The organism is Streptomyces thermoalcalitolerans, assembly GCF_039525155.1.
Lineage (GTDB): Bacteria > Actinomycetota > Actinomycetes > Streptomycetales > Streptomycetaceae > Streptomyces > Streptomyces thermovulgaris.
In genome coordinates, this window is sequence record NZ_BAAAHG010000026.1 from 1 (window position 1) to 57427 (window position 57427).

Here is a 57427-nt window from a genome sequence, read left to right on the forward strand (position 1 = left end):
CGCCGTTCCTGGCGTGGGCCGCGGCGGCACTCGCCCTCACCTGCGAGGCGTGCGGCGTGCTGTCCTCCTGCGCGGTGCCGGACGCCTGCGCGGGCCCCGCGGGGACGGTCGCGCCTTCCGGGGCTCCCGCGATCGCCGCTTTGGTGTCTTCCGTACGCGGGGCGGCCGTCGCGTGCGCCGCGGGGCCGGCGGCGCCGGCGGCCGGTACGGCCGCGGAGACCTGCCGCGGGTCGGCGGTCGCGGGCACCGCCCGGGCCCACGGCTCCTCGGCCGCCGGGTTCACGTCCGCGGGCGCCGCCCCGGCACCAGGGCCCATGTCACCGATCTCGTCCGCGAGTCGGTGGATGAGGATGCCGTGGCGGAACGCGGTCTCCCCGATGTCGGCGCACGTACTGCCGTAGACCGACAGACGGTTGCCGCCCTCGCACACGACCTCCACGGAGCGGCGGGCGGCACGGGCCTCCTTGGTCAGCAGGGCCCCGAGCCGGGCGGCGTGCGGACTGCGGACGGCGACGCGGGGACGCAGACGGCTGCGGGCGAAGTCCCTGGCCTCCTGGTCGGCGACGAGCCTGCCTTTCTCGAGGGTGACGACGCGGTCGGCGGTACGTGCCGCCTCCTTGGGGTCGGCCGTGGTGAACAGGACCGTGCCGCCCCGGCCGGCGTGGGCCCGCAGCATGCCGTGCAGCCAGCGGCTCTCCCGTGCGGACAGTCCGTCGGCCGGGTCGTCGAGCACCAGCGTGTGCGGATCGGCCAGCAGGGCGCAGGCCAGCCCCAGCCGGCGGTCCATCCCCCGTGACAGAGTGCCCAGACGCTCCTCCCGGAGGCTGACGAGCCCGACGGCCTCGAGGACTTCGTCGGCACGCCGGGCGGGAAGCCCCACGGCGGCGCACACCATCCGCAGATGGCCGCGGACCGTACGCGAGGGGTGCCCCGGGACGTCCCCGAGAAGGACACCGACCTCGCGTGCGGGATGAGGGATGCAGCGCAGCGGACGGCCCTTGAAGTAGGTGATGCCACGGCCCTGTTGGAGCTCGAGCATGAGCCTGAGCGTCGTCGTCTTGCCCGCGCCCGCCGCTCCGAGAAGCGCGGTGACGCGGCCGGGATGCGCTTCGAAGGAGACGTCGTCGACAGCGGGCGGAAGGTCCTTACGGGAATCGCTGGTCAATCCGAAGGCCTGGATCACCCGCAGCAAGATAGCGCGCTATGTCCGTTTTCTTAGGCATTGATCCGCTCTTTCGGCTTCTTTGGCCCGGCGCACTCGGCGATGCACCGGAACCGGGGGTCAGGATGCACCGGAACCGGGGTCAGACTTCCGGGCGCAGCATCGGCGGATTGAGCAGTGTGGCCCCGCCGGCCCGGAACAACTGGGCGGGCCGGCCGCCCTGCCGAGTGGTCGTGCCCCCGGTCGGCACCAGGAAGCCCGGTGTGCCCGTCACCTTGCGGTGGAAGTTGCGCGGATCGAGGGCCACACCCCACACCGCCTCGTAGACACGGCGCAGTTCTCCGACCGTGAACTCCGGCGGGCAGAACGCGGTCGCCAGCGACGAGTATTCGATCTTCGAACGGGCTCGCTCGACTCCGTCCGCGAGGATCTGGGCATGGTCGAAGGCGAGCGGTGCCACCGGCTCTCCGTCGCGGCCGTAGCCGCCCTGCTGCAGCAGTTCGTCCACGGGCACCCAACGGGCGTTGCTGGCGTCGCCGCCCGCCCGGGGTGCGGGCAGGTCGGGGGCGAGGACCAGGTGGGCGACGCTGACGACCCTCATGCGGGGATCACGCTTGGGGTCGCCGTAGGTCGCGAGCTGCTCCAGGTGCGCGCCGTTGTCCTGCGCCGGGGCCAGCGGGTCGTGGACGCGCAGCCCGGTCTCCTCGGCCAGCTCCCGTGCTGCCGCCTGGGCCAGGTCCTCGTCGGCCCGCACAAAACCTCCGGGCAGCGCCCACCGTCCCTGGAACGGGGGCTCTCCCCTGCGTACCGTCAGCGCGCACAGGGAGTGACGGCGCACGGTCAGCACGACCAGGTCCACGGTGACGGCGAAAGGTGGAAAGGCTGACGGGTCGTAGGGCATGTCGCGATCATAGTCGTCTTCCTGACGATAAGCACTCCCTGTCTTCGCTGACCTCCCTCGTCACCTCCCATGTCCCCGCGCGCACCGGCGGCCGGCACGCCGGTGCGCGCGGTCCGCGGGGGTTCTTCAGCGGCCTCCGGCGGCACCGGGAGGCCGCAGTGGCATGGTCCCGCCGGGCATCTCCCTGCCGGACAGGAGTCACCGCTCGGATGAGGGTTCGTTCACCTGTGCCCTCCGGAGCCGTCGCCGCCGGCGTCGGCACCCGGCCGGCCGGTGTCCCGGCGACGTGGACCGCCCTGTGCGCAGGGACCGCCCCGTGCCGAGGTGCGCGTACGGGTGCGGCCCGGCGTCCCGGGAGGGTCCGGGCGTGTGCTGCCGCCCCGCGAGGCCGCCGGGCGCGTCCTGTCCGGGGCCGGTCCGTCCGGCCGCGCCCGGCGCCGACGGCGGGGCACGACACCCGGATCCGTCCGCACACAGGTCTCTTCGGCGGTCTCTTCGGTCCCGGACGTCCCCTGGGACACAGCGACCTCCGCGCCGGCCGGTTCCTCCTCGGGCCTGGCGGCTTCCGCCGTTTCCCGGTCACCGCGGCTTTCGGCCCCGGTCATCGCAGCCGTGCGTTCCCGGCGTTCCGCGCGCAGGCAGCGCCGGACGGCCTCGGGGTCCAGCCCCTCGTTGCAGGCCTGGTGCAGAAGGCGGGCGAAGAGGTAGTCGGGGTCCGCGGCCAGCGCCATGGCCAGGGCTTCCCGGGCCTCCAGCTCGTCCCCGGCCGACCAGGCGACCCAGCCCGCGAGCGCCAGCGGCGCCGCCGCGTACTCGCCGTACGGGCCGACGCAACGGCGGGCGAGGGCCCGCCACAGCCGCAGTGCCGGACCTGTCTCGTCTCCTTCCATCCATTCCGCCGCGCGGTCGCGTGTCGTACGGTCCTGCAGGCCGAGGATCAGCGCCGCGGCCTCCTCGTGCCCGAGCAGCCGGTCGTCGCGGAGGTCGGCGCGGACGGGGTCGGGGACGAAGGGCGCCTCGGCGAACCGGCGCATCACGCGCTCGGCGAGTTCCAGGGTCTCCTCGGCCACCGCCGCACGGTCCGCCTCGTCGAGGATCCTGGGCATCAGGGACAGTCCGGCGGCGTCCAGGGCGATCTCCTGCTCCAGCGCCGCGGAGGTCTCCCAGGGAAGCAGCCTGGCCCTCAGCTCCTTCAGACTGCCCCGTACCCGGATGCCGGCGTAGGCGGCCGCGGCGGCCAGCACGGAGGTACCGGGAAGCCCCATGGGCCGCCCGTCCTCGGGGCAGCAGCTCTCGGTCGGACAGCAGTACGACCAGAAGCGGCCGCCGGAGATGCACAGCGCCTCGATCACGGGGACGTCAAGACGCCCGCACTCCGTGCGCAGCTTCTGGGCCAGCGGCTTCAGCCGCCGCATGACCTGTCCCGGCGTCTCCCCCGCCGCCGGCTCCTGGCAGACGAAGGCCACCATCTGCTCGGGCTTGGCGCCCCTGCGCTCGCTGCCCGTGATCAGGCTGTGGGCCAGCTGACGGGCCGCGGCCGGCCAGTCGTCGCTGCTGGGAGGAATGCCGAGCCTGGCTCTCCCGCCGAACCTGCCGCGCCCGCCGTGATCGTGCAGCGCGACCAGGACGATGCTGTCCTCGGGCCGGTACCCGAGCAGATACGGCAGGGCGTCGGCCAGCTCGGCCGGAGTGCGCAGGGTGACCTGGTGTTCGGGGCCGGGTCCGGCATAGGCGATGTCGCCGTTCTCGAAGGGGCCGGCCGTTTCGCTGTGGTGCGTCATGGGTCGACGATCTCGCGGATCGCAGAAGTCCGCTTGCCCCTGTGGACAACTCGGGGCAGGGACACATCAACCGCGTCAAAGCTCCGTTCGATCTCTCCTTCGATCGGGTGGGGCGGGCGGTCGGAGCTCCCGGTCCGCCCCCCGTGTCCGCGGCGGGCGCAGTTCCGCCCCGAGAGCGAGCCGGAGTCCTGGCGGGACCGGGCAGGACGACGGCACAGGCCGCCCGGGGTACGGCGGACCGCCCTTGCGCACAGGCCCGAAGGCGACGGGCCGGCGCCGGAAGAACGCGCGCACGAGGCACGAGCGCGCCCGGCCCCCTGCAAAGACCTCAGCCCGTCGCGGCCAGGACCAGGGGAAGAACCCGTTCACTGCCCGCCCGGCGCAGCAGGCGGGCGGCGACCGCGAGGGTCCAGCCGGAGTCGGTGTAGTCGTCCACGAGCAGAACGGGGCCAGGAGTACGGGCCAGCGCACCGGCCAGGTCCTCGGAGACGGTGAAGACGCCGGACAGCGCCCTGAGACGTCGGGCGGAGTTGCTGCGGCGCGCCACGTGCTCGCCGCCCGGCCCGGTGTACGTCAAGGTCCCCAGGAAGGGGAGGCGTCCGGCGGCCGCGACGCCCTGGGCGAGGGAACCGACCAGTCGCGGGCGGGACAGGGACGGCACGGCGACGACCCCCACGGGCCGGGCCGCGGCATCCGGGACGTGCGGCGCCCAGCCGTCCGGGGAGCGCGCCCAGTCGGCGAGGACCTCCACCGCGGCCCGCAGGACGTCGTCGGGAACCGGCCCGTCGGGTGCGTTCTCGGCCAGCAGCGGGCGCAGCCGGTTGCCCCAGCCGATGTCCGAGAGCCGCCCCAGGGCACGCCCGGTGGCGCACTGTTCCCCGGCCGGGATGCGTCCCTTGAGGTCGATGCCCAGGGCGGGCATCCCCGTCGGCCACATCCGGCGCGGCTCGATCTCCACTCCCGGGCGGTCCAGTTCCTTCACCGCCCCCGCCAGCGTCTCCGCCGGAACGGAGGCGTCGGCCCAGGCCCCCGCGCAGTTGTCGCACCGGCCGCACGGGGCCGCTTCCTCGTCGTCCAGCTGCCGGCGCAGGAACTCCATCCGGCACTGCGCCGTGCTCACATACGCGCGCATGGCCTGCTGTTCGGCCGCCCGTTGCCGGGCGACCCGGGCGTACCGCTCGGCGTCGTAGACCCACTTCTCGCCGGTGGAGATCCAGCCGCCCTTGACCCGCTTCACCGCGCCGTCGACGTCCAGCACCTTCAGCATCGTCTCCAGTCGGCTGCGCCTGAGGTCGACCAGGGCCTCCAGAGCCGGCACGGACAGGGGCCGTCCGGCGTTCGCGAGGGCCGAGAGGGTCTGGCGGACCTGTTCCTCGGGCGGGAAGGCGGTGTCGGCGAAGTAGCGCCAGACGGCTTCGTCCTCCTTGCCCGGCAGCAGCAGGACATCGGCGCGGTCCACCCCGCGGCCCGCGCGCCCCACCTGCTGGTAGTAGGCGATCGGCGAGGGCGGCGAGCCGAGGTGGACCACGAAGCCCAGGTCCGGCTTGTCGAAGCCCATGCCGAGCGCCGAGGTCGCGACCAGCGCCTTGACCCGGTTCTCCAGCAGGTCGGCCTCGGCCCGCAGCCGGTCGGCGTTCTCCGTGCGCCCCGTGTAGGAGGCCACCGCGAAGCCGCGCTGCCGCAGGAAGGCGGTGGTCTCCTCGGCGGCGGCGACGGTGAGGGTGTAGACGATCCCGGAGCCCGGCAGCTCGTCCAGGTGTTCGGCGAGCCAGGCCAGGCGGTGCGCGGCGTCCGGCAGCCGGAGCACGCCCAGCCGCAGGCTCTCCCGCTCGAGAGGGCCCCGCAGCACCAGGGCCTCGCCGGCGCCGGTGCCCAACTGCTCGGCCACGTCCGCGGTGACCCGCGCGTTGGCGGTCGCCGTGGTGGCCAGCACCGGAACGCCCGGGGCGAGCCCGGCCAGCATCGCCCGCAGCCGGCGGTAGTCGGGCCGGAAGTCATGGCCCCAGTCGGAGATGCAGTGCGCCTCGTCGACCACCAGCAGACCGGTCGTGGCCGTGAGCTCGGGCAGCACCCGCTCGCGGAAGTCCACCGCGTTGAGACGCTCCGGACTCACCAGGAGGACATCGACCCCACCGCGGGAGATCTCCTCGTGGATGGCGTCCCACTCCTCGGGGTTGGCCGAGTTGATGGTGCGCGCCCGGATACCGGCCCGTGCCGCCGACTCGACCTGGTTGCGCATCAGCGCCAGCAGCGGCGAGACGATCACCGTCGGGCCGAAGCCGCGCCGGCGCAGCAGGGCGGTGGCGACGAAGTACACCGCCGACTTGCCCCAGCCGGTGCGCTGCACCACCAGGGCCCGCCGGCGCTCCTTCACCAGGGCCGCCACCGCCTGCCACTGGTCCTCGCGCAGCCGTGCCGAGCCTCCCGGCTCACCGACGAGTCCGGCGAGGACGGCGTCGGCCTCGGCACGGAGTTCCGGATCGTCCATGCCCCCATGCAACCCGATGGCACCGACAGCCGGCCACTCAGGTCCTTTCGTCCGTACCGGACCGGGACAAGGACCAGCCGGGCGGGGACAGGGACCAGCCGGTCCAGGGTCAGGAGTCGTGCGGCGGTGCGGTGGGTAGGAATATAAGCCGCGGGCCCCCTGATAAGGGTCGCTGCTCCCCCATGCTCGTTGCCGCATCCACGTTCGACAGGAAAAAATTGAAGTCCGCTCCCCGCGCGGCCCGATCATGATCCGGCAGGGCTCTCCTGCGGTGTGCGTCCCCGAATCCGACCACGCCCGCAGTGTGGGCGCGTTGCCGAAGGGAGGAACGTGACCTTCGGATTCGCTCCGTCCTCGGCGGCATCGTTGTCGCCGTCGTTGTCGGCGTCCGTCGCCTCCGCCCATCGCGTGCTCGAGCCCGCGGAGTGGGCCGCCGCGGGCATTCCGCTGCTGCGCAACCCCCGCGAGGTGGTCAGCGGACTGCATGCCCGGCACCGGCCCACGCCGTCCACCGCGGTGATCGCGGTCCTCGATCCGGACGACCGGCTGCGGGCGAGCGCGTCGTTCACCCGCGGGTCGATGCCCGCCGACGGCTGGATGCTCCGCAACGCCCTGCTCGCCCAGCTGCGCCGGGTCGTCCCGCACGATCTGCGGCGCCGCACTCCGGTGCGCACCGCCGTACTGCTCTACTGCCGTGACGGGGACACGCGCTGGACGGAGGAGGACGGTGCGTGGATGTGGGGGCTGCGCGACGCCTGCACCCTGCACGGACTGCGCTGCGGGGCGTACATCACGCTGGCCCGGGACGGCTGGCAGGTCCTCGGCGAGGGCCGCGGAGGCCGTCGGCCGAACATGGACTCGGCGCCCGAGCCCTTCGGTACGGCCGAGTCGCCGCCCCCGTCGCCGCGCACCGGAGGGGCTGCCTCCGAGGTGCTGCGCCGGGCGGTGGCCCGCTGACGCGGCCGGCAGCTTCCCCGGCGTGCCGGCGTGGGCTCAAGCGCCCGTGTTCAGCACCGAGTTGATCTGCTTCGGGTCGCCGCAGACGATCAGCAGCGCACCGGCCCGGGAGTGGGCCTGGGACAGCGCCGTGGCGACGACGCCGTCGGTGCCGCCGTTGAGGGCGACCACGACCACGGGACGGGACGCGACACGCGAGATCACGGCGGCGTCCGCGTAGAAGACGTCGTCGCGCGCATCGTGCTGCGCCCAGTAGGACGCCTCGCCGAAGGACAGCTCGTGCGCGGCCCACGGATGCGGCTCACCGGTGGTGATCACCAGCACGTCGCCGGGGGCACGACCCGACTCCAGGAGCAGGTCGACCGCTTCCTCGGCGGCGTCGAGCGCCCCCTGGGCGGAGGCCGGGATCAGCTGGATCTGCGGGGTCGCCGCAGGGGCAGCGGGCCCGGGCTTGGCCGTGGTTCCCTCCCGCGACGTGCGTTGCGCCGGCGGCGCGGGCCGCACGGGGCCGGGACGGCCGGGGCGCGACGGAGCCACGGGACGGGGACCGGGAACGGGACGAGGGGTCGGCGCGGTACGGCCGGTGGCCGGAGTGGCGCGGGGACCCTGGGCACTCTCGTGAATCTGAGGCTCCTCGGGAATGAGAGGCATGGGCTGATTTTTATCAAACGTTGGTGCGGCTCGCGTGGGCGGGTGCCCGTCGGGCAGACGGAACGGTCAGAAGTCGAAGCCGAGCTGGCCCTCGACCTCCCGAACGGCTCCGCTCCCCGGGACACGCACCTTCTTGAGATGCCGCCACTGGGGCAGCGCATCAAGATACGCCCACGACAACCGGTGGTGCGGGGTGGGGCCCCGCTTCTCCAGCGCGGCCTTGTGCACGGGTGAGGGGTATCCGGCATTGGCCTCGAAACCGAAGTCTGCATGTTCGACGGCCAGTTCGGCCATCACATTGTCGCGATGGACCTTGGCGATCACCGAGGCCGCCGCGACGGCCACGCACGACCGGTCGCCCTTGACCACCGTACGGACCTTCCAGGGGGCGCCGAGGTAGTCGTGCTTGCCGTCGAGGATGACGGCGTCCGGACGGACCGGCAGTCCTTCCAGCGCGCGCACCGCCGCAAGCCGCAGCGAGGCCGTCATCCCCAGGTCGTCGATCTCCTGCGGGGAGGCGTGCCCGAGGGCGTACGCGGTCACCCACTCACGCAGCTCCGCGTCGAGTTCGGCACGTTGTCTGGGGGTGAGCAGCTTGGAGTCGGTGAGCCCCGCAGGGGGTCGGCGCAGTCCGGTGACCGCCGCACAGACGGTGACGGGACCGGCCCATGCGCCGCGCCCCACCTCGTCGACACCGGCAACGATCTTCGCTCCGGTCGTGGCTCTGAGGGAGCGCTCGACGGTGTGGGTGGGTGGTTCGTACGGCATGGCGCCCATAGCGTACGCCGCCCTGATCCGGCCACGACACCCTGGTCGGGGAAGTGCCCTGCCCGCCACGGCGGTACCGGTACCCATGAGGGGACCGCTCAGTCGTTCCGCCCGGTGATCTCGTACGGTTCCGGCTCCCGCCAGCGGTCGAACGGGCGGTCCAGCGTGTACTTGCCGTCGTCCCCGAGAACAAGCATCCGCATCTCGGCGTTCCCCGGATTCGCCAGCGACTCGAACTCCGCGACGGTCCAGTGGAACCAGCGCATGCAGAACAGCCGCATCGCCAGCCCGTGGGTCACCAGCAGCACATTGGGCGGGTGGTCGGGTTCCTCGAAGCTGCGGAACAGGCTCTCCAGGAAGTTGCCGACCCGGTCGTAGACGTCGGCCCCGGACTCGCCCTGGGCGAAGCGGTAGAAGAAGTGCCCGTAGGCGTCCCGGTAGGCCTTCTGGAGGAGTACGTCGTCGCGGTCCTGCCAGTTGCCCCAGTCCTGCTCGCGCAGCCGCGGCTCCTCACGCACCCGTATGAGGTCGGGGTCCAGCCGGAAGGCCTGGAGGGTCTCGAGGGTACGGCGGTAGGGGGAGACGTACACGCTCACGCGTTCCCGTCCGAACAGCTTCCGCAGTTTCCTGCCCGTCTCCTCGGCCTGCCGCCGGCCCCGCTCGGTCAGCGCGAGCGCATGGTCGGGCACGCGTTCGTACACGGAGTCGTCGGCATTGCCCGTCGACTCCCCGTGCCGGACGAGGACGATGCGCCGTGGTCGTGCCATGCCCAAGACAGTAGATCGCGCACGGCGCGGACGAGGAGCCGAGGTGGCCCCGTACCGCACGGGTCACACCGTGCGGATCACACCGTCCACGCGCTCTCGAGTTCCACGATGTCGCCCGTGAGCGCCGCGACGTCGGCCTCCGTCTGGGCACGCAGTGCCAGGCGTTCCACGCGCTCGGGACGGTACTTGCCGTGCTCGGCGGAGGACTGCCACATCGACAGCACCAGGAACTCGTTGCCCGGGGCCTCGCCGAACAGGCCGCGGACCATGCCGGGTGAGCCGGCCATCGCCGGGTTCCAGACCTTCTCCTGCATCAGGACGAAGTGTTCGGCGCGTTCCTCGTGCACCCGGCAGAGGGCGACGCGCAGCAGGTCCGCGTCCGTGAAGCGCGGTTCGAATCCCGTCTTGATGTCGAACCGGTAGTCGAACAGCCGGACCTGGGCGTCCTTGAACGTACCTGCCTGGGCCGCCGCCAGCCGGTCGTGGGAACGGGCCATGAAGGAGTCGTAGAAGGCACGGCTCTCCCAGAAGGAGAAGATGTGCGCCACTTCCGGCCGTCCTCGGCTCCACCCGCCGCCCTGTCCCCGGAACCCGGGCTCTCCCAGAAGTCCCGCCCACTTCCGCTGTCCCCGCTCGAAGCCCCGGCGGTCCACCACAGTGCAGCGAATCCACTTGACCAGCACCGCGCCATGGTAAGGCCCAGAAGCGCGACGCCGGCCACGCTCACGGGGGCAGCGCCCGCGCAAGCGCCCCCGCGCGCGTGGCACGTTGGACAACAGGCTTTCGGGGAAGGACAGTTGAGGCAGAAAGGTGCACGAGTCCGGGGAAGGGGGAGTTCCATGAGCGGACTCAGCAAGGGGATCCGCAAGGCGGAGGTCGCGCTCAAGTGGGATCCGAGTCCGGCGGGGCGGCCCCCCACCGACCTGGATGTCGTCGCCGCGGTCTACCCGGCGGACGATCCGTACGGCGAGCCGGCGTACGTGGTGCACTTCGACAGCCGCTCCCCCGACGGCACCATCCACCTCGACCGGGACAGCAGGGACGGCCTGGGCTTCGGATGGGACGAGGTCATGAGGCTGGAACTCGAGCGGCTCGACGTCCGGTACGCACGCGTGGTGGTCGGCGTGGTCATCCAGCAGCGTCCCGCACGCCGTACCTTCGCCGAGGTTCTCAGGCCGGGACTGCGCATCCGTGAGGGCTACACCGTCCTCGCCGAGGACGACTTCGCCGGTGTGTCCGGCGCGACGGCCGCCACTGTCGCGGAGTTCTCGCGGGACGCCTCGGGCAGCTGGGAGTTCCGCCCCGGCCTGCACGGCTTCGACGGCGACCCGGAGACCTTCCTCCGCACGATGGGCCGCGCACACCCGTCGTAGCCGGCACGGGAAGCCGTAGCCGGCACGGGAACGGGAAAGGGGGCGACGGCCCAGGACCGGCGCCCCCTCGCCTCACGGCGTCCCCGCCGGGTCAGCTGCAGCCGCTCGTCGAGCCGCAGCCCTCGCAGATGTAGCAGGAGCCGGCCCGCTGCATCTTCGTGCCGCAGGAGAAGCACAGCGGGGCGTCGGCCTGGATGCCCAGCTGCATCTCCACCAGTTCCGCGTTGGTGTGCGCCTGCTTCGGGGCGGGCTTGGCCGCTCCGCCCTCCGCCTTCGGCGTGGCGACCGCCTTCGGGTCGGGCTGCACCGGCGCCGACTGTGCCAGGCCCTCGACGTCGACGTCCTCGTCGATCGGCTCGTAGGAGCCGGTCTCCAGGTGACGCTGGCGCTCCTCGGCGGAGTGGATGCCGAGCGCGGAGCGCGTCTCGAAGGGCAGGAAGTCCAGCGCCAGGCGGCGGAAGATGTAGTCGACGATCGACTGCGCCATCCGCACGTCCGGGTCGTCGGTCATGCCGGCCGGCTCGAAGCGCATGTTCGTGAACTTCGAGACGTACGTCTCCAGCGGCACGCCGTACTGCAGACCCACCGACACCGCGATCGAGAAGGCGTCCATCATGCCCGCGAGGGTCGAGCCCTGCTTGGACATCTTCAGGAAGACCTCGCCCAGACCGTCGTCCGGGTAGGTGTTGGCGGTCATGTAGCCCTCGGCGCCGCCGACGGTGAAGGAGGTGGTGATCCCGGGCCGGCCCTTGGGCAGACGCCTGCGGACCGGGCGGTACTCGACGACCTTCTCGGTCTTGGTCCCGGCGGCCTCCTCGGCCTTCTTGGCGGAGTCCTTCTTCTTGGCGGAGAGGGGCTGGCCGACCTTGCAGTTGTCGCGGTAGATGGCCAGCGCCTTGATGCCCATCTTCCACGCCTGGAAGTAGATCTCCTCGACGTCCTCGACGGTGGCCGACTCCGGCATGTTGACCGTCTTGGAGATGGCACCGGAGATCCACGGCTGGATCGCGGCCATCATCCGGACGTGGCCCATCGGGGAGATGGCGCGCTCGCCCATGGCGCAGTCGAACACCTCGTAGTGCTCGTGCTTGAGCCCGGGGGCGTCGATCACATTGCCGTGCTCGGCGATGTGGGCGACGATCGCCTCGATCTGCTCCTCCTGGTAGCCCAGGCGGCGCAGGGCCTGCGGAACGGTGCCGTTGACGATCTGCATCGAACCGCCGCCGACCAGCTTCTTGAACTTCACCAGCGCCAGGTCGGGCTCGACACCGGTGGTGTCGCAGCCCATGGCCAGGCCGATGGTGCCGGTCGGCGCGAGCACCGACGCCTGGGAGTTGCGGAACCCGTTCTTCTCGCCGAGGTGCAGCACCTCGTCCCAGGCCTTGGTGGCGGCCTCCCACACCGGGGTGTCCAGGTCGTCCATGCGGACGGCCTTGGCGTTGGCGTCGGCATGCTGCCGCATCACCCGCATGTGGGGCTCGGCGTTGAGGGCGTAGCCGTCGTACGGGCCGACGATGGCGGCGAGTTCGGCGGAGCGCTTGTAGGCGGTGCCGGTCATCAGGGAGGTGATGGCACCGGCGAGGGCACGGCCGCCGTCGGAGTCGTAGGCGTGCCCCGTCGCCATCAGCAGGGCGCCGAGGTTGGCGTAGCCGATGCCGAGCTGGCGGAACGCGCGTGTGTTCTCGGCGATCTTCTGCGTCGGGAAGTCCGCGAAGCAGATGGAGATGTCCATCGCGGTGATGACCAGCTCGACGACCTTGATGAAGCGGTCGATGTCGAAGGACTGGTTGCCCTTGCCGTCATCGTTCAGGAACTTCATCAGGTTCAGCGAGGCGAGGTTGCAGGACGTGTTGTCCAGGTGCATGTACTCGCTGCAGGGGTTCGAGCCGTTGATGCGGCCGGACTCCGGGCAGGTGTGCCAGTGGTTGATGGTGTCGTCGTACTGGATGCCCGGGTCGGCGCAGGCCCAGGCGGCCTCGGCCATCTTGCGGAACAGGGCCTTGGCGTCGACCTCCTCGATGACCTCGCCGGTCAGCCTCGCGCGCAGGCCGAACTTCCCGCCCTCCTCGACCGCCTTCATGAACTCGTCGTTCACACGGACCGAGTTGTTGGCGTTCTGGTACTGGACGGAGGTGATGTCCTCGCCGCCGAGGTCCATGTCGAAGCCCGCGTCGCGCAGGGCGCGGATCTTCTCCTCCTCCTTGACCTTGGTCTCGATGAAGTCCTCGATGTCCGGGTGGTCGACGTCGAGGATGACCATCTTGGCCGCGCGGCGGGTGGCACCGCCGGACTTGATGGTGCCGGCGGAGGCGTCGGCACCGCGCATGAAGGAGACGGGCCCGGAGGCGTTGCCGCCGGAGGAGAGCAGCTCCTTGGAGGAGCGGATGCGGGAGAGGTTCAGGCCGGCTCCGGAGCCGCCCTTGAAGATCATGCCCTCTTCCTTGTACCAGTCGAGGATCGACTCCATGGAGTCCTCGACGGACAGGATGAAGCAGGCGGAGACCTGCTGGGGCTGGTTGGTGCCGACGTTGAACCAGACAGGGCTGTTGAAGCTGAAGATCTGGTGCAGCAGAGCGTAGGTGAGCTCGTGCTCGAAGATCTCGGCGTCGGCGGGCGAGGCGAAGTACTTGTGCTCCTCACCGGCCTTCCGATAGGTCTTCACGATGCGGTCGATCAGCTGCTTGAGGCTGGTCTCGCGCTGCGGGGTGCCGACGGCGCCGCGGAAGTACTTGCTGGTGACGATGTTGACCGCGTTCACCGACCAGAAGTCGGGGAACTCGACACCGCGCTGCTCGAAGTTGACCGACCCGTCGCGCCAGTTGGTCATGACGACGTCACGGCGCTCCCAGACCACCTCGTCGTACGGGTGTACGCCGGGGGTGGTGTGGATGCGCTCGATACGCAGCCCCTTGCCGGTGCCGGCCTTGGCGCCCTTGGCTCGGGAACCTCGTGCCGAGCCACTCGCCGTCTCTGTCATGCCGCCTCCCTGTACAGGCGAAAACGCCCCGAAGTACCCCTTTTGTTCCAGGGGCACAGTGTTCTGTCCGAATTACCGCGGGCACCCTCGCTGCCGCCCGCGACCGATCCTGATCACCGCCGCCGAGCCGGGCCCCGGACACGCCGTCCGGCCCGGTCCGCCGATCAGCCGGCGGTGTCCGCGGGCGCCGGGACCTCGGCCGCCCCTCCGCGCCCGCGGTCGTCCTTCTGGCTTCCCGCACCCGTGCCGCCGCCCTCCGCGGCGGAGTGCCCCGCCCCTTCCCTGAGTTCGGCGATGGCGGCCTCGAAGTCCTCGAGCGAGTCGAACGCCTGATAGACGGACGCGAACCGCAGGTAGGCGACGAGGTCGAGTTCCCGCAGGGGACCGAGTATGGCGAGCCCCACCTCATGGGCGGCCACCTCGGCACTGCCGCTGGCACGCACCGCCTCCTCGACCCGCTGCCCGAGCTGGGCGAGCGCGTCCTCGGTGACAGGCCGTCCCTGGCATGCCTTGCGCACACCGTTGATGACCTTGGTACGGCTGAACGGCTCGGTGACCCCGGACCGCTTGACCACCATGAGCGAGCACGTCTCCACGGTCGTGAACCGACGGGAGCAGTCAGGGCACTGGCGGCGTCTGCGGATGGACGTGCCGTCGTCCGTCGTACGGCTGTCAACCACACGGCTGTCGGGATGCCTGCAGAAGGGGCAGTGCATGAACTCCAACCCTCCTCACAGCAGACTCAACAGCCTCGCCGACCTCAAAGGCCCCGCGAAGCAGCCCCCAGCATAGGCCATGATCGGCGGACCCAAGACCCGGGGACCACAACTTGTGGGCCGCTGTATCCATCCAACCACTAGATGTGGGGATCGGCTCCCCGAACACGGAGATTCACACCTGCGATGCGGAGGCGCTCGTGACCCGCCTTTCCGCACCGCCCCGGAGAACACGCCGGTGCGCAGCCGTACCGCCGGAGCGCGCACGCACGGGGATACGGTGGGCGCCGCACAGAGGACACGAAGGGCACGGGACCGCCGGACGGACGGGCACCGGCGCACGACCGAGGGGACGCCGGACGGCGGACCGGAGCGACGGCCCACGAGGGCGCCCCGTCCCGGCGGTGAAGAGTACAGCAGTCCCCCCCTCCCCTCCCGCCCACCGGGTGCCGCAGGGCCATACACCCAGACGCATGATCAATTCAGGTACTTCACGTTTTTTCACTCGAACGTGTGTTTGGCGCAACCTTTCGAAAGCAACTACCGTTGTGCCGGAGGGAGACCATCGAGAGGGGCCGCCGTGACCACCACCGCAGACAGTGCCACCATCACCGCCCAGGACCGCTCCCAGGGCCGACGCGAACCGGTGCATGCGAGGAACGAAGCCACGCAGCCCGAGGGGCCCAAGCGCTCCCTGCCGGGCCGCCCTCCAGGCATCCGGGCGGACAGCTCGGGCCTCACCGAGCGGCAGCGCCGGGTGATCGAGGTCATCCGGGACTCCGTGCAGAGGCGCGGCTACCCGCCGTCGATGCGGGAGATCGGACAGGCCGTGGGCCTCTCCAGCACGTCCTCGGTCGCACACCAGCTGATGGCGCTCGAGCGCAAGGGCTTCCTGCGCCGCGACCCGCACCGTCCGCGCGCCTACGAGGTGCGCGGCGCGGACCAGACCGCCACCCTGCAGTCGACGGACACCGTGGGCAAGCCGGCCGCGTCGTACGTCCCGCTGATCGGCCGGATCGCCGCCGGCGGGCCGATCCTCGCCGAGGAGTCCGTCGAGGACGTCTTCCCTCTCCCCCGGCAGCTGGTCGGCGACGGTGAGCTGTTCGTCCTGAAGGTCGTCGGCGACTCGATGATCGAGGCCGCGATCTGCGACGGCGACTGGGTCACCGTCCGCCGTCAGCAGGTCGCCGAGAACGGCGACATCGTGGCCGCGATGATCGACGGCGAGGCCACCGTCAAGCGCTTCAAGCGCGAGGACGGCCACGTCTGGCTCCTGCCGCACAACGCGGCGTACGAGCCGATTCCGGGCGACGACGCGACCATCCTCGGCAAGGTGGTCGCGGTACTGCGGCGCGTGTGACCACCACCGCGCGGACGGGCCACGCCCGCCCGCCCCATGATCGGGCCCCGGGACCCCTGCGCCGGTTCCGGGGCCCTGCGCTGTACGGCCTCACCTGGGCCGCGGGGTGCCCCGGCACGGTGCCGGGGCACCCCGCGGTCACTCGCCCTCGGTCTGCCTGGCCGCCGCGTCGATGGCGGCCAGCGACCTGCGGACCTGATTGCGGTCCGTGGTGTACCAGAAGTCGGGCAGCGACGCCTTCAGATAGCTGCCGTACCGGGCCGTCTCCAGGCGCGGATCCAGTACGGCGACCACGCCCCGGTCCCCCGCGGCCCGGACGAGCCGTCCGGCACCCTGCGCCATCAGCAGCGCCGCGTGAGTGGCGGCCACCGCCATGAAACCGTTGCCGCCGGCCTCCTCGACGGCCTTCTGGCGCGCGCTCATCAACGGATCGTCCGGACGCGGGAACGGGATCTTGTCCATGACGACGAGCTGGCAGCTGGGTCCGGGAACGTCGACGCCCTGCCAGAGGGACAGCGTGCCGAACAGGCAGGTCCGCGGGTCCGCCGCGAAGTTCTTGATCAGCTCGCCCAGTGTCTCCTCGCCCTGGAGCAGGATCGGGAACTCGGGGATACGAACGCGCAGTTCCTCCGCGGCGAGCTGGGCGGCCCGCATGGAGGAGAACAGCCCGAGCGTACGGCCGCCCGCCGCCTGGATGAGCTCCGTCAGCTCGTCCAGCATGTCCGCCCGGTCGCCGTCCCGCGCGGGTCGCGCCAGGTGCTTGGCGACGTACAGGATGCCCTGCTTGCGGTAGTTGTACGGCGAGCCGACGTCGATGCCCTTCCACCGCGGTGCGTCGTCGCCCTCCGTGCCCTCCGGGGCCAGGCCGAGGGAGGCTCCGACCCCGTTGAAGTCGCCGCCGAGCTTGAGGGTCGCGGAGGTCAGGATGACGGACCGGTCCGCGAAGAGCTTCTCGCGCAGCAGCCCGGACACCGACAGGGGCGCGACGCGCAGGGAGGCGCCGAAGCGGTCGTGACGCTCGTACCAGACGACGTCCCACTCGGAGCCGTTGCTGATGCGCTCGGCCACGCTGTGCACGTTCTCCACGGAGGCCAGCGCCTGCTTGCGGACGGCGTCCTCGTCCGGGACGAAGGTGTCACGGGTCGCGCCGAGCGCCGAGATGACGTTGCGGGAGGCGTCCCGCAGCGCCAGCAGCGCATAGCCGAGGTCCTCGGGGATCTCCTCCAGCCGGCCGGGCAGGGCGAGCTCCATCAGCCGTTCGAAGCCCTCGGCGGCGGTCTGCAACTGGTCGGCGACCTTCTCGTCGACCAGCTTCGCGGCGCGGCGCACCGCACGGTTGACCTGGCCGGGCGTGAGCTCGCCGGTGGCCACGCCCGTCACCCGGGAGACCAACTCGTGGGCCTCGTCGACGATGAGCACCTCGTGCTGCGGGAGGACCGGTGCGCCCTCGATGGCGTCGATCGCGAGGAGGGCGTGGTTGGTGACGACGACATCGGAGAGCTTGGCGTGTTCACGGGCCATCTCGGCGAAGCACTCGGCGCCGTAGGGGCACTTCGAGGCACCCAGGCACTCCCGGGAGGAGACCGACACCTGCGCCCAGGCCCGGTCGGACACTCCGGGGGTGAGGTCGTCGCGGTCGCCGGTCTCGGTCTCGTCGGCCCAGTCGCGCAGCCGCAGCAGGTCCTGACCCAGTCTGCTGCTGGGCGCGGCTGCCTCGAACTGGTCGAAGAGTCCCTCTTCCTCGTCCTGCGGCATGCCCTCGTACAGGCGGTGCAGGCACAGATAGTTCGACCGGCCCTTGAGCATCGCGTACTCCGGGCGGCGGCGCAGCAGCGGGTGCAGGGCCTCGACCGTGCGCGGCAGGTCGCGCTCCACGAGCTGGCGCTGCAGGGCGAGGGTGGCGGTGGCCACCACCACTTTTTCCCCGTGGGCGAGCGCGGGCACGAGGTACCCGAGGGACTTTCCGGTGCCGGTGCCGGCCTGGACCAGCAGGTGCGAGCCGTCGTCGATCGCTTCCGCGACGGCTTGGGCCATGGCCACCTGGCCGGGGCGCTCCGTACCGCCGACGGCTGTGACGGCGGCATGCAGGAGTTCGGGGAGGGAGGGCTTCGTCATAGCCCGACCACCCTACGGCCCGTCACCGACAGCCGGGCGATCAAGGCGGGAATCCGGGGCCCGGGACGCCCGGGTCCGCCGTCATGGCACCCCATGGGTCACAGCACGGCGCGCAGGGACCGGTCCCGGACCATGAGGGCGGCCCGCTTGGCGGGCAGGTCGACCTCGGCGGCGAACCGGAAACCGGCGTTCAGAAAAGCGGCCACGCAGGGCTCGTTGCGCAGGTCGGGTTCCGCCACGACGCGGAAACAGGTGGGGCGTCGGTCGAGCACCAGGTCGGCCACGGCTCTGAGCAGGGCGCTGCCGAGCCCGCGTCCGCGGTCGGCGACACTGCCGATCAGAAGGTGGATGCCGGTGTCGTGCGGCCGGGCCGGGTAGTGGCGGGCCAGCGGATCGAGGTCGGCCCGGTAGATCTCCCAGTAGCTCATCGGCCTGCCCTCCAGCAGGCCGATGCAGGGAACGCTGCGTCCGTCGCCCTCGAGTTGCGCGCGCAGATGGGCCTCGGTGATGCTCTGCTCCCCCGCGAGCTGCCAGAACTTCGCGACGGCGGGGTCGTTCATCCAGCGGCTGATCACCGGCAGGTCCCGTTCGATCCGGACCGGGAGCAGCTCGAGGACACCGACGGGCGTGGCGGTGGAACCCCAGCCGCCGATGCCGCCGAGAAGGTCGGTCCTGGTGTCGGTGCCGGTGTCGGCGGCCTTTGCGAAGAACGCGCCGAAGTCGTCGGGCAGCTTCAGGTCGAGCGTGTCCTCTCCGTCGGTGCCTGTCCCGGCCGGCCGGGAGTCGGTGGCGGCGGTGGTGGGGACGTGCCCCGCGGTGGCGCCGGCGTCGGTGGAAGGCATGGCCCACTCCTCTCGGAAGACGGGTCCGCGAAGGACGGGAGTCGGTGTGCGGATCACGGATGCAGGGGGTTGGCGATGGTGACGTAGACGGACTGGGTGCCGACCGGGCCGACGAGTTCGTCGAGGCCGTGCAGCCGGGTCAGCAGATTGGCCTTGCAGCGCAGGACCGGGGAGTCGAGCAGCAGGGCCGGCAGGGTGGACCGTGTGCGTGCGGGCCCGGTGGCGGCACTGCCGAGGAAGCGGCGGAAGGCGGCCAGCAGCAGCCGTTCGTCGGCGAGCCGCCCGGAGCCGAAGGCGCCGATGAGGCCGAGGACGTTGTTGACGGCGAGGTAGTAGGCGAAGCGTTCGTCGGCGACGTCGTCGGGGACGAACGTGTCGCTGCGTTCGCCGATGCCGGGCAGCCGGGCGTCGAGTTCCGCGCGCCGGGAGGCACGGAAGTAGTAGCCCTGGTTGTCGCGGTGGCGGCCGCCCGCGGGCCAGCCGTCGGCGTCCAGCAGGAGGAGCGTGTTCTGCTGGTGGGCCTCCAGGGCGATGCCGGCTTCTCCGTCCAGCCACAGCACGGGGCGGACCACCTGCTCGAGGTAGCGCAGGAACCACTCGGCGGCGACGGCTTCCAGGGAGCGCCCGGTGCGGACGGCGAGATGCGCGACGATCTCGGCCAGGCGGGAGCGCATGGCCACGGCCGCGCCGGTGCGGGGGCGGGGCCGGGGGGCCACGAGCGAGGCGACGCAGGAGACGTCGTCCGACGGGCCGAACGGGTTGTGCCGGATCATCACGTCCAGCCCGGGCACCGGGGCGCCGCCCTGGTCGTCGACGGCCAGCCAGGCCGGGTCGCGGACGATGTCGAAGCCGGGGTGCACCGCGTGCCACTGCCGGGCGAGGCCGCTGCGCAGCAGACGGTGCACCTCGACGCCGCGATGCAGTTCCTTGCGGAGGTTCTCACGGCGGGAGTTGGTGATGCGCAGGCCGAGCGACAGCTTGAGCATGGCGGGGGCGCCGGTGCGGTGGACGGTCCGCACGGAGGAGGTGGGGTGCCAGGCGGGGCCGTGGGGGCCCAGGTCGCGCAGGAGTCCCGCGTCCAGCAGTGCCGCCGTGTCCGCGCGGTGCCGTACCTCCCGCGCCTGCCACGGGTGCAGCGGCAGGGCGGCGTATCCGTCGGGCAGGGGCAGTCCCGCACCGGCGAGCCGGGCCGTGAGCCGTTCGGCGGGGACGGGCCGGCCGCGCTCGGTCCAGGCGGAGTCGGTGGCGAGGACGGAGCGGGCCACCGCCATCCAGTGCAGCGGGAAGGAGCCCCGCAGTTCGGGTGAGTAGGGGCGGACCTCGGCGTCCGACAGGCCCTCACGGCTCTTCGGGGCCGGGTGCAGCGGGTGTCCGAGCACCAGGGCCTGTTCCGCGGAGAGGAAGAGGTCGGGCCCGTCCGCGGGGCGGCGCCGGCGGTCCTCGAGGAAGAGGGCGGTGCGGCGGACGGAGTCGGCGACCCGGGCGACGAGGTCGACGGTGTCGGGGCCCGCCTGGGTGGTGGGTGCTTCCCGGGCGAGCAGGGCGGCGACCGTGACGGCGTCGGCCGGCCCGGCGTCCTGCGGGGCGCCGGCCAGGCGCGGGAGGCCGAAGCGGTGCCAGCCCGTCGGGGACCAGTGACGGACCGGTACGAGCAGGGCCGTCCCGCTGGCCGGGAGAGGGATGACGAGAGGGCCGTCGCCGGGGTTCGGTGTGCCGGTCTCGCGCACCCAGCAGCGCAGAAGGTTCTCCACGGTCGCGGCCTGGGCGGCGATGTGGGGGTCGGGGTGTTCCAGGGGGTCCGGGGAGGCGCCCTGGCGCTGGGCGGGCAGGGCCCTTCCCGTCCGGTGGGGGACGGTCCCGGTCAGGTCGTGGGACGGGAAGAGGCCGTGGGGTGCGGGGGTGGTGCTCAAGACGGCTCCTCGTGGGGAGTTCCTGTGGTCAAAGGGGCGGGGCGGAGTGACACGGCGGTGTGCCGATGTGCCGGCGCGGGGCCTCGCACCGGGGCGGGACGGGTGGGTACGGAGGGGCCGCGCCGGCCCTCCCTCGAAGCTCCGGCACGCTTCCTCCGTCGTCGCGGGCGGCCGTGCGCTACCCCGTCCCCCTGGTGCTCCCGGTGGGCCGAGGCCGTCCCCGGCGCGGGCCGCGCTCCTCACCGCCCCGGCCGGTGCGGTCACGGGCCGCCGCCTCCACCGCGTCGGCCAGCCGGCCGAACACCGCGGCGGCCTGCTCGTCGGTGATCGTCAGCGGGGGAAGGAGCCGTACGACGCCGGCGTGACGGCCGCCGAGTTCGACGATCAGGCCACGGCGCAGGCACTCGCGCTGGACCGCGGCGGCCAGTTCGGGGGCGGCGGGACGGGGCGCGCGGCGGCGGACCGCCGTCGGCCCGGTGACGTCCCGGCCGGGGTCTTCACACTCCGTCGGCTCCGGCGGATTCGACGGCCGGGGAACCCCGGGCACCGTCGCACCGGCTTCCGCCGGCGCCGCCTCCGCCCTTCCGTCGTCGTGCCTCTCCGGCTCTTTCTCCGGGTCCACCAGTTCGAGGCCGATCATCAGGCCTCGTCCACGTACCTCGCCGATGCAGGGGAAGTGATGGGCCAGGTCGCGGAGTTGGGACAGCAGACGGGAGCCGAGGGCCGCCGCGCGTTCGGCGAGGCGGTTCTCGCGGACGTACGCCAGGGTGGCGGTGCCCGCGGCCATGGCGAGCTGGTTGCCGCGGAACGTCCCCGCGTGGGCTCCGGGTTCCCAGACGTCGAGGTCGTCGCGGTAGACCACGACGGCCAGCGGGAGGCTGCCGCCGATGGCCTTGGACAGCACCATCACATCCGGTGTCACACCGCTGTGTTCGACTCCCCAGAAGGTGCCCGTGCGCCCGACTCCCGTCTGGATCTCGTCGGCGATCAGCGGGATGGACCGTTCCGCGGTGATCTGCCGCATGCGGCGCATCCAGTGGTCGGGGGCGGGGATCACCCCGCCCTCGCCCTGCACGGGTTCGAGGATCATCCCGGCGGGCAGCGGCACTCCCGACTTGGGATCGTCCAGCACGGACTCCGTCCAGCGGGCGGCGAGTTCGGCCCCCTGGACGCCGCCGACGCCGAGGGGGCAGCGATAGTCCTGCGGGTAGGGCAGGCGGGCGACCCGTACGTCGTCGGCGTGCCCCGAGACGTCGAGCGCTCCCGCGGTCATCCCGTGGTAGGCACCGGCGAAGGCCACGATGGTCCTCCGGCCGGTGGCGGTCCGGACGAGCTTGAGGGCGGCTTCCACCGCGTCCGTACCGGCCGGGCCGCAGAACTGCACGCGCGCGTGCCCGGCGAGCCCGGACGGCAGGGTGCTGAACAGCTCGGTGACAAAGGCGTCCTTGACCGGTGTGGCCAGGTCGAGGGCGTGCAGGGGGGCACCCGAGTCGAGGACCTTGCGGATGGCCTCCAGGACGACGGGGTGGTTGTGTCCCAGGGCGAGGGTGCCGGCGCCCGAGAGGCAGTCCAGGTAGCGGCGGCCGTCCGCGCCCTCGATGGTGAGCCCGCGGGCCCGCACCGGCACGATCGGCAGGGCACGCGCATAGGTGCGCGCCGCCGACTCGCGTACCGACTGGCGCCGCAGGATCCCCTCGTGCACCGTGCCCGCTTCCGCGGACGCGCGGCCTTCGGGCACAGAATCCGTCACGGTCACGGCTCCTTGTCCTCCCGCTGTCCCAAGGCGTCGGCGGCCCGCTGGCACAAGGCACCGGCCTCCCGCTGTCGAGGTGTGTCACCGCCCGCGGCACAGGAGCCCTGGCACGGGAGCCCTGGACGCAGGCGGCAGGACCCCCCACCGCTACAACCCCGGACCGGCCGCACGGTTACGGGCAGGCCCGAGATCGTTTGAGGTGTTCGGTCCCGCCGGTGGTCCGTGGCCGGTGGACACGGGGGGCGCCACGGGTGCCGAAGGGCGCGGAAGGCGCCGTCCACCACGAGAAGGCCGCGCGGAGGGCGGCCTTCTCGTCGGTGTGGACCTCGCCGTGGGCGAGGTGTGCGCGGTCGTCATCGGCCACGGCGGCCGTCGTCGGCCACGAAGTGAATGCGGCCGGAGCCGGCAGGGACGGGCAAGGACAGCGGTACGGCCCGGCCGGGAAGGCGGGCCGCCCGGCGGTGGATGCCGGGCGAGCCGCGCCGGTGCTCAGTCGCGGTCCACCTGCTCGCGCACGATCTCGCCGCTGGCGGCGTCGACGTCGACGGTCGTCTTGGTCCAGTTGTCGGTGTTGACGACATCGGCGGACCAGACGAGCTCCTGGTTGTCGTTCTCCTCGAGTTCGAGGCCGGTGACCGTGCCCTTGACCTTGTCGGTGGCCGTTGTGACGGCCTGCTTCGGTGTCTGCTTGGCCCTGTTCAGCCAGTCGGTGATCTCACGCTTTTCGTCCGCATCCTGGTCCGCTTCGGTTTCGCTGCGGAGGAGCTCTCCATTGACCGCGTCGATGTCGATCCGGTGCAGGGTGCCATCGGCGGCGGCGACCCGGGCCTCCCACTTCGGGGCGCCCGGCGAGGGAGACGACTCCGGCGTGCCCGGCGAGGCGGTCGCCTCGCCGCGGTCCCTTCCCGGTTCGCGCCCCCTTCCCAGTTCCAGAGCGACGAGCTTGCCGCCGGAGACCTCCCCGACAGCGGTGTCGGCCGCCTGGTCCCAGGTCACCTTCGCCTGGGAGAGCAGCTCCTTGCGCTCCGCCTGGTCCCTGCTCAGTGAGGGAGAGGGGGACGGGGAGGGAGACGCGGTGGGAGAAGAGGTGGAGCCCGGACTGGTCTGGGCCTCCACAGCAGCTTGGGGAGCAGTCGTGTCCGAGTTCGTACAGGCTGCCAGCAGCAAAGCCGAACCGCTCAGGGCACAGGCTGCGGCCAGCGAACGCAGAGGGGTGATGCGTTGCGCAGATCTCATGCAGCTCCTATAACCCCAGAATCATCCCAACACACTACATGAAGACCAAAACTACCGAAATGGGCTAGTTGCTACATTTCTCATAGCTCTCGGCGAACGAATCCCGGCAGGCAGACCTGAAGCCGGGACCTGCAGCCAGGACCTGAAGCCGGGACCGGACTCACCCGCACGGGAGGGGACACTCCCGAACGAGCCTCCTGAAAGAGCGTCAAACAGGAGCACAGCCGAACAGTTGCCCGATCGGCAAAGCTCGTAGCGAAACCGTTGCCGTACTGTCGGCCGACCCGGACCGCGACCGCCTAGTGTGTGGTGCCGTTCCAGACCGCCGTGCGGCACGCGCGAACTCGGCCCGGGGTCACCGTGGGAGCACGGCGGGAAGTGTCACATCCGTTCATTTCAGGGGGAATCAGAGCATGCGACTCATACGCCCGTCCTTCACCACGCGTCGAGAAACGGGCGCCCGCCGCACCACCTCCCCCGTGCTGACCGCCGTCGCACTGGTCTCGGCGCTGGCGCTCACCGCCACCGGCTGTGACTCCGGCGACGACACCAGGGCGGACGGCCGGCCCCAGGCCTCCGGGCTCCCCGGTGACATCGACGGAATCGGTGACGGCAAGATCAAGATCCCGGACGACATCCGGCGGAAGCTCGAGGAGCACGGGATCGACATCGACAAGTGGAGGAACGGCGCCTGGAAGGACTGGAACAAGGACGACTGGCTGCGCGAGGCGAGCGACTTCATCAACCCGATCATCAAGGACCTGTGGGACCCGGAGCGCATGCGCCGGGCCGAGGACCCGAACCGGAGTGTCGACGAGAACGACCTCTCCGGTGACCAGGGTGTCACCGACCCGACTCCGGTACCGGTGAAGGCGCGGGCGGTCTCGCCGCCGTACCGCGAGAACGCGGCGACGGCGGGCAAGGTGTTCTTCGACTCCCCCGAGGGCAGCATGGTCTGCTCGGCGACGGTCGTTCAGGACCCGGCGCACCCCGGCAAGTCCAACCTGGTGTGGACGGCCGGCCACTGTGTGCACGCCGGCAAGAAGGGCGGCTGGTACCGCAACATCGCCTTCGTGCCGGCGTACAACGACGCGGGCAAGGACGCCGACCAGCTGAGGAACGCCACCCGGGAGGAGGTCGCCCCGTACGGCGTGTGGTGGGGAGACTGGGCGCAGACCTCTCAGCAGTGGATCGAGCAGGGCGGCTCGACCGGCGGTCAGGGTGCCCCGTACGACTTCGCCGTCCTCCACGTCACGCCCGAGAAGGGCGGCAGCGGCAAATCGCTGGAGGAGACCGTCGGCGGGGCACTGCCCGTGGACTTCAACGCCCCGCCCGTGCCGAAGGTGGACAGCGTCACCGCGACCGGCTACCCGGCGGCGGCGCCGTACGACGGCCAGCGGCTGTACCAGTGCCAGGACAAGCCGGGCCGGCTGTCGCTGAACGCCTCGGACCCGACGATGTACCGCATCGGCTGCACCATGACCGGCGGCTCCTCCGGCGGCGGCTGGGTCAGGACGGGCCCGGACGGCAAGCCCGTCCTGGTCTCCAACACCTCGATCGGCCCGGTGACGACGGGCTGGCTGGCGGGCCCGCGGCTGGGCGAGGTGGCCAAGGGCGTGTACGACGCGGTCAGCAGGAAGTTCGCCGGACAGTGACCGCCGGCCCGGCCGGGGCGGCTTCGTACCGGAGCGTGGGCGAGAGGTACGGCGGCCGGTGACCTTGTGAACGCCGAGGGCTCGCTCCTCGTCGACGGGGAGCGAGCCCTCGGCGTGTCGTGTCGTGTTGGGGAGTCGTGGCCCGCGGGCCGTGACCGTGGATCAGGCCGCGGGAGCCGGCGTGTACGGTGCCAGTTCCGCCGCGAGCTCCTCGTGCACCCAGGCCTTGAGCAGGGTGCCCTCCGCGGTGTGCTCCTGGGAGAGCACCTCGCCCTCGGTGTGGGCGCGGGCGACCAGGTTGCCGCAGGTGTACGGCACCAGTGCCTCGATCTCGACGGCCGGCCGGGGCAGCTCCCTGTCGATCAGGTCCAGCAGCTCCGGGATGCCCTCTCCGGTGCGGGCGGAGACCGCGATCGAGCGCTTCTCGATCCGCAGCAGCCGCTGGAGCACCAGCGGATCCGCCGCGTCCGCCTTGTTGATCACGACGATCTCGGGGATGCCGGCGGCGCCGATGTCCCTGATCACCTCGCGCACGGCGGCCAGCTGCTCCTCCGGGTTGGGGTGGGCGCCGTCGACCACGTGCAGGATCAGGTCGGCGTCACCGACCTCCTCCATGGTGGAGCGGAACGCCTCGACCAGGTGGTGCGGCAGGTGCCGGACGAAACCGACGGTGTCGGCCAGGGTGTAGGTCCGGCCGCTCGGGGTCTCGGCCCGGCGCACGGTCGGGTCCAGGGTCGCGAACAGCGCGTTCTCGACCAGGACGCCCGCGCCGGTGAGACGGTTGAGCAAGGAGGACTTGCCGGCGTTGGTGTAACCGGCGATGGCGACGGAGGGCACCTTGTTGCGGCGCCGCTCCTGGCGCTTGACCTCGCGGCCGGTCTTCATGCTCGCGATCTCCCGGCGCATCTTCGCCATCTTCTCGCGAATCCGCCGCCGGTCCGTCTCGATCTTGGTCTCACCGGGACCGCGTGTGGCGATCCCGCCGCTGCCGCCACCCATCTGCCGGGACAGCGACTGACCCCAACCGCGCAGCCTCGGCAGCATGTACTCCATCTGCGCGAGCGCGACCTGCGCCTTGCCCTCCCGGGACTTGGCGTGCTGGGCGAAGATGTCCAGGATCAGGGCCGTACGGTCGATGACCTTGACCTTGACGACGTCCTCGAGCTGGATCAGCTGGCCCGGGCTGAGCTCACCGTCGCAGATGACGGTGTCCGCGCCCGTCTCCAGGACGATGTCGCGCAGTTCGTCGGCCTTGCCGGAGCCGATGTAGGTGGCCGGGTCGGGCTTGTCACGGCGCTGGATCACGCCGTCGAGCACGACCGCGCCCGCGGTCTCCGCGAGGGCGGCGAGCTCGGCGAGCGAGTTCTCCGCGTCCTGCACGGTTCCCGAGGTCCAGACGCCGACGAGCACGACCCGCTCCAGGCGGAGCTGCCGGTACTCGACCTCGGTGACGTCCTCGAGCTCGGTGGAGAGGCCCGCGACACGGCGCAGGGCCGCGCGGTCGAAGCGGTCGAGCTGATCGCCGTCCCGCTCTCCGTCGATCTCGGGGCTCCAGGCGACGTCCTCTTCCATCAGGGCATCGGCCCGGAGGCCCTCGGGGTGGGTGTTCGCAAGGCGCCTGCCGGATCGGGACGCCCGAAACGTCTGGGAAGAGGAGGAAGAGGAGGTCATTGGATCCTTACGCCGTGGGATATTTCCGTCACCGGTCACAACGTATGAGTACCCGGGAACATTCCCCTGTCCCCTGCCGTGCCGGCCCGACGATGGTCGCACGCCGTGCGCCGTTCCGTCACGACATTATTTCTCCGTCGCTCCCGGCCGCACCCCTCCCGGCCGTTCCTCCGTCCATTCCCCGATCATTCATTCTCCGATCATTGCCCGCTCATTCCCCGACCGCTCCCCGTCGTTTCCGTCGTTTCCCGGGGAGCTTCTCGGGTGCTTCCCCCGATTGCTTCTCCGGGTGCCTCCCGGGCACTTCTCCGGACGCCTCAGCGGTCATTTCTTCGCCGTCTTCGCCGGCGGCTCGGACTTCCAGTCGGGGTGGCCGGGCATCGGCGGGGTCTTCTCGCCGTACAGCCAGGCCTTGAAGAAGCCGCTCAGATCGCGTCCGGCGATGTCCGAGGCCAGACGCTGGAAGTCGGCCGTGGTCGCGGCGCCGTCCCGGTGGGAGCGCACCCAGGTGCGCTCCAGGCGCTCGAAGTTCTGCTTGCCGATCTCCTGACGCAGCGCGTACAGGACGAGCGCGGCGCCGTCGTAGACGTTCGGACGGAAGATGCCGGCCTTCTGCCCGGGCTCCGGCGGCCTGGGCAGCGCGGGCGGCCCGCCGGCCTCGCGCCAGCGGTCGGAGGCGCTGTAGGCGGCCTTCATACGGGCCTCCAGGGGCCGGTTCGCCTTCTCCTCGGCGTACAGGGCCTCGTACCAGGTGGCGTGCCCCTCGCTGAGCCACAGGTCGGACCAGGTGCGGGGGCTCACGCTGTCGCCGAACCACTGGTGGGACAGCTCGTGCACCATGATCGACTCGACGTACCACTCGGGATAGGCGGCGTCGGTGAACAGCCTCTTCTCGAACAGGGACAGGGTCTGCGTCTCGAGCTGGAAGCCGGTGCTGGCGGAGGCCACCAGCACGCCGTACGTCTCGAAGGGGTACGGGCCGACCTTGCTCTCCATCCAGGCGATCTGGGCGGGGGTCCTGGCCAGCCACGGCTCGAGCACCGCGTGGTCCTCGGCCGGGACCACGTCCCGTACGGGCAGGTCCTGCGGGCCGGTGCGGTGCAGCACGGTGGAGCGGCCGACGGAGATCTGCGTCAGCTCGGTGGCCATGGGGTGCCGGGTGCGGTACACCCACGTGGTCGTGCCGCCGTTTTGGACGATACCGGCCGGCAGCCCGTTGGCGACGGCCGTGTACCCCTCGGGCGTGGTGACACGGATGGTGAACATCGCCTTGTCGGACGGGTGGTCGTTGCACGGGAACACCAGGTGCGCGGCGTCGGCCTGGTTGGCCAGCACAAGGCCGTCCTCGGTGCGTACCCAGCCTCCGTCGCGGTTCTTTCCGGGCGCGGGGTCGCTGGTGTGGCGTACGGTGATCCGCGTCCAACTGCTGCGGGGCAGCGGGTTCTTCGGGGTGATCACGAGGTCTTCGCCGACGGTGGTGAACGCGGCCGGGCTGCCGTCGACCTCCACGGAGTCGACCTTGCCGTGCGCGAAGTCGAGGTTCACCCGGTCCAGCTTCCGGGTCGTCCACGCGTCGATCGTGGTGACGGCCCGCAGCGGCGTGCTGTTGTCGCCGGAATAGGTGAAGGCCAGGTCGTACGACGACACGTCGTATCCCGGGTTGCCCAGGTGCGGGAAGAGCCGGTCCCCGACGCCCAGGGGCTCGGGCGGGGCGCTCGCGGCGACGAGGGCGGCGGAGACGGCGGAGGCGAGGAGGACCGCCTTCAGGCGACGCGGGACACGTGATCCAGGGCTGAGCAGCATGTCCCACCGCTACCAGCGCTCTTGCGCGGCACGGCGCAGGCTCGCGCCCGACCCACCCGAAAGGAGCCCTCGAAACCGCACCGGGGGCCGGGGGAAAAGGTGTTGAGGGGCATTCACCGCGAGCAGTGCGCCGGGCGGTGCGCACGGCCAGGAGCGCGCATGTACGCGAGGACGGGCCGCGGGGCGCACGGACGGGCGGAGGCGGGCGGAGCACACGAGGCCACCGGGAAGCCGCCGGGCACACCGGGCACCGGCACGGTGCGCCCGGCGCGCATGTCGGAGACAGCTGCGCCCCAGTGTCCGGCGGCTAGGGCTGGGTGCGGCTCACGTCGTAGACGCCCGGAACGTTGCGCATCGCGCGCATCAGGGACGGCAGACCGGCGGCGTCGGGCAGTTGGAGGGTGTACGTGTGGCGGACGTGCTGCCGGACCGGCGGGGACACCGTCGCCGAGATGATCTCGACGCCCTCACGGGCGATCGCCTCGGTGAGGTCGGCCAGCAGATGGGGGCGGTCGAACGATTCGGCGAGCAGCGTGACCCGGCACGCGGCGGTGTCTCCCCAGCGCACGTCGACCTCCGCGCGCCCCGCGCTCTTCATCCGCGCGACCGTCGCGCACTCCACACGGTGCACGGTCACCACTCCCCCGCGGACGACGAATCCGGTGATCCCGTCGGGCGGCACGGGGGTACAGCAGCCCGCGAGCCGCGCGTTCGCGCGGGGGCGGTCGACGACCAGGACACTCGCCTCGCGCGGTGCGGCGCCGGCGGCCGCACCAAAGTCCCGGCCCCGGGGCGGACCGGCGTCCGTCGCCCTGCTCGGAGCAGGGGTCGCGGGAGCCGGAGCAGCGGTGCCGGCCTTGTCCTCGGCGTTCCCGGCGTTCCCGGCGTTCTCGATCTCGGTGTTCCCGGCGTTCTCGGCCGGGGACGGCCGCGCGGCCAGCCGGCGCTGGATGGCGATGCGGGCGGTCGGGGTGCGCGCGTGCTCCAGCCACTCCCGGGAGGGCTCGGAGGCCGGGTCCTGGCCCATGAGCAGCTGGACGGTGTCGCCGTCCTTCAGGACGGTGCTCAGCGTCGCCAGGCGGCCGTTGACCCGGGCGCCCATGCACGCGTGCGCGTCCTCGCCGTACAGGGCGTAGGCGGCGTCCACGCACGTGGCGCCCTCGGGCAGGCCCAGCGTTCCTCCGTCGGGTCTGAAGACGGTGATCTCACGGTCCTGGGCGAGGTCCTCGCGCAGCGTGGACCAGAAGGTGTCGGGGTCGGGTGCCGCCCGCTGCCACTCCAGGAGGCGGGAGAGCCAGCCCGGCCGGGTGGGGTCGGCGCGCTCGCCGTCGCCCGCGGACTGCTCCTCCGAGGGAGGGGCGTAGGGGTTGCCGAGCGCCACGACACCGGCCTCGGCGACCTTGTGCATCCGGTGGGTGCGGATGAGGATTTCGACGACCTCGCCGTCCACGGGGGTCCCTCCGGGCGTGTCCGCGTGGTCCCGGGGGAGGGCGACGGCCGTGTGCAGCGACTGGTACAGGTTGAACTTGGGTACGGCGATGAAGTCCTTGAACTCCGAGACGATCGGCGTCATGCACGTGTGCAGTTCGCCGAGGACCGCGTAGCAGTCGGCGTCCTCGTTCACCAGCACGAGCAGCCGCCCGAAGTCGCATCCGCGCAGCCGGCCGCGTTTGCGGGCGACACGGTGCACGGAGACGAAGTGCCGTGGCCGGATGAGGACTTCGGCGGTGAGACCGGCCTCGCGCAGCACTCCGCGGACCTGTTCGGCGACCTCGGCGAGCGGGTCGTGGGGACGCGCGGCGTTCTCGGCGATCAACTCGCGCGTGCGTGCGTACTCCTCGGGGTGCAGGACGGCGAAGACGAGGTCCTCCAGCTCGGTCTTGAGGGCCTGTACCCCGAGCCGTTCGGCGAGCGGGATGAGCACGTCCCGGGTGACCTTGGCGATGCGTTTCTGTTTCTCCGGGCGCATCACCCCGAGGGTGCGCATGTTGTGCAGCCGGTCGGCGAGCTTGATCGACATCACGCGGACGTCGTTGCCCGTGGCGACGAGCATCTTGCGGAAGGTCTCGGGCTCGGCGGCGGCGCCGTAGTCGACCTTCTCCAGCTTGGTGACGCCGTCGACGAGGTAGCGCACCTCCTCGCCGAACTCCTCACCGACCTGCTCCAGGGTGACGTCGGTGTCCTCGACGGTGTCGTGCAGCAGTGACGCCGTCAAGGTGGTGGTCTCCGCGCCGAGTTCGGCGAGGATGAGGGTCACCGCGAGGGGGTGCGTGATGTACGGCTCACCGCTTTTGCGCAACTGCCCCCGGTGGGAGGACTCGGCCAGGAGATAGGCGCGGCGCAGCGGTTCGAGGTCGGCGTCGGGGAAGTGCGCGCGGTGGGCCTCGACCACATGGCTGATGGCGTCGGGCAGCCGGTCGCGGGTGGCCGGGCCGAGCAGGGCGGCACGGCCGAGCCGGCGCAGGTCGATTCGCGGGCGGGCCCTGCGGCGGGGCTCTGCGGGAGCCACCGGGGCCGCAGGATTCGTGGCATCCGCACTCATGGCACCTCCGGCTGCGTGGACCGGCGGACGGGGTGCCCAAGGCGTACACGGCTCAAGGGATGGCAACGGATTCCCCCGTCCGAGCCGGTGCTTGATGCTACCGAGCCCGACGGGCCCGATCGGCCGCCTCCCGGTGAGCGTGAAACGGATCACCCATTCGAGCGATGGCTGGAAAGTTTAAGGTTTCCGGTCACCCGGCAGGGGGTCGGCCATGGATGTCTCGCTCCCGGCACGTCCAGGCATACGTATGACTGGTGCTGCGGGCCGCTTCATCTGCGACACACAGCCGCCCCTCCTTCAGCCGACGACTGTTTTCAGCCACTCGCTGTCGATCTCGCCCTCGGCGACGATCACCGCCGGACCGGTCATCTCGATCTCGCCGTCCGGCCGCTCGGTGATCACCAGGGTCCCGCCGGGCACGTCCACCGTGTACGTCACGGGGGTCCCGGTGACCGCGGGGTCGGCGCCGTCGCGCCGGGCGGCCGCCACGGCGACGGCACACGCGCCCGTGCCGCAGGAGCGGGTCTCGCCGGCGCCGCGCTCGTGCACGCGCATGGCGACATGCCGGGGGCCGCAGTCGACCACGAACTCGACGTTCACCCCGTCCGGGTAGGCGGAGGCCGGGCTGAAGGCCGGCGGGGAGAGCAGGTCGCCGGCGTCGGCGAGGTCGTCGACGAAGGCGACCGCGTGCGGGTTGCCCATGTTCACGTTGCGCGCGGGCCAGCTGCGCTCGCCGACGCTCACCGTGACGTCCCCCTCGGGGAGCCGCGCCCTGCCCATGCCGACGGTGATGTCGCCGTCCTTGGCGAGGTGCACGGTCTTCACACCCCCGCGCGTGGCGATCGCGAGGTCGCCCTCGGCCGCGTGCCCGGCGTACTGGAGGTAGCGCGCGAAGACCCGCACACCGTTGCCGCACATCTCCGCGACCGAGCCGTCGCCGTTGCGGTAGTCCATGAACCACTCCGCCTCGGCCGCCATCTCCCGGGCCTCCGGGTGCGCGGCGGACCGCACGACGTGCAGCACGCCGTCCCCGCCGATGCCCGCGCGGCGGTCGCACAGGGCGGCCACGGCGGCCGGGGTCAGGTCCACGGCGTTCTCCGGGTCCGGGACGATCACGAAGTCGTTCTCCGTGCCGTGGCCCTTGAGGAAGGGGATGCGCGTGCTCATGCCTCGATCGTACGGGGTGCCCGCACCCGGGGCGCACGCCCGGCGGCCGCCGTCCCCGCAGGGTCCCCGCGGGCGCTCCGGACCCTGCCGGCGCCCTCCCGCCTGCCCTGCCTGCCCTGCGGCGCTCCCCCGGACCGGAAGGCCGGGAGGCGCCTCCGGGCACACCCTCCCCGAGCCCTCGGCTCCGCTCGGGCAAGGAGACCCCATGGCACCGGACACCGCGCGGCCCGTCCCCCTCCGGCCGGACGGCGCAAGGTGCCGGCAGGACCCGGCCGGCAGGGCCTAACGGAGCCGGGCGACGCGCCAGACGGCGAGGACGACGGCCACGGCGACGACGAGGGCGTATGCGCCGATCACCCGCCAGTCGAGGCGGCGGCCCGATCCCCGCGGAGGCAGGCCCGGCCAGGTGTAGCCGACACGGCGGGCGGCCATCATGCCCCAGCCGGCCGAGCAGAGGCAGATCAGCAGCCCCAGCATGGCGATCACGGCACCGCTGTCGCTGTCGAAGGCCAGCGGGAAGGCGAACATGAGGGAACCGACCGCGGCCAGGCCCACGATGGGGGCCAGCTGCCAGATGCGCAGCCGCCGCTGCGGGCGCAGTTCGACTTCCACCTCGGGCCCGGCGAACATCTCCTCGGACCCCGGACCGTCCGCGGTCACTCCGCCCTGCGTCTCGTCGGGTCCGTCGGAGCTCAGGGAACTCTCGTCCGGCTCCGCGCCGCCGCGGTCCACGGTGATGCGGTCCGTTCCTTGTGCGGTGTCGCGAGGGCCGGCCTCCATCGCCACGCGCCCTCCCAACTAGGACTCTCTTCGGCCGATCGGAGCTCGATGATGGCATGGCGCGGGGGCCCCGGACGGCGACCGGGGCGTCCCGATGCCATGACGTGATCAGGCTGTAACCGGTCGTTCGACCAACGACAGCGCCAGGCGGGGAAGTTCCCCGAGATCCTTCGCGGCTCCGCTCAGCCAGTGCACCCGCGGATCACGCCGGAACCAGGAGTCCTGACGGCGCGCGAAGCGCTTCGTGGCGCGTACGGTCTCCGCGCGCGCTTCTTCCAGCGTGCACTCCCCCGCGAGCGCCGCGAGCACCTGCTGGTAGCCGAGTGCACGCGATGCCGTGCGCCCCTCACGCAGACCCTGCGCCTCCAGCGCGCGCACCTCGTCCACGAGCCCCGCCTCCCACATGCGGTCGACCCGGCGCGCGATACGCTCGTCGAGCTCGGGGCGGGGCACGTCGACGCCGATCTGGATGGTGTCGTAGACCGCCTCGTGACCGGGGAGGGTGGCCGTGAAGGGCCGGCCGGTGATCTCGATCACCTCCAGGGCCCGGACGATACGGCGGCCGTTGCTGGGCAGGATGGCCCGCGCGGCCTCGGGGTCGGCGGCGGCCAGACGGGCGTGCAGCACGCCCGAGCCGTGCAGGGCGAGCTCCTCCTCCAGCCGGGCACGCACCTCGGGGTCGGTGCCGGGGAACTCCAGGTTGTCCACGGCCCCGCGGACGTACAGGCCGGAGCCGCCGACCAGGATCGGCCAGCGTCCCTCGGCGAGCAGCGCGTCGATCCGCTCCCGGGCGAGCCGCTGGTACTCGGCGACGGAGGCCGTGACCGTCACGTCCCAGATGTCGAGGAGGTGATGGGGTACGCCGCCGCGCTCCTCGGGCGTCAGCTTCGCGGTGCCGATGTCCATCCCCCGGTAGAGCTGCATGGAGTCGGCGTTGACGACCTCGCCTCCCAGACGCTGGGCCAGAAAGACGCCCAGGTCGGACTTTCCGGCCGCGGTGGGGCCGACGACGGCGATGACGCGAGGAGTGGAAAGTGCGCTGCTCACCGCAACAGTCTCGCAAAACCCCCACCACTGCCTCGAATGAGTTACGTACTACATGGGATTGATATGGGGGTTTTTGCACGACTCCTTCGCGGGTAGGAGCGGCAAAGAAAGTCTCGGCCGCCGGGGAGAAGACCGCCAGGAGGAGAAGACCGCCAGGAAAGGTGAACCATGGGTCTGCTGGACAACATGAAGGCCCGTATCGGCCCCGCCAAGGAGAAGGTGTCGCACCTCGCCCAGCGGCACGGGGGCACGATCGGGCACGGCCTGGAACGGGCCGCGAAGCTGGTGGACGAGAAGACCAAGGGCAAGTACAGCGACAAGATCCAGGCGGGCACGGGCAAGGCCAAGGAAGCCATGGACCGGCTCGCGCACAGGAGCGGGAGGAGCCCGGAGAAGGGTGAGGCTCCCCAGGCCGGCGAGACGCCGAGGAGCGCTTCCCCGCCGTCCTCGCCGGAGGGTCCGCCGCCCGTGTCCTGACGGCTCGCACCCGCCTTACGACCAGGTCGCCACCAGGTATCCCACGCCGTACGGCGCATCGTCGTAGAGCAGCTCACCACCGAGGACGGCGCCCTCGGCAGCACCCGCGAGGACCTGCCAGGGGGCCCGGCCCGACGCCTTCAGCCCGTGTGCCGGCTCCGTGCCGAGGGCCAGGAGGGCCGCCGTGTCCGCCTGTTCCAGCGCACGGGCGATCCCCGCGTCGAAGGGCTCGGCGCGTTCGTCGAGATATCCCGGCGCCTTGATCGACCGGCAGGCGCTGGCGTCGCCCATCACCAGCAGCGCCACCCGGCCGGCCCGCAGGGCGATGTCCCGGCCGGCCGCCGCGCACCGCTCGGGTTCCAGCAGCTCTCCCACGCCGATCCCCTCGACGGGGACGTCGGGCCGGCCGGTCCGCTCCAGCAGCCAGGCGGCCACGGCGAGCGAGGGCGGCAGCTCCTGCCCGGACGCCTCCTGTCCGGACGCGGTGCCCCTGTCCCGGCCGAGCCGGACGTCCACGTCCACGCCGAAGCCCCGGAACGACCCCCGGGTGCCCTCGGGGTACGGGGTGCACCCGGGCTGTCCGGCGGGCCCGACGACCACGAGCAGTTCGGGCCGGGCGGCGGCGAGCACGCCCAGGGCCTCCCCGCACGCGGCGCGCGCGGCGTCCATCTCGGGTGCGGCGCCCGCGGCGAGCTCGGGCACGAGGAGGGGCGGGCAGGGGCAGACAGCGGCGGCGACAAGCATGATCGGCAGGGTAACGCCGGACGACGCCCGGGCGTCACTCCACCGTCCGCCCCCGCACGGCAGAACGGGCAGCCGGGTCAGTCGCAGCCGCAGCCGCTGTTCGCCGTGGCCGGCAGCGGGGCGGGGGCGCCCACCTTCGGCAGGCCGAGCATGACACCCGTGGGCTTGGCCTGCTCGGCGGTGTTGCGCCGCTCCCAGGCGTCACCGGCGCGCGTGCGGCGCACATCGAGCACGGGGCCCTCGGCGAGGAGGTGGTGCGGGGCGGCGTAGGTGACCTCGACCGTGACCACGTCGCCGGGGCGGACGGCCTGGTCCGGCTTGGTGAAGTGGACCAGGCGGTTGTCGGGGGCGCGGCCGGACAGACGGCGGGTGGTGCCGTCCTTGCGGCCCTCGCCCTCGGCGACCATGAGCTCGAGCCTGCGGCCGAGCTGCTTCCTGTTCTCCTCCCAGGAGATCTCCTCCTGCAGGGCGACCAGCCGCTCGTAGCGCTCCTGGACGACCTCCTTGGGGACCTGGTCCTCCATCTCGGCGGCCGGGGTGCCCGGACGCTTGGAGTACTGGAAGGTGAACGCCTGCGCGAACCGCGCCTCGCGCACCACGTGCAGCGTCTGCTCGAAGTCCTCCTCGGTCTCGCCGGGGAAGCCCACGATGATGTCGGTGGTGATCGCCGCGTCCGGGATGGCCGCGCGGACCTTCTCGATGATCTTGAGGTAGCGCTCCTGGCGGTAGGAGCGGCGCATGGCCCTGAGCACCTTGTCCGAGCCGGACTGCAGCGGCATGTGCAGCTGCGGCATCACATTCGGCGTCTCGGCCATGGCGGCGATGACGTCGTCGGTGAAGTCGCGCGGGTGCGGGGAGGTGAAGCGGACGCGCTCCAGGCCCTCGATCTTCCCGCAGGCGCGCAGCAGCTTGCTGAACGCCTCGCGGTCGCCGATGTCGGAGCCGTAGGCGTTGACGTTCTGCCCGAGCAGGGTGATCTCCGAGACTCCCTCGGCGACCAGGGCCTCCACCTCGGCGAGGATGTCGCCGGGGCGGCGGTCCTTCTCCTTGCCGCGCAGCGCCGGGACGATGCAGAAGGTGCAGGTGTTGTTGCAGCCGACGGAGATCGAGACCCAGGCCGCGTACGCGCTCTCGCGCCGCGTCGGCAGCGTGGAGGGGAACGCCTCCAGGGACTCGGCGATCTCGACCTGCGCCTCCTTCTGCACGCGGGCGCGCTCCAGCAGCACCGGCAGCTTGCCGATGTTGTGCGTGCCGAAGACCACGTCCACCCAGGGCGCCTTCTTCACGATGGTGTCCCGGTCCTTCTGCGCCAGGCAGCCGCCGACCGCGATCTGCATCCCGGGCCGCTTGGCCTTCTTCGGCGCGAGGTGACCGAGGTTGCCGTAGAGCCGGTTGTCGGCGTTCTCCCGGACGGCGCAGGTGTTGAAGACGACGACGTCCGCGTCGCCGTCCGAGCCCTCCGGCGCCCGCACGTAGCCCGCCTCCTCCAGCAGGCCGGCCAGCCGCTCGGAGTCGTGGACGTTCATCTGGCACCCGTAGGTGCGGATTTCGTAGCTCCTGGGTTTCTGGGCGTCCACTGCGATGCTCCGGTCGCTGCTGCTGGTCATGCGTCAAGGGTAGGCGGTTCCGGCAGGACCCCGTACCGACGGGCACGACGCCCGGGAAGGGCCTCGCGTCCGCCGGGGGGCGGCGCGGCTCCCGAGCCGCAGCCCAGGGGGCGCGCCCGGCACGGAGGCCGCCGGGCGCCACGGCGCCGCAGGTGCACGGCGCCGTCCGCGTCACTCGCCGTCGGGGGCCCAGCCCTGGCGGCGCAGCACGCCCGCCACGTCGGGCGCCTCGTAGTGCTCCCCCTTGAGGACCTTGCCGTCGGCCCGCCGGACGACCCGGCCGTCCGGACCGAGCTTGGTCATGTTGGAGCGGTGGATCTCGGCGATCACCTCGTCCAGGTCGATGCCGTGCACCAGGGCGGTGCCGTACGCCACGTACACCACGTCCGCCAGTTCGTGCGCGAGCCGGTCGAGCGGGCCGTCCACCGAGACCTCCGCGGCCTCGGCCGCCTCCTCGGCGAGCAGGTCCCTGCGGTGCGCGGCGAGCGCGGGCGGCACCCGGGTGGGTCTGCTGCGGACGTCCAGCCCGAAGGCGCGGTGGAACTCACGGACGAGATCGGCGGGCGAGGAACTCATGCGGCGACGATAGCCGCCCCCTGTGACAGCCCCGGCCGGCCGCCGGCCACCCCGCCCTGGCCAGTGCGGCCCCCGGCTGGCAGGATCGCGCGCATGTCCACGGTGTTCCTCCGTCGTACCGGCGGCCGTCGCGGCCTGTGGGGCACGGCCGCCGGTGCCGTCGTCCTCGGCCTGCTGCTGTGGTGGCTGCTGCCGCTGGGCGACACGCCGCCGGGCGGGACGATCACCTTCAGCACCGGGACCCGGCGCGGGGTCTACCAGGAGTACGGCGAACGGCTGCGCACCGCGTTCGCCAGGAACATGCCCGATCTGAAGGTGCGGCTGCTGACCAGCGACGGCTCGCAGGAGAACGTCACGCGTGTGGCGACCGGCCGGGCCGACTTCACCATCGCCGCGGCGGACGCGGTGGAGACGTACAGGCTGAACCACGACGCGGGCGCCGCGCGGCTGCGCGGTGTGGCCCGCCTCTACGACGACTACGTGCAGCTCGTGGTCCCGGCCGGCTCACGGGTGACCTCCGTGCAGGACCTGCGCGGCAAGCGGGTGGCGATAGGGCCGCCGAAGTCGGGCGTCCGGCTGATCGCCGAGCGGGTGCTCAGGGCGGCCGGGATCGACCCGGAGACCGACATCCGGCCGAGGAGCGACGGCATCGACACCGGACCGGGCCGGCTGCGGCAGGGCGAGCTCGACGCGTTCTTCTGGTCGGGCGGACTGCCGACGGACGGCCTGCAGCAGCTGTCCCGGAAGTTCGCGTTCCGGTTCGTGCCGATCGAGGCCGACCTGGTGGCCAGACTGCATGCCGAGGGCGGCGCCACGCGGTACTACCGGGCCACCAACATGCCCGAGTCGGCCTATCCGGCGATCCAGCGGGGCGACACCGTGCCGACGATCGCCGTGTCCAATCTGCTGATGACCCGCGAGGACGTCGACCCGAGGCTGACCGAGTGGGTGACCCGCGTCGTCATCAAGAGCCGCGACGGCATCGGCGCCCACGTCCACTCCGCCCAGCTGGTCGATCTGCGCACCGCCATCTACACCGACCCGCTCACCCTGCACGAGGGCGCTCGCCGCTACTACCGCTCGGTCAAGCCTTAGGGGTGCCGTGCGTCCGGCCCGGACGCCCCTCTCCGAACGACGCCCCTGCGCCCGGCCGGGCCTCAGGAGGGTCCCGTCCTCGGCACCGTCACCGTCACCTTCAGCCCGCGCGGCTCCTCGCCGCGGTGGTGGTCGTAGGAGATGGAGCCGCCGCCCGCCGCGAGCAACGCGCGCGTGATGGACAGGCCGAGACCGGAGCCCTTGACGTTCTGGTGGCGGCTGCTGCGCCAGAAGCGGTCGCCGATGCGGGTGAGTTCCTCGTCGGTGAGGCCGGGACCGCGGTCGGCGACCACGATCGTGGCCGTGTCACGGCCGCAGGAGACCCGTATGTCGACGCGTTCTCCCTCGGGCGTGAACTTGACCGCGTTGTCGATCACCGCGTCCAGCGCGGAGGACAGCGCGACCGGGTCGGCCCAGGCCGTGGTGGCCGGGCAGTCGCCGACCAGCCGGACCCCCTTGGCCTCGGCGGCCGGTGTCCAGGCGGCCACCCGCTCGGCGGTCAGCGCGCCGACGTCGATGAGCCGCAGATCCGGCTCCGCGTGCTCGGCGAGCGCCAGGTCCAGCAGGTCGTCCAGGACCTGTGCCAGACGTTTGCCCTCGGCCCGGACCGAGGCGATCTCCTCGTTGTCCTCGGGCAGTTCCAGGGCGAGCAGTTCGATGCGCAGCAGCAGTGCGGACAGCGGGTTGCGCAGCTGGTGCGAGGCGTCGGCGACAAAGGCGCGCTGCTGCTCCAGCACATTCTCGACGTGGTCCGCCATCTCGTTGAACGACCGGGCCAGACGGCGCAGTTCCGGCGGTCCGCCGGCCACCGCCACCCGGGACTTCAGCCGTCCGGTGGCGATGTCGTGGGTGGTGGCGTCGAGGATGCGCACGGGCTTGAGCACCCAGCCGGTCAGCCGCAGCGCCGCGCCGACGGCGACCAGCATCGCGACGCTCTCGCCCGCGCCGATGAGCAGCCAGCCGTGCAGTGTCCGGGAGCGCATCTGTCCCGTCGGCGAGTCGGTGACGACGACCGCGACGACGTCGCCGTCCCGGATCACGGGGGAGGCGACGACCAGCCGGCGCCGCTGCCAGGGCCAGACCTGCTCCGGGTCGTGGCTGCGCCGGCTCAGCAGCGCCTCCTCGAAGGCGTCACGGACCTCACCCGTGGCGGGCAGGGACCAGTCCGCCGGTGCCTTGGCCATCGGGGTGCCGGACCGGTAGAACACGCCGGCCCGGATGCCGTAGACCTCGTGGTAGCTGGCGAGTTCCCGGCTGAGGGTCTCCAGGCGCTCGTCCGGGCCCGGCTGGGGGACGCCTCCGACCCGGTCGGCGACGAACTGGGCCAGGGCGGCGAAGCGTGCCGTGTCATCGATCCGGTCCACGATCACTTTCTGCTGCTCGGTGCCGGCCACGCTGACGGCGAGCGGGACGCCGAGGGCGAGCAGAACGGCCGCCATCAGGGCGATGAGCAGCGGCAGAAGGCGTGTGCGCACCCGTCCCCGCTAGGCGGCCGGGGCGACGAGCCGGTAGCCGACGCCGCGTACGGTCTCGATCAAAGCCGGCCGGCGCAGTTTGGAGCGCAGCGAGGCGACGTGCACCTCCAGGGTGCGTCCGGTCCCCTCCCAGCTGGTGCGCCACACCTCGCTGATGATCTGCTCCCGGCGGAAGACCACACCGGGGCGCTGGGCGAGCAGCGCGAGCAGGTCGAACTCCTTGCGGGTCAGCTGGACGACGGTGCCGTCGACGCTGACCTGCCGGGTGGGCAGGTCGATGTGCACGGAGCCGAACCGCAGCGTGCTCTCGACGGCGCCGCCCGTGCCCTCGTGGGCGGTGCGGCGGCTGACGGCGTGGATGCGGGCGAGCAGCTCGCCGGTGTCGTAGGGCTTCACCACGTAGTCGTCGGCGCCGAGGTTGAGGCCGTGGATGCGGGAGCGGACGTCGGAGCGGGCGGTGACCATGATCACCGGAGTGCTGGTGCGCTTGCGGATCCTGCCGCAGAGCTCGAAGCCGTCCTGGTCGGGCAGGCCCAGGTCGAGCAGGACCACTCCGAAGCCGGCCTCTTCGGAGACCAGCGCCCGCAGAGCCTCCTCGCCGCTGCGGGCGTGCGTGACGTCGAAACCGTGCCGCTTCAGGACCGCGGACAGGGCTGCGGCGACATGGTTGTCGTCCTCGACGAGGAGCAGTCTCATCCCGGCCTCCCCCGGTTCAACCGTCGTTCAGTCATGACATGTACAGAAAGGGCACGTGCGCGCGCACGAAGTGCAGTCACGCCGATGGATACGGACGCCGTCAAGAGGATTCCGGTTACGCACCCTCTGTCGTTACCCACCCGGTATGCGCCCCGGACCCGCCCGGGGTGTGTCCCGGACCCGCCCGGGGTGTGTCCGGCCGGCAGGGATAGGATGAGCCCGGCCGCTATCGGATCGTGATGCTCAGATCTCCCTCAGATCGGATGACGCGGGTCACAACGCTGGCTACTGTCCCCCGGAAACCGAGGAGGACGGAGCCTGAAAACGATGACCGAAGTATCGATGGCCAAGAAAGACGTGGCCTCGACCGACGATCTGGTCGTCCTGAAGAACGTCAACAAGCACTTCGGCTCGCTGCACGTGCTCCAGGACATCGACCTGACGGTCGCCCGCGGTGAGGTCGTCGTGGTCATCGGGCCCTCCGGGTCCGGCAAGTCCACCCTGTGCCGCACCATCAACCGCCTGGAGACCATCGACTCGGGCACGATCACGATCGACGGCAAGCCGCTGCCCCAGGAGGGCAAGGAGCTGGCCCGGCTGCGCGCCGACGTCGGCATGGTGTTCCAGTCGTTCAATCTCTTCGCCCACAAGACCGTTCTCGAGAACGTGACCCTCGGCCAGATCAAGGTCCGCCGCAAGGACAAGCAGCAGGCCGAGGCGCGGGCCCGGGAGCTGCTCGACCGGGTCGGGGTGGGCGCGCAGGCCGACAAGTACCCCGCCCAGCTCTCCGGTGGCCAGCAGCAGCGTGTGGCCATCGCGCGGGCGCTGGCCATGGACCCGAAGGTCATCCTGTTCGACGAGCCGACCTCCGCGCTCGACCCGGAGATGATCAACGAGGTCCTCGAGGTCATGCAGCAGCTCGCCCGGGACGGCATGACGATGATCGTCGTCACCCATGAGATGGGATTCGCCCGGTCGGCCGCGGACCGGGTGGTCTTCATGGCCGACGGCCGGATCGTCGAACAGGCCACGCCCGACCAGTTCTTCAGCAATCCGCGCAGCGAACGGGCCAGGGACTTCCTGTCGAAGATCCTGCACCACTGACGCGGCGGCCCGCCGGTGACGCCCCACGCCACCGGCCCCGCGACCGGGCCGTCGCCGTCCCGACGGCCGGCCCTCACCTCTTCTCGACTCCCCCAAAGGAAGGGCACATGAAGCTTCGCAAGGTCACCGCCGCCTCCGCCGCCGTCCTCGCCCTCGCCCTGTCGGCGACGGCGTGCAGCTCGGGCGACAAGAAGGACGAGGGCTCCTCGGGCGGCGGCAAGAAGATCACCATCGGCATCAAGTTCGACCAGCCCGGCCTCGGCCAGAAGACCCCGCAGGGCTACTCCGGCTTCGACGTCGACGTGGCCAAGTACGTCGCCAAGAAGCTCGGTTACAGCGAGGACCAGATCGAGTGGAAGGAGGCGAAGAGCAGTGACCGCGAGACCATGCTGCAGCGCGGTGACGTCGACTTCATCGCCGCCACGTACTCGATCACCCCGGAGCGCGACCAGAAGGTCGACTTCGCCGGCCCGTACCTGCTGGCCCACCAGGACGTCCTGATCCGCGCCGACGACGACTCGATCAAGTCGCCGGCCGACCTCAACAGCAAGAAGCTGTGCTCGGTGACCGGTTCGACCTCGGCGCAGAACATCAAGAACAAGCTGGCGCCCAAGGCCAACCTGCAGAACTACCCGACGTACTCGGCCTGTCTGGGCGGTCTGCAGAACAAGGCCATCGACGCGCTGACCACGGACGACTCGATCCTCGCCGGTTACGCCGCCCAGGAGCAGTTCAAGGGCAAGTTCAAGCTGGCCGGCTTCAAGATGACCAACGAGAACTACGGCATCGGCGTCAAGGAGGGCAGCGACCTCAAGGACAAGATCAACAAGGCCCTTGAGGAAATGGTCGCCGACGGTTCGTGGGAGAAGGCCGTGAAGGCCAACTTCGGCCCGGCCAACTACAAGTACGAGCCCGCGCCGAAGATCGGCGAGATCAAGAGCTGAGTCAGCGCCCGCCGGGTGCGCCGCCCTGCGTGAGCGGCGCACCCGGGGCCCACCACACGCGGAAGCGCGGGAGATCGTGTTCGACTTTCTTGAAGGTTATGACCTGCTGGGAGCCTTCTGGGTGACCGTGCAGCTCACCCTGCTCTCGGCCGTCGGCTCCCTGGTCTGGGGCACGGTGCTGGCCGCCATGCGCGTCGGCCCGGTGCCGCTCATGCGCGGCTTCGGCACCGCCTACGTCAACATCGTGCGGAACATCCCGCTGACGGTGATCATCCTGTTCACCTCGCTGGGCCTGAACCAGACCCTCAACATCACCCTCGGTGCACAGAGGTTCGACGTCATCAACTTCCGGCTCGCCGTGCTCGGTCTGGTCGCCTACACCGCGGCGTTCGTCTGCGAGGCGCTCCGCTCGGGCATCAACACGGTGCCGGTCGGCCAGGCGGAGGCGGCCCGCGCCCTCGGACTGAGCTTCACCCAGGTGCTGACCCTGGTGGTGCTGCCGCAGGCGTTCCGCTCGGTCATCGGCCCGCTCGCGAACGTCCTGATCGCGCTGACCAAGAACACCACGGTGGCCGCGGCCATCGGTGTGGCCGAGGCCGCCCTGCTGATGAAGGAAATGATCGAGAACGAGGCACAGCTCCTGCTGATCTCCGCGATCTTCGCGTTCGGCTTCGTGTGCCTGACGCTGCCGACCGGCCTGATCCTCGGCTGGGTGGGCAAGAAGGTGGCGGTGAAGCGATGAGCTCCGTGCTGTACGACGCCCAGGGCCCCCGGGCCAAGCGGCGCAACGTCCTCTACACGGTCGTGTTCCTGCTGGCCGTCGTGGCCCTCGGGTGGTGGGTGTTCCGGGCCCTGAACGACAAGGGGCAGCTGGACTGGGAGAAGTGGAAGCCCTTCTTCTCCGGCTCCGAGGCGTGGACCACGTACATCCTGCCCGGCCTGTGGAACACGCTGATCGCGGCGTTCCTGTCGATGCTCATCGCGCTGCCCCTCGGCGCGGCCTTCGGCATCGCGCGGCTCTCCGACCACGTCTGGATCCGCGTCCCGGCCGGCGTGCTCGTGGAGTTCTTCCGCGCCATCCCGGTGCTGATCCTGATGATCTTCGGGCTCGCGCTGTTCGCCCAGTACACCGACGTCGACTCGGACGCCCGGCCCCTGTACGCCGTCGTCACCGGTCTGGTGCTCTACAACGCCTCGGTCCTCGCGGAGGTCGTCCGCGCGGGCATCCTCGCCCTGCCCAAGGGGCAGACGGAGGCCGCGCAGGCCATCGGTCTGCGCAAGACCCAGATCATGACGTCGATCCTGCTGCCGCAGGCGGTCACCGCGATGCTGCCGGCCATCGTCAGCCAGCTGGTGGTGATCGTGAAGGACACCGCGCTCGGCGGCGCGGTCCTCACCTTCCCGGACCTGCTGGCGGCGGTCTCTCCGATGAGCTCGTACTACGGTGCGAACACCGTCGCCAGCTTCACCGTCGTGGCTCTGCTCTTCGTGCTGATCAACTTCGCCCTCACCAGCTTCGCGAGCTGGCTGGAGCGGCGGCTGCGGAGCCGGAAGAAGTCCACCGGCACGGTGCTTCCGTCGGCCGCCGTGGGAGGCACCGAGTCGACGGGGACCGCCGCCTGACGAAGACGCCTGACAAAGACGCCTGACGAAGGCATCCGGCGAAGACACCCGGCGCGGCCGCCCGGCAAGGGCGCCTGACGGGGAGTCCGCACCACGGATGTGACACGGGGGCAGTGGAGTGACCGCCACTGCCCCCGTCGCTTGACGCAGGCAGCGGCAATAGGTTGCATACGTTCTGTGATCGTGCACCCTGCTCCAACCGTCTGTTCATGTCTGTCCGTCAGGACATCACCTCGGGCGGGGGGCGCCGCGTCATGGACCCGGTGATCGTTGTCGGGGCGGGGCCCGTCGGGCTCGCGCTCGCCCTGGCCCTGGCGCGGCAGGACGTGCCCGTCGTCGTGCTCGACGAGGGGCCGGGCAGCGACGCGCCGCGCGCCGCGCGCACGGTCGTCCTGCGCGAGGACACCGCCGCGTTCGTGGAACGCCTGGCCGGGGTGCCGCTCGGCGACGCCGGGCTGCGGTGGACCGGGTGGCGGGCGATGCGGCGCAAGCAGGTGACCTGCGAGGTCGCTCTCGGCGAGGACATCCCCGCCCCGCTGCACATCGCCCAGCACGTCCTGACCGGTGCCCTGCGCGCCGCCCTCACCCGTGAACCGCTGGTCGAGCTCGCCGTGGACAGCCGGCTCGACGCCCTGGAGCAGGAGGACACCGGCGTCATCGTCCACACCCGCGGCCCCAACGGCACCTGGTGGCGCGGCAGCTACCTGGTCGGCTGCGACGGGCCGCGGTCCACCGTGCGCAAGCTCCAGGACATCCGCTTCCCCGGCCGTACGGCCGTCGAGCGGTACGCCGTCGCCGCCGTGCGCACCGAACTGCCCTGGCCCGGCGAAGCGTTCCTCCACCGGATGCCGCCGTGGCGGGCGACCGGTCCCTTCGCCGGGGAGATCACCGCCCGCCCGCTCCCGGACGGAGTGTGGCGGCTGGACTGGCTGCTGCCGCCCGGCAAGGACCTGGTCACGCCCGAACTGCTGGTCACCCACGTCCGCGAGACCCTCACCGGCTGGACGGGCGAGTCCTCGCCGGCATACGAACTGCTGGACACCGGTGTCCACACGGTCCACCACCGGCTGGCCCGCCGCTGGCGCGCCGGGCGGGTCTTCCTCGCCGGGGACGCGGCGCATCTGCTGGGCACGATCGGCACCCAGGGGCTGGACGAGGGGCTGCGCGACGCCGACAACCTCGCCTGGAAACTGGCGTCGGCCTGGCACCACGGCCCGCACGAGACCCTGCTGGACAGCTACCAGACCGAGCGGCGCGCGATCGTCGCCGCCCGGCTGCGCGCCGCCGACCAGGTGCTGCCGATGCTGCGCGGGGGCGGCGGACTGCGGTCCCTTCTCCCCGGAGCGGCACGCGGCCATGACGCCCTGTTCATGGACGGCCACCTGGGGCTCGGCCCCGTGGGCGCGCCGGGCTCGTACGCCGACTCGCCGCTCATGCCCCCGCATCTGGACGCGGAGGTGCCCGTGGACACGCCGGTCGGCGCGCCCGTCGCCAATGTGTTGGTGACCGCGGAGGACGGCTCCTTCGTGCGGCTCAGGGAGCGGCTCGGCCGGGGAGCACTGCTCGTGGTGCTGGTCGCGCCGGGCACGGGGGTGTGGGAGCGCCGGCACTGGGTGAGCGCCGGCGTCATGCCCCGGCTGGCCGCCGCGGTCACCGCGCTGCCGCACCGCGCCGAGCTGCTGGTCGCCGAGAGCTACCCGGGCGCCGCCCCCCACACCGTGCTCCTGGTGCGGCCCGACGGCCACCTGGTCACCGCGCTGAGCGGGGTGCGCCCGGCCGACCTGTACTCGGCGGCGGAGGCGACGGTGGGCGGTGCGGAGCGTGCCGGGGCGAGGGCCGAGGCGGGAGCCCGCTGACCTCCGGGTCCCGGACCGCACGCGTTTCGCGCCGTGCGGTCCGAGGGGCTGACGTGAGTTGACCGTCCGGCGTGCGCCATGGTCTACTCCGCGTCATGAACGACACCGTTGTGCGCCTGTGGCGGAGGGTCCACATGGACCTCGTCCGCTATGCGGGCTGCGTGTGTCGTCCGTCCTGCTGAACTCGCGGCTTCGCCTTCTTTCGGCTTTCCGCTTTCCCTCTGTTTTCCCCTCTGTTTTCCCCTCTGTTTTCCCCTCTGCTTTTCCCTCCGCCCGCGCGCGTCCCCTCATGCGCCCATGACCGGGCGCCTGTGCTGCCGCGCGCCCTTCGCGGACGTTCCTCAGGACGGTGTACGTGTCTGTCTCGCCCCTCGTGTCCTCGCCTTCCATGCCCTCTTCCGCCGTGCTCCCGCCCTCCTCCCGGGGGCCGGCGCAGGCGGAACTCCTCGATTTCGTACGGCACGTCGCCGCCGACGCCGAGCTGATCGCCTCGCTCCCGCTCGACCCGAAGGGGCGCACCTGGGTGCGTCTGGACGGGCCCGGCGGCAGTGAGGCCTGGCTGATCGGCTGGCCGCCCGGCAGCGGCACGGGCTGGCACGACCACGCCGACTCGATCGGCGCCTTCGTCACCGCCACCGGTGAGCTGACGGAGCACTCGCTCGCCGCCCCGCTGCCCACCGAGGGCTGGACGTCCCTGGAGCTCACCGACGGCGTGGACCGCACACGGCGGCTGCCGGCCGGGCGGGGCCGTTCCTTCGGCCGTCATCATGTCCACGAGGTGCTCAACGAGTCCTCTCACGCGCCTGCGGTGTCCGTGCACGCCTATTACCCGCCGCTGCCCCGGATCCGCCGCTACAGCCGCACCGGCCGGATGCTGCGCCTGGAGCGGGTCGAGCACCCGGAGGACTGGCAGTGAGACGGAAACGGCAGGCGATCGGGATCGATGAGCTGCTGGAGCGGGTGCGGCGGGGGTACGAGCGCGTCGAGGCCCAGGAGGCGTACGACGCCGCCCGGGCCGGTGAGGCCGTGCTGGTGGACATCCGGTACGCCGCGCTGCGCGAGCGCGACGGCCTGATCCCGGGCGCCCTCGTCATCGAGCGCAACGAACTGGAGTGGCGGCTGGACCCCTGGGGCAGCCACCGTCTCCCCGAGGCCACCGGTCACGACCTGCGTGTGGTCGTCATCTGCGACGAGGGCTACGCGTCGACTCTGGCAGCCGCATCCCTGCACCGGCTGGGACTGCACCGGGCGACCGATCTGGTGGGCGGCTTCCAGGCGTGGCGGGCGGCGGGGCTGCCGGCGGTCCCGTAGAGCGGCCGCAGGCGCAGACTGGGCACCAGGGTGTTTCCGCCTCAGATCCCCTCGTCCACGAGGAAGTCCATGTCCTCGCCTTCCTCCTCCAGCGCCTGGCGGACCACCCGCAGGGCCAGACCCTCGGAGTAGCCCTTGCGGGCGAGCATCCCGGCGAGGCGGCGCAGCCGTTTGTCGCGATCAAGGCCGCGGGTGGAGCGCAGCTTGCGGGCGACGAGCTCGCGCGCGGTGGCCTCCTCCTGTTCAGGACCGAGTCGGCCGACCGCCTCGTCGATCAGTGCGGCGTCGATGCCCTTGGTCCGCAGTTCCCGGGCGAGCGCGCGCCGCGCCAGTCCGCGCCCGTGGTGCCGGGACTCCACCCAGGCGTCCGCGAAGGCTCTGTCGTCGATCAGCCCGACCTCCTCGAACCTCGACAGCACCTCCTGCGCGGCGTCGTCCGGGACGTCCCGCTTGCGCAGGGCGTCCGCGAGCTGCTTGCGGGTGCGCGGGGCCCCGGTGAGCAGGCGCAGACAGATCGCGCGCGCCCGCTCCACCGGGTCCCCCGGAGGCTCCCCCCGTCCAGCCCTCGACACGGAGGGGGCGCCCCCGTCCCCGGCGGACGCCTCGCCGGCACCGCGCCGACGACGTCCGCGTCCACCGTGCGACCCGCCGTCACGCGGGCCGTTCCGATGTGCGCCACCCGCGCGTGGCTCATCCGCGTGGCGCAATCCCTCTGATGCGTCGTCCCCGTGCATGCCGTCCCCGGACACGTCGTCCGTGCCCGCACCGGGGCCGGGAAGGTCCTCGGTCTCCCTCCCCCAGGGGACACCGAGGGCGGCGTCCTCGGACACGACCCGGTCGGTTCGTCGTGTCACGGTCAGCTCTTGGCTGCGACGGCCTTGGGCTTGGCGGTCTTGGCGGCCGCCGTGGCGGGCGCCGTCCTGGCGGCGTCCGTGGTGGTGACCGCGGCGTCCGCACCCGGTTCGGCGGCCGGCTCCTCGGGCCGCACTCCGACGCCCAGCTTCTCCTTGATCTTCTTCTCGATCTCGTTGGCCAGGTCGGGGTTGTCCTTCAGGAAATTGCGCGCGTTCTCCTTGCCCTGGCCGAGCTGGTCGCCCTCGTACGTGTACCAGGCGCCGGCCTTGCGGATGAAGCCGTGCTCCACGCCCATGTCGATGAGGCCGCCCTCGCGGCTGATGCCCTCGCCGTAGAGGATGTCGAACTCGGCCTGCTTGAAGGGCGGTGCGACCTTGTTCTTGACCACCTTGACCCGGGTGCGGTTGCCGACCGCCTCCGTGCCGTCCTTGAGCGTCTCGATACGGCGGATGTCCAGGCGCACCGAGGCATAGAACTTCAGCGCGCGGCCACCCGTCGTGGTCTCCGGGGAGCCGAACATCACGCCGACCTTCTCGCGCAGCTGGTTGATGAAGATCGCGGTGGTCTTGGACTGGTTGAGCGCACCGGTGATCTTGCGCAGGGCCTGGCTCATGAGGCGGGCCTGCAGGCCCACGTGGCTGTCGCCCATCTCGCCCTCGATCTCCGCGCGCGGGACGAGCGCGGCGACGGAGTCGATGACGATGAGGTCCAGAGCGCCGGAGCGGACCAGCATGTCCACGATCTCCAGCGCCTGCTCGCCGTTGTCCGGCTGGGAGAGGATCAGCTGGTCGATGTCGACGCCGAGCTTCTTGGCGTACTCGGGGTCGAGAGCGTGCTCGGCGTCCACGAAGGCGACCGTGCCGCCGGCCTTCTGCGCGTTCGCCACGGCGTGCAGGGTCAGCGTGGTCTTGCCGGAGGACTCCGGGCCGTACACCTCCACGATACGGCCGCGCGGCAGACCACCGACGCCGAGGGCCACGTCCAGCGCGGTCGACCCGGTCGGGATGACCTCGATGGGCTCCTTCGACCGCTCGCCCATGCGCATGACCGCGCCCTTGCCGAATTGCCGTTCAATCTGCGCGAGCGCGGCGTCCAGCGCCTTCTCGCGGTCGCTTGCTGCCATGGGTTCCACCCGGTTCGCTTGAGTCGATCGCTTCACGTCAAAGACGCTAACGCCTGCCACTGACAGCGCGTCCTGACGCACGTCCGGCCTGTGGACAGCCGAGGGGCCGACCGCTTCGACACCGGACCGGATCCCCTGCGCCGAGCCCTGCCGGAACCTCCATAAGAATGGATGTTCGATTTTTATGTCAAGCGAGCCACGCCCCGAGCGGCCGATCCCTATTGTCCCGTTATTACCCCGTTCATTGCCCCGTTCATTGCCCCGTTCGCTCTTCGGTGGCCCCCTCCCCGGCTTCCCCTTTCCCGGTTGCCCCCTCCCCGGTTGCCGCCGCCGTGACCCCCGAGGCGTCCGCCTCGGTCCGCGCCGCCCGCCGCCGCCCCGCCCACAGCCGCCGTGCGCGCGTGAGGAGCTCCCACGCGCGCATGAGAAGTCCCCATGCGCGCGTGAAGAGCCCCCGTGCCGGGACACGCCTGCGGTGGCCGTGGACACGGGGGTCGTCCGTGACGTCGTACCGCTTCACATAGGCCCCCAGGAAGGCCTGCAGGGTGGCGACGGCGGGGATGGCGATCAGCGCGCCGACCGCGCCGAGCAGCGCGGTCCCGGCGACGACCGACCCGAAGGCGACCGCGGGATGGATGTCGACGGTCTTCGCGGTCAGCTTGGGCTGCAGCACGTAGTTCTCGAACTGCTGGTAGACCACGACGAAGACCAGCACCCACACCGCGTACCACGGATCGACCGTGAAAGCGATCAGCATCGGCAGAGCGCCCGCGAGGTAGGTGCCGATGGTGGGGAGGAACTGCGAGACCAGCCCCACCCAGACGGCGAGCGCGGGCGCGTACGGCACGTCCAGGAACTCCAGCAGGACGTAGTGGGCGATGCCCGAGACGAGCGCCATCAGGCCGCGCGAGTACAGATAGCCGCCGGTCTTGTCGACGGCGATCTCCCATGCGCGCAGCACCTCGGACTGGCGGGCGGGCGGCAGCACGGAGCAGACGGTGCGGCGCAGCCGCGGCCCGTCGGCGGCGAAGTAGAACGAGAACAGGGTGATCGTCAGCAGCCGGAAGAGCCCGCCCAGCACCTGGGCGGACACGTCGAGCACCCCCGCGGCGCTGTTCTGCGCGTAGCTGCGCAGCCACTCGGAGTGGAGCAGCTCCTCCTGCACGTCCACCCGTCTGAGCTCGGTGTGGAACGTGGTGTTGACCCAGTTGATGACGGAGTCGAGGTACCCCGGGAAGCCCTCGATCATCGTGATGATCTGACCGGCGAGCATCGAGCCGAGCAGCGTCACGAAGCCGGCCGACACGACCACCAGGGTGAGGAAGACCAGGAAGGTCGCGAGGCCCCGGCGCATGCCGAGCGCCGCCATGCGGCTCACCGCGGGTTCTATGGCCAGGGCCAGGAAGAACGCGATGAGGACGTCGAGCAGCAGGCCGGTCAGCTGGTGGAAGGCCCAGCTGCCGAGCTGGAAGGCCGCGACGAGGCCGAGCGCGAGCACCATGGCGCGCGGCAGCCAGCGGGGCATGCGGGCGCCCGGCCCGATGGTGTCCCGGGCCGGGGACTGCGGGGACCGGGGAGGCGGCGGTGTGCCGAGCGAAGGTGCCTGCCGGGCCGTCCGCCCGGACTCGTCAGTGGGTGCCACGGTGCAAGTTTCACCCATGCCGTCGACGGCCCGGCACCGGCCCGCGATCTTCGCGCCCCGTCAGCGCCTCTCCTGCGGAACGTCCATGACCTGGCAGACCACACGCCACACGTCCTTGGCGTCCCAGCCCGCCGCCAGCGCCTCGTGCACCGTCCGTCCGCCGAGCTCCGACATCACGTGGTCGCGCGCGAAGGTGTCGGCGTATCCCGCGCCGAAGTGCTCCGCCATCCGCTCCCAGAAGACCGTCAACCGCATGCCCCCAGTATTCCGCCCCGGGACACCCCGGAATGAGGCGGCGGGCACGGCACCCGCCGCCCGCCGTCACCCGGTCAGGGCCCGCACCCCGGCCGTCACCACCACGGCCGCCGCGACGACGACCAGGAAGGGGGCCCGCAGCACCAGCGCCACGGCGGCGGCCGCGAGCCCGGCGGCCCGTGCGTCCAGCACGAGCGCCTGCCCGTCGGCGAATGTCTGCTGGGCGGTGAGCGCGGCCAGCAGGGCGACGGGCAGCAGCGCGGAGAGCCGCTTCACCAGCGGCCGCTCCAGAACCCCCGCCGGAACGAGCAGCCCGGCCAGCTTGACGGCGTAGCAGCCGACGGCGGTCACGGCCACCGCGATCCAGATGTTCAACGGTCTCCCTCCCGTTCCTCGTCACGGGTGCCGCCCGCGCGGCGGCCCTTCAGGTACAGCACGGCCGGCGCGGCGAGCGCGGCGGCCAGGACCGGCACCCCGGCCGGCAGCACGGGCAGCAGACCGAGGCCCAGCAGTACGGCCCCGGCGGCGACCGCCCGCTCGGTGGAGGTCTTCAGCATGGGCGCCAGCAGCGCCAGGAACACGGCGGGTCCGGCCGCGTCCAGGCCCCATGCCTCGGTGTCGCCGAGCGCCTCGGCGCCCAGCGCGCCGAGCAGCGTGGTGAGGTTCCACAGCACGTACAGGGTGAGTCCGGTGACGGTGAAGCCGATCCGGGCGCTGCGCCGCGTGGGCTGGGCCAGCGTGACCGCGGTGGTCTCGTCGATGACCCACTGGGCGGCCAGGGGCCGTACCGCGCGCGGGAGGGCCAGCAGCTGCGACAGACGCAGCCCGTAGAAGGCGTTGCGCACACCCAGGAAGAAGGCGCCCGCGGCCGCCGTGAACGGGTTGCTTCCGGCCGCCAGCGCCCCCACCAGGGCGAACTGGGAGGCACCGGTGAACACCAGCAGGCTGAGCGCACAGCTGTGCAGGACTGTGAGCCCGCTGCCCGCCGCGGTCACCCCGAAGGCGAACCCGGAGAGTCCGACGGCGACCCCGACTCCGAGGGCGTCCCGTACGACGGCGGCGTCGGGCTTTCCTCCGCCGTCGGCGTGTATGTCCGTGTCTGCGAGAGCTGTCTGTCGTACCACGCCGCCGAGGGTAGGAAGAGCCTGGAGCGTGCGTCTTGTACGTTCTTGCGCTCGCGCTGGTAGGCCCCCGGGGGCACGCCGACGATCCGGGAGAAGTGCCGGCTCAGGTGCGACTGGTCGGTGAAGCCCACGGCGACGGCGGCCTGGGCGGGCGGGGTGCCCGCGTCCAGCAGGCGTCTGGCCCTGCGCACCCGGGCGTCGGTCAGCCAGGCGTGCGGCGGCATCCCGTAGGCGTCACGGAAGGCCCGCAGCAGCGCGAACGGGCTGCTGCCCAGGTCGGCCGCCAGCTTCTGCAGGCTCGGCGGATCGGCCATCCGCTCCTCCAGGACGGCACGCGCGCGTGCCGCGGTCCGTGCTCCCGCGGTCCGCACCTCCCGCCGCGGCAGCGCACCGCCGTTGAGCCGGAGCAGCCGGGTCACGACGACCCGCAGCAGGGTGTCGGCCGCCAGCGCGTTCCCCTCGTCCGCGGCCCGCAGCACCTGGTGCACCAGAGCGACGGCGTACGGGTCGTCGAGCACCGGGCTGACGAATCCCGGTGTCCCGCGGATGTGCGTGGTCTCCGCCGCGATCTCGGCGACCAGGCCGGGCGCCGGATACACGGCGCCGTACCGCCAGCCCTCGGGCACCCCCGCCCGCCCGGTGTGCGGCGTGTCGGGATTGACCAGCGCGAGCGCCCCGGCTCCGGCGTACTGGTCGCTCCCCCGGTGGTGGAACACCTCCATGCCCTCGGTGATGGCGGCGATCACGAAGTGCTCGTGCGTGTGGCGCACGAACTCCTTGCGGATGTAGCGGGCCCGCAGCAGATCGACACCGGGCAGTTCCTCGTACTGCCAGTACCGCGCCCGCTCCTCGGCCGTTCCCGCCATGCGTCGATTCTCCGCCGTCGCCGCGGCGGTGCGAGCGCGGGGCCGCCACCGGGCCGCGGGCCGTCACAAGATCGCGGCACGCCCGGGCCGAAGGGCGCTGTCAGTGACCGGGTGCACGATGGACGCATGGTCGACGACGCTCACCGGGCTCTCGAAGGCTTCTCCCCCGCGACCCGCGCCTGGTTCACGGGGGCCTTCTCCGCGCCCACCGCGGCCCAGGCGGGTGCCTGGCAGGCCATCGACAGGGGCTCGGACGTGCTGGTGGTCGCCCCGACCGGCTCCGGCAAGACCCTGGCCGCCTTCCTCTCCGCCCTGGACCGGCTGGCCTCCGCCCCGCCGCCCGCCGACCCGAGGAAGCGCTGCCGGGTGCTGTACGTCTCCCCGCTCAAGGCCCTGGCCGTCGACGTGGAGCGGAATCTGCGCAGCCCCCTCACCGGCATCCGCCAGGAGTCCGTCCGGCTGGGACTGCCCGAGCCGGAGGTGCGGGTCGGCATCCGCTCCGGCGACACCCCGGCCGCCGAGCGCCGCACCCTGGCCACCCGCCCGCCGGACATCCTGATCACCACACCCGAGTCGCTGTTCCTGATGCTGACGTCGTCCGCGCGCGAGGCGCTGACCGGTGTGGAGACGGTGATCCTGGACGAGGTGCACGCGGTCGCCGGCACCAAGCGCGGCGCCCACCTGGCGCTGTCCCTGGAGCGCCTGGACGCGCGGCTGCCCCGGCCGGCCCGCCGTATCGGGCTGTCCGCGACCGTCCGCCCGGTCGACGAGGTCGCCCGCTTTCTGTCGCCGCGCCGCAAGGTGGAGATCGTCCAGCCGGAGTCCGTCAAGGAGTTCGACCTGTCGGTGGTCGTCCCGGTCGAGGACCTGGGCGAGCTGGGAGGCTCCCCGGTCGCCGACGGCGGCGACGGGGCGGAGCGGCCGTCGATCTGGCCGCATGTCGAGGAGCGGATCGCCGACCTGGTCCAGGCCCACCGTTCGACGATCGTGTTCGCCAACTCCCGGCGGCTCGCCGAGCGCCTGTGCAACCGGCTCAACGAGATCGCCTACGAGCGGGCGACCGGCCGGCCCCTGGACGAGCACCACTCCCCGGCCGAGCTGATGGGCGGCTCGGGCGCCGCGCACGGCGCGCCCCCGGTCATCGCGCGCGCCCACCACGGCTCGGTCTCCAAGGAGCAGCGCGCCCTGGTCGAGGAGGACCTCAAGGCGGGCCGGCTCCCGGCGGTGGTCGCCACCTCCAGCCTGGAGCTGGGCATCGACATGGGCGCCGTGGACCTCGTCGTCCAGGTGGAGTCCCCGCCGTCCGTGGCCTCCGGGCTGCAGCGCGTCGGCCGCGCGGGCCACCAGGTCGGCGCGGTCTCCACCGGCGTGATCTTCCCGAAGTACCGCGGCGACCTGGTCCAGGCCGCGGTGGTCACCGAGCGGATGCGCGCGGGCGCCATCGAGTCCCTGAAGGTGCCCGCCAACCCGCTGGACGTGCTCGCCCAGCAGCTGGTGGCGATGGCGGCGATGGACTCCTGGCAGGTCGACGACCTGCTCGCCCTGGTCCGCCGGGCGGCGCCGTTCGCCTCGCTGCCGGAGTCGGCGTTCACGGCCGTCCTCGACATGCTCGCCGGGCGCTATCCGTCCGACGCGTTCGCGGAGCTGCGCCCGCGCGTGGTGTGGGACCGCGTGACGGGCACGGTCACCGGCCGCCCCGGCGCGCAGCGCCTCGCCGTGACCTCCGGGGGCACGATCCCCGACCGCGGCCTGTTCGGGGTGTTCCTCGCCGGTTCCGACCCCAAGAAGGGCGGCGGCCGGGTCGGCGAGCTGGACGAGGAGATGGTCTACGAGTCCCGGGTCGGCGACGTCTTCACGCTCGGCACGAGCTCCTGGCGCATCGAGGACATCACGCGCGACCGGGTCCTGGTCTCCCCCGCGCCGGGCGTACCGGGCCGGCTGCCGTTCTGGAAGGGCGACCAGCTGGGCCGCCCGCTGGAGCTGGGCCGCGCGGTGGGCGCGTTCCTGCGCGAGATCGGTTCCCTGCCCAGGAAGGACGCCCGGCGCAGGCTCCTGACGGCCGGCCTCGACGCGTGGGCCGCGGACAACGTCCTGTCGTACCTGGACGAACAGCGCGAGGCCTGCGGTCATGTTCCCGACGACCGGACGATCGTCGTGGAACGCTTCCGCGACGAGCTGGGCGACTGGCGGGTCGTGGTGCACTCCCCCTTCGGCGCCCAGGTGCACGCCCCGTGGGCGCTGGCGCTCGGCGCCCGCCTGTCCGAGCGGTACGGCATGGACGCACAGGTCATGCACGCCGACGACGGCATCGTGCTGCGTCTGCCGGACGCCGATCTGATGGGGCTCGACCTGCTCGGCCAGGAGCCGGTGACGGCCGGTCCGGAGTACGACGCCGAGCAGGCCCCCGTCGGCGCGGCGGACGTCGTCTTCGACAAGGACGAGGTCGAGCGGATCGTCACCGACCAGGTCGGCGGCTCGGCCCTGTTCGCGTCCCGCTTCCGCGAGTGCGCCGCCCGTGCGCTGCTGCTGCCGCGCCGCAGTCCGGGCAAGCGCACCCCGCTGTGGCAGCAGCGCCAGCGCGCCGCCCAACTGCTCCAGGTGGCCAGTGAATTCGGCTCGTTCCCGATCGTGCTGGAGGCGATTCGCGAATGCCTGCAGGACGTCTTCGACGTCCCGGGCCTGGTCGAGCTGATGGGCGACATCGAGTCCCGCAGGGTGCGCCTGGTCGAGGTCACCACGCCCGAGCCGTCCCCCTTCGCCCGCTCACTGCTCTTCGGGTACGTCGCCCAGTTCCTGTACGAGGGGGACTCGCCGCTCGCCGAGCGCCGTGCCGCCGCGCTGTCGCTGGACTCACGGCTGCTGGCCGAGCTGCTGGGCCAGGCGGAGCTGCGCGAACTGCTCGACGCCGAGGTGCTGGCCGAACTGGAGCGGGAGCTGCAGTGGCTGACCGAGGACCGGCGCGTCAAGGACGTCGAGGGCGTCGCCGACGCCCTGCGGCTGCTCGGTCCGCTCACCGACGCCGAACTGGCCGAGCGCGGCGCCGAACCGGGCTGGGCGCAGGAACTGGCCCGGGCCCGCCGGGCCATCCGGGTCCGGATCGCCGGGACCGACCACTGGGCCGCGGTCGAGGACGCGGGCAGGCTGCGCGACGCGCTCGGCACCGCCCTGCCGGTGGGCGTCCCGGAGGCGTTCACCGAGCCGGTGGAGGACCCCCTGGGCGACCTCCTCGCGCGCTACGCCCGCACCCACGGCCCGTTCACCTCGGCGACAGCCGCCGCCCGCTTCGGCCTGGGCGTGGCGGTCACCGAGGGCGCACTGCGGCGGCTCGCGGCGAGCGGCCGTGTCGTCCAGGGCGAGTTCCACCCGGCGGGCATCGGACAGGAGTGGTGCGACGCGACCGTGCTGCGCAGGCTGCGCCGCCGTTCGCTGGCCGCGCTGCGGCACGAGCTGGAGCCGGTGCCGCCGGCCGCGCTGGCCCGGTTCCTGCCCCAGTGGCAGCACATCGGCACGGGGCACGGGCTGCGCGGCATCGACGGACTGGTGCGTGCCATCGAGCAGTTGCAGGGCGCGCCCGTGCCCGCCTCCGCACTGGAGAAGCTGGTCCTGCCGTCCCGCGTGACGGACTACACGCC

General features: G+C 72.0%; 48 protein-coding genes (1 of these 48 cut by a window edge). 15 read left to right on the forward strand and 33 right to left on the reverse strand.

The genetic code is table 11. From position 1 onward, the window contains the following. The 4 genes from ABD224_RS16355 to ABD224_RS16370 all read right to left on the reverse strand — a co-directional run. Window positions 1-1183 (reverse strand): ABC transporter ATP-binding protein (locus ABD224_RS16355; protein WP_344050333.1); only part of this gene is annotated, 1183 nt, incomplete at its 3' end. A gap of 121 nt (window positions 1184-1304) precedes the next feature. Further along, window positions 1305-2063, reverse strand: a complete 759-nt coding sequence (locus ABD224_RS16360) for an NUDIX hydrolase (protein ID WP_344050336.1) — start codon at window positions 2061-2063, stop codon at window positions 1305-1307. A 221-nt stretch (window positions 2064-2284) separates the two neighbouring features. Further along, window positions 2285-3844: a DUF4192 domain-containing protein gene (locus tag ABD224_RS16365; RefSeq protein WP_344050338.1), complete on the reverse strand. Its 1560-nt coding sequence runs from the start codon at window positions 3842-3844 to the stop codon at window positions 2285-2287. Window positions 3845-4172: 328 nt separating this feature from the next. Then, complete coding sequence (locus ABD224_RS16370) at window positions 4173-6332, reverse strand: RecQ family ATP-dependent DNA helicase (protein ID WP_344050340.1); 2160 nt, start codon at window positions 6330-6332, stop codon at window positions 4173-4175. Between the two features lie 330 nt (window positions 6333-6662). Here ABD224_RS16370 and ABD224_RS16375 point away from each other — a divergent pair, with 330 nt between their 5' ends. Further along, complete coding sequence (locus ABD224_RS16375; RefSeq protein ID WP_344050342.1) at window positions 6663-7289, forward strand: hypothetical protein; 627 nt, start codon at window positions 6663-6665, stop codon at window positions 7287-7289. Between the two features lie 36 nt (window positions 7290-7325). Here the strand turns inward: ABD224_RS16375 and ABD224_RS16380 are convergent, their stop codons facing one another. From ABD224_RS16380 to ABD224_RS16395, 4 genes are all read right to left on the reverse strand, one after another. Next, the gene (locus ABD224_RS16380; protein WP_344050344.1) at window positions 7326-7940 is read right to left on the reverse strand and encodes a hypothetical protein; all 615 of its coding nucleotides are present in this window, start codon (window positions 7938-7940) and stop codon (window positions 7326-7328) included. Window positions 7941-8006: 66 nt separating this feature from the next. Then, on the reverse strand, window positions 8007-8708 hold the full coding sequence (locus ABD224_RS16385) for a ribonuclease HII (protein ID WP_344050346.1): 702 nt from the start codon (window positions 8706-8708) through the stop codon (window positions 8007-8009). Between the two features lie 98 nt (window positions 8709-8806). Further along, the gene (locus ABD224_RS16390; protein ID WP_344050348.1) at window positions 8807-9475 is read right to left on the reverse strand and encodes a histidine phosphatase family protein; all 669 of its coding nucleotides are present in this window, start codon (window positions 9473-9475) and stop codon (window positions 8807-8809) included. Between the two features lie 77 nt (window positions 9476-9552). After that, the gene (locus tag ABD224_RS16395; RefSeq protein WP_344050350.1) at window positions 9553-10158 is read right to left on the reverse strand and encodes a YdbC family protein; all 606 of its coding nucleotides are present in this window, start codon (window positions 10156-10158) and stop codon (window positions 9553-9555) included. Between the two features lie 114 nt (window positions 10159-10272). Between ABD224_RS16395 and ABD224_RS16400 the strand changes: the two genes are divergently transcribed. Further along, window positions 10273-10848 carry a TerD family protein gene (locus ABD224_RS16400; RefSeq protein ID WP_344050352.1) on the forward strand — a complete coding sequence of 192 codons (576 nt, stop codon included), beginning with the start codon at window positions 10273-10275 and terminating at the stop codon, window positions 10846-10848. Window positions 10849-10939: 91 nt separating this feature from the next. Here ABD224_RS16400 and ABD224_RS16405 read toward each other — a convergent pair whose 3' ends face one another. Continuing rightward, complete coding sequence (locus ABD224_RS16405; protein WP_344050354.1) at window positions 10940-13825, reverse strand: vitamin B12-dependent ribonucleotide reductase; 2886 nt, start codon at window positions 13823-13825, stop codon at window positions 10940-10942. Window positions 13826-13989: 164 nt separating this feature from the next. Further along, the gene (gene nrdR, locus ABD224_RS16410) at window positions 13990-14541 is read right to left on the reverse strand and encodes a transcriptional regulator NrdR (protein WP_344050356.1); all 552 of its coding nucleotides are present in this window, start codon (window positions 14539-14541) and stop codon (window positions 13990-13992) included. A 580-nt stretch (window positions 14542-15121) separates the two neighbouring features. Here nrdR and lexA point away from each other — a divergent pair. Next, window positions 15122-15901: a transcriptional repressor LexA gene (gene lexA / locus ABD224_RS16415; RefSeq protein ID WP_344050358.1), complete on the forward strand. Its 780-nt coding sequence runs from the start codon at window positions 15122-15124 to the stop codon at window positions 15899-15901. Between the two features lie 138 nt (window positions 15902-16039). Here the strand turns inward: lexA and ABD224_RS16420 are convergent, their stop codons facing one another. The 5 genes from ABD224_RS16420 to ABD224_RS16440 all read right to left on the reverse strand — a co-directional run bounded on the left by ABD224_RS16420 (window position 16040) and on the right by ABD224_RS16440 (window position 23757). Further along, entirely contained in the window at window positions 16040-18016 is a 1977-nt protein-coding gene (locus ABD224_RS16420) for an ATP-dependent DNA helicase (RefSeq protein ID WP_344050360.1), read from the reverse strand. 98 nt (window positions 18017-18114) lie between these two features. Further along, window positions 18115-18858, reverse strand: a complete 744-nt coding sequence (locus ABD224_RS16425; protein ID WP_344050362.1) for a GNAT family N-acetyltransferase — start codon at window positions 18856-18858, stop codon at window positions 18115-18117. Window positions 18859-18911: 53 nt separating this feature from the next. Then, on the reverse strand, window positions 18912-20768 hold the full coding sequence (locus tag ABD224_RS16430; RefSeq protein ID WP_425580986.1) for an IucA/IucC family protein: 1857 nt from the start codon (window positions 20766-20768) through the stop codon (window positions 18912-18914). A 178-nt stretch (window positions 20769-20946) separates the two neighbouring features. Further along, window positions 20947-22524: a diaminobutyrate--2-oxoglutarate transaminase family protein gene (locus ABD224_RS16435; protein ID WP_344050365.1), complete on the reverse strand. Its 1578-nt coding sequence runs from the start codon at window positions 22522-22524 to the stop codon at window positions 20947-20949. Between the two features lie 486 nt (window positions 22525-23010). After that, a complete protein-coding gene (locus ABD224_RS16440; protein WP_344050367.1) occupies window positions 23011-23757 on the reverse strand; it encodes a PepSY domain-containing protein in 747 nt (248 codons plus the stop codon). A gap of 413 nt (window positions 23758-24170) precedes the next feature. Here ABD224_RS16440 and ABD224_RS16445 point away from each other — a divergent pair, with 413 nt between their 5' ends. Then, complete coding sequence (locus tag ABD224_RS16445; RefSeq protein WP_344050369.1) at window positions 24171-25412, forward strand: trypsin-like serine peptidase; 1242 nt, start codon at window positions 24171-24173, stop codon at window positions 25410-25412. A gap of 162 nt (window positions 25413-25574) precedes the next feature. On the opposite strand, the gene hflX is transcribed toward ABD224_RS16445, so the two are convergent. From hflX to miaA, 6 genes are all read right to left on the reverse strand, one after another. Then, on the reverse strand, window positions 25575-27083 hold the full coding sequence (gene hflX / locus ABD224_RS16450) for a GTPase HflX (protein WP_344050371.1): 1509 nt from the start codon (window positions 27081-27083) through the stop codon (window positions 25575-25577). 324 nt (window positions 27084-27407) lie between these two features. Beyond that, complete coding sequence (locus tag ABD224_RS16455) at window positions 27408-28886, reverse strand: M1 family metallopeptidase (RefSeq protein WP_344050373.1); 1479 nt, start codon at window positions 28884-28886, stop codon at window positions 27408-27410. A gap of 307 nt (window positions 28887-29193) precedes the next feature. Beyond that, on the reverse strand, window positions 29194-31428 hold the full coding sequence (locus ABD224_RS16460; protein ID WP_344050375.1) for a RelA/SpoT family protein: 2235 nt from the start codon (window positions 31426-31428) through the stop codon (window positions 29194-29196). Between the two features lie 297 nt (window positions 31429-31725). Beyond that, the gene (gene dapF / locus ABD224_RS16465) at window positions 31726-32595 is read right to left on the reverse strand and encodes a diaminopimelate epimerase (RefSeq protein WP_344050377.1); all 870 of its coding nucleotides are present in this window, start codon (window positions 32593-32595) and stop codon (window positions 31726-31728) included. A gap of 282 nt (window positions 32596-32877) precedes the next feature. Then, window positions 32878-33375 carry a hypothetical protein gene (locus tag ABD224_RS16470; protein WP_344050448.1) on the reverse strand — a complete coding sequence of 166 codons (498 nt, stop codon included), beginning with the start codon at window positions 33373-33375 and terminating at the stop codon, window positions 32878-32880. A 108-nt stretch (window positions 33376-33483) separates the two neighbouring features. Further along, on the reverse strand, window positions 33484-34422 hold the full coding sequence (miaA, locus tag ABD224_RS16475; RefSeq protein WP_344050380.1) for a tRNA (adenosine(37)-N6)-dimethylallyltransferase MiaA: 939 nt from the start codon (window positions 34420-34422) through the stop codon (window positions 33484-33486). Between the two features lie 168 nt (window positions 34423-34590). Here miaA and ABD224_RS16480 point away from each other — a divergent pair, with 168 nt between their 5' ends. After that, window positions 34591-34899, forward strand: a complete 309-nt coding sequence (locus ABD224_RS16480) for an antitoxin (RefSeq protein ID WP_344050382.1) — start codon at window positions 34591-34593, stop codon at window positions 34897-34899. A 15-nt stretch (window positions 34900-34914) separates the two neighbouring features. Here ABD224_RS16480 and ABD224_RS16485 read toward each other — a convergent pair whose 3' ends face one another. The 3 genes from ABD224_RS16485 to ABD224_RS16495 all read right to left on the reverse strand — a co-directional run bounded on the left by ABD224_RS16485 (window position 34915) and on the right by ABD224_RS16495 (window position 37826). Next, window positions 34915-35643: a class III extradiol dioxygenase subunit B-like domain-containing protein gene (locus ABD224_RS16485; RefSeq protein ID WP_344050385.1), complete on the reverse strand. Its 729-nt coding sequence runs from the start codon at window positions 35641-35643 to the stop codon at window positions 34915-34917. Window positions 35644-35720: 77 nt separating this feature from the next. Continuing rightward, window positions 35721-37250 (reverse strand): tRNA (N6-isopentenyl adenosine(37)-C2)-methylthiotransferase MiaB, encoded by a 1530-nt coding sequence (gene miaB / locus ABD224_RS16490; RefSeq protein WP_344050387.1) that lies wholly within the window; start codon window positions 37248-37250, stop codon window positions 35721-35723. Between the two features lie 171 nt (window positions 37251-37421). Beyond that, window positions 37422-37826, reverse strand: coding sequence for a pyrophosphohydrolase domain-containing protein (locus ABD224_RS16495; protein WP_344050389.1), 405 nt, complete (start codon window positions 37824-37826; stop codon window positions 37422-37424). A gap of 93 nt (window positions 37827-37919) precedes the next feature. On the opposite strand from ABD224_RS16495, the gene ABD224_RS16500 reads away from it, so the two are divergent. After that, on the forward strand, window positions 37920-38921 hold the full coding sequence (locus ABD224_RS16500) for a TAXI family TRAP transporter solute-binding subunit (RefSeq protein ID WP_344050391.1): 1002 nt from the start codon (window positions 37920-37922) through the stop codon (window positions 38919-38921). Between the two features lie 62 nt (window positions 38922-38983). Here ABD224_RS16500 and ABD224_RS16505 read toward each other — a convergent pair whose 3' ends face one another. Together ABD224_RS16505 and ABD224_RS16510 are read right to left on the reverse strand one after the other, a co-directional pair. Beyond that, window positions 38984-40396: a sensor histidine kinase gene (locus ABD224_RS16505; RefSeq protein ID WP_344050393.1), complete on the reverse strand. Its 1413-nt coding sequence runs from the start codon at window positions 40394-40396 to the stop codon at window positions 38984-38986. A gap of 9 nt (window positions 40397-40405) precedes the next feature. Continuing rightward, window positions 40406-41092: a response regulator transcription factor gene (locus ABD224_RS16510; protein WP_344050395.1), complete on the reverse strand. Its 687-nt coding sequence runs from the start codon at window positions 41090-41092 to the stop codon at window positions 40406-40408. Window positions 41093-41419: 327 nt separating this feature from the next. Here ABD224_RS16510 and ABD224_RS16515 point away from each other — a divergent pair, with 327 nt between their 5' ends. The 8 genes from ABD224_RS16515 (at window position 41420) to ABD224_RS16545 (ending at window position 47930) form a co-directional block, all read left to right on the forward strand. Further along, window positions 41420-42196 carry an amino acid ABC transporter ATP-binding protein gene (locus tag ABD224_RS16515; RefSeq protein ID WP_344050398.1) on the forward strand — a complete coding sequence of 259 codons (777 nt, stop codon included), beginning with the start codon at window positions 41420-41422 and terminating at the stop codon, window positions 42194-42196. 107 nt (window positions 42197-42303) lie between these two features. Beyond that, a complete protein-coding gene (locus ABD224_RS16520) occupies window positions 42304-43140 on the forward strand; it encodes a glutamate ABC transporter substrate-binding protein (RefSeq protein WP_344050400.1) in 837 nt (278 codons plus the stop codon). A 76-nt stretch (window positions 43141-43216) separates the two neighbouring features. Further along, the gene (locus ABD224_RS16525; RefSeq protein WP_344050402.1) at window positions 43217-43882 is read left to right on the forward strand and encodes an amino acid ABC transporter permease; all 666 of its coding nucleotides are present in this window, start codon (window positions 43217-43219) and stop codon (window positions 43880-43882) included. After that, window positions 43879-44763 (forward strand): amino acid ABC transporter permease, encoded by an 885-nt coding sequence (locus ABD224_RS16530; protein ID WP_344050404.1) that lies wholly within the window; start codon window positions 43879-43881, stop codon window positions 44761-44763. The genes ABD224_RS16525 and ABD224_RS16530 overlap by 4 nt, the downstream gene beginning before the upstream one ends. Before the next feature lie 254 nt (window positions 44764-45017). After that, window positions 45018-46619: an FAD-dependent monooxygenase gene (locus tag ABD224_RS16535; RefSeq protein ID WP_344050450.1), complete on the forward strand. Its 1602-nt coding sequence runs from the start codon at window positions 45018-45020 to the stop codon at window positions 46617-46619. Window positions 46620-46714: 95 nt separating this feature from the next. Then, a complete protein-coding gene (locus ABD224_RS29460) occupies window positions 46715-46801 on the forward strand; it encodes a putative leader peptide (protein WP_425580987.1) in 87 nt (28 codons plus the stop codon). Window positions 46802-47007: 206 nt separating this feature from the next. After that, window positions 47008-47535 carry a cupin domain-containing protein gene (locus ABD224_RS16540; RefSeq protein WP_344050406.1) on the forward strand — a complete coding sequence of 176 codons (528 nt, stop codon included), beginning with the start codon at window positions 47008-47010 and terminating at the stop codon, window positions 47533-47535. Continuing rightward, the gene (locus ABD224_RS16545; RefSeq protein ID WP_344050408.1) at window positions 47532-47930 is read left to right on the forward strand and encodes a rhodanese-like domain-containing protein; all 399 of its coding nucleotides are present in this window, start codon (window positions 47532-47534) and stop codon (window positions 47928-47930) included. The genes ABD224_RS16540 and ABD224_RS16545 overlap by 4 nt, the downstream gene beginning before the upstream one ends. A gap of 41 nt (window positions 47931-47971) precedes the next feature. Here ABD224_RS16545 and recX read toward each other — a convergent pair whose 3' ends face one another. The 7 genes from recX to ABD224_RS16580 form a co-directional block, all read right to left on the reverse strand. Continuing rightward, entirely contained in the window at window positions 47972-48784 is an 813-nt protein-coding gene (gene recX, locus ABD224_RS16550; protein ID WP_344050410.1) for a recombination regulator RecX, read from the reverse strand. A 2-nt stretch (window positions 48785-48786) separates the two neighbouring features. Further along, window positions 48787-49908 (reverse strand): recombinase RecA, encoded by a 1122-nt coding sequence (recA, locus tag ABD224_RS16555; protein WP_344050412.1) that lies wholly within the window; start codon window positions 49906-49908, stop codon window positions 48787-48789. Between the two features lie 253 nt (window positions 49909-50161). Further along, on the reverse strand, window positions 50162-51550 hold the full coding sequence (locus tag ABD224_RS16560; RefSeq protein WP_344050414.1) for an AI-2E family transporter: 1389 nt from the start codon (window positions 51548-51550) through the stop codon (window positions 50162-50164). 60 nt (window positions 51551-51610) lie between these two features. Continuing rightward, window positions 51611-51805: a DUF3046 domain-containing protein gene (locus ABD224_RS16565; RefSeq protein ID WP_344050416.1), complete on the reverse strand. Its 195-nt coding sequence runs from the start codon at window positions 51803-51805 to the stop codon at window positions 51611-51613. A 66-nt stretch (window positions 51806-51871) separates the two neighbouring features. Further along, window positions 51872-52180, reverse strand: a complete 309-nt coding sequence (locus tag ABD224_RS16570; RefSeq protein ID WP_344050418.1) for an AzlD domain-containing protein — start codon at window positions 52178-52180, stop codon at window positions 51872-51874. Continuing rightward, a complete protein-coding gene (locus ABD224_RS16575; RefSeq protein WP_344050452.1) occupies window positions 52177-52896 on the reverse strand; it encodes an AzlC family ABC transporter permease in 720 nt (239 codons plus the stop codon). Before ABD224_RS16575 ends, ABD224_RS16570 begins: the two co-directional genes overlap by 4 nt. Continuing rightward, window positions 52797-53795, reverse strand: coding sequence for an AraC family transcriptional regulator (locus tag ABD224_RS16580; RefSeq protein WP_344050420.1), 999 nt, complete (start codon window positions 53793-53795; stop codon window positions 52797-52799). Before ABD224_RS16580 ends, ABD224_RS16575 begins: the two co-directional genes overlap by 100 nt. Before the next feature lie 126 nt (window positions 53796-53921). On the opposite strand from ABD224_RS16580, the gene ABD224_RS16585 reads away from it, so the two are divergent. Beyond that, window positions 53922-57427: the 5' portion of an ATP-dependent helicase gene (locus tag ABD224_RS16585; protein WP_344050422.1), read on the forward strand. 1387 nt of this gene lie beyond the right edge of the window; the window shows 3506 of its 4893 coding nt (coding positions 1-3506); the start codon lies at window positions 53922-53924; the stop codon falls past the right edge of the window.

Excerpts from the sequence above, each read along its gene's own strand:
- ABD224_RS16455 (WP_344050373.1), bottom strand. The coding sequence starts at position 28,886 with ATGCTGCTCAGCCCTGGATCACGTGTCCCGCGTCGCCTGAAGGCGGTC.
- recA (WP_344050412.1), bottom strand. The coding sequence starts at position 49,908 with ATGGCAGCAAGCGACCGCGAGAAGGCGCTGGACGCCGCGCTCGCGCAG.
- dapF (WP_344050377.1), bottom strand. The coding sequence starts at position 32,595 with ATGAGCACGCGCATCCCCTTCCTCAAGGGCCACGGCACGGAGAACGAC.
- hflX (WP_344050371.1), bottom strand. The coding sequence starts at position 27,083 with ATGACCTCCTCTTCCTCCTCTTCCCAGACGTTTCGGGCGTCCCGATCC.
- ABD224_RS16535 (WP_344050450.1), top strand. The coding sequence starts at position 45,018 with ATGGACCCGGTGATCGTTGTCGGGGCGGGGCCCGTCGGGCTCGCGCTC.
- ABD224_RS16565 (WP_344050416.1), bottom strand. The coding sequence starts at position 51,805 with ATGCGGTTGACGGTCTTCTGGGAGCGGATGGCGGAGCACTTCGGCGCG.
- ABD224_RS16520 (WP_344050400.1), top strand. The coding sequence starts at position 42,304 with ATGAAGCTTCGCAAGGTCACCGCCGCCTCCGCCGCCGTCCTCGCCCTC.
- ABD224_RS16515 (WP_344050398.1), top strand. The coding sequence starts at position 41,420 with ATGACCGAAGTATCGATGGCCAAGAAAGACGTGGCCTCGACCGACGAT.
- ABD224_RS16530 (WP_344050404.1), top strand. The coding sequence starts at position 43,879 with ATGAGCTCCGTGCTGTACGACGCCCAGGGCCCCCGGGCCAAGCGGCGC.
- ABD224_RS16360 (WP_344050336.1), bottom strand. The coding sequence starts at position 2,063 with ATGCCCTACGACCCGTCAGCCTTTCCACCTTTCGCCGTCACCGTGGAC.
- ABD224_RS16370 (WP_344050340.1), bottom strand. The coding sequence starts at position 6,332 with ATGGACGATCCGGAACTCCGTGCCGAGGCCGACGCCGTCCTCGCCGGA.
- ABD224_RS16460 (WP_344050375.1), bottom strand. The coding sequence starts at position 31,428 with ATGAGTGCGGATGCCACGAATCCTGCGGCCCCGGTGGCTCCCGCAGAG.
- ABD224_RS16440 (WP_344050367.1), bottom strand. The coding sequence starts at position 23,757 with ATGAGATCTGCGCAACGCATCACCCCTCTGCGTTCGCTGGCCGCAGCC.
- ABD224_RS16380 (WP_344050344.1), bottom strand. The coding sequence starts at position 7,940 with ATGCCTCTCATTCCCGAGGAGCCTCAGATTCACGAGAGTGCCCAGGGT.
- ABD224_RS16405 (WP_344050354.1), bottom strand. The coding sequence starts at position 13,825 with ATGACAGAGACGGCGAGTGGCTCGGCACGAGGTTCCCGAGCCAAGGGC.
- ABD224_RS16495 (WP_344050389.1), bottom strand. The coding sequence starts at position 37,826 with ATGAGTTCCTCGCCCGCCGATCTCGTCCGTGAGTTCCACCGCGCCTTC.
- ABD224_RS16425 (WP_344050362.1), bottom strand. The coding sequence starts at position 18,858 with ATGCCTTCCACCGACGCCGGCGCCACCGCGGGGCACGTCCCCACCACC.
- ABD224_RS16420 (WP_344050360.1), bottom strand. The coding sequence starts at position 18,016 with ATGACGAAGCCCTCCCTCCCCGAACTCCTGCATGCCGCCGTCACAGCC.
- ABD224_RS16365 (WP_344050338.1), bottom strand. The coding sequence starts at position 3,844 with ATGACGCACCACAGCGAAACGGCCGGCCCCTTCGAGAACGGCGACATC.
- ABD224_RS29460 (WP_425580987.1), top strand. The coding sequence starts at position 46,715 with ATGAACGACACCGTTGTGCGCCTGTGGCGGAGGGTCCACATGGACCTC.
- nrdR (WP_344050356.1), bottom strand. The coding sequence starts at position 14,541 with ATGCACTGCCCCTTCTGCAGGCATCCCGACAGCCGTGTGGTTGACAGC.
- ABD224_RS16390 (WP_344050348.1), bottom strand. The coding sequence starts at position 9,475 with ATGGCACGACCACGGCGCATCGTCCTCGTCCGGCACGGGGAGTCGACG.
- miaB (WP_344050387.1), bottom strand. The coding sequence starts at position 37,250 with ATGACCAGCAGCAGCGACCGGAGCATCGCAGTGGACGCCCAGAAACCC.
- ABD224_RS16580 (WP_344050420.1), bottom strand. The coding sequence starts at position 53,795 with ATGGCGGGAACGGCCGAGGAGCGGGCGCGGTACTGGCAGTACGAGGAA.
- ABD224_RS16480 (WP_344050382.1), top strand. The coding sequence starts at position 34,591 with ATGGGTCTGCTGGACAACATGAAGGCCCGTATCGGCCCCGCCAAGGAG.
- ABD224_RS16385 (WP_344050346.1), bottom strand. The coding sequence starts at position 8,708 with ATGCCGTACGAACCACCCACCCACACCGTCGAGCGCTCCCTCAGAGCC.
- ABD224_RS16485 (WP_344050385.1), bottom strand. The coding sequence starts at position 35,643 with ATGCTTGTCGCCGCCGCTGTCTGCCCCTGCCCGCCCCTCCTCGTGCCC.
- ABD224_RS16510 (WP_344050395.1), bottom strand. The coding sequence starts at position 41,092 with ATGAGACTGCTCCTCGTCGAGGACGACAACCATGTCGCCGCAGCCCTG.
- ABD224_RS16500 (WP_344050391.1), top strand. The coding sequence starts at position 37,920 with ATGTCCACGGTGTTCCTCCGTCGTACCGGCGGCCGTCGCGGCCTGTGG.
- ABD224_RS16470 (WP_344050448.1), bottom strand. The coding sequence starts at position 33,375 with ATGGAGGCCGGCCCTCGCGACACCGCACAAGGAACGGACCGCATCACC.
- ABD224_RS16445 (WP_344050369.1), top strand. The coding sequence starts at position 24,171 with ATGCGACTCATACGCCCGTCCTTCACCACGCGTCGAGAAACGGGCGCC.
- ABD224_RS16540 (WP_344050406.1), top strand. The coding sequence starts at position 47,008 with ATGCCCTCTTCCGCCGTGCTCCCGCCCTCCTCCCGGGGGCCGGCGCAG.